Raw genomic sequence first — 57,671 nt, 5'->3', positions numbered from 1 at the left:
GATGTATCTGAAGCAGCAGTTAAACAGGCTGTTGATAATAATGTGGTCGACCTTGGTCTTACTCGTAATGCTGCTGGTGTTGAGGAACAAATCCAGAATATAACTAACGGTTATGGAGCAGATGCCGTAATTATTGCAGCAGCAACTTCTAGTCTAGATCCTATTAATTTTGCAGGTGCTATTGCTCGTAAAAAAGGGAAAGTAGTTGTGCTAGGTGCTGTTCCTACTGGTTTCGATCGTGATCCATTTTGGTATCGTAAAGAATTAGAGCTAAAAATGGCTTGTTCTTATGGTCCTGGTCGTTACGACTTAAACTACGAAGAAAAAGGAATCGATTATCCATTGCCTTATGTGCGTTGGACTGAAAAACGTAACATGGAAGCTTTTCAAAATTTGATTGCAACCAACCGAATTAATATTGATTATCTAACTACTCATGAATTCGATTTCGAAAACGCAAAAGCGGCTTTCGATCTTGTGGTGTCTAAAACGGAACCGTTTACAGGTATCGCTTTAAAATATGATGTAAATAAAACAGCTTCAAAGTCTAAAATAAAGACTTCCGGAAGTGAACAACTTGGTAAAATAAATATCTCTTTTATTGGAGCAGGAAGTTATGCACAAGGCAATCTATTGCCTAATATTCCAGAAACGAACGATGTTGGACGAGTAGGTGTCTTAACCAATACAGGAACAACATCTAAACGTGTGGCCGAAAAGTTTAAATTCCAGTTTTGTGCTACTAACGAAGCTGATGTTTTAGACGATAAAACTAACACAGTGTTTGTGGCTACGCGACATGATTCACATGGTCCTTTTGTATTAAAAAGTCTTGAAGCTAATAAAAATGTATTTGTTGAAAAGCCTTTATGTCTTTTAGAATCTGAATTAGAATCTATTATCGACCTTCAGTCAAAAGCTAATAAAGCAGTAATGGTTGGTTTTAATAGACGATTTTCACCGCTTACAACTAAATTAAAAAAGGCCATTGGTAATAACCCAATGACCATGATTTATAGAATTAATGCTGGAGCTATTCCTGGTGACAATTGGATTCAAGATTTAGAAATTGGTGGAGGACGTGTACTTGGCGAAGTGTGCCATTTTATTGATTACCTAACCCATTTAAACGGAAGCCTTCCAACAAAAATATCGGCTTCTGCACTTCCAGATGCCAATCAATTAAATGACACATTAAATATCTTAGTACAATTTGAAAATGGCTCATCAGGTGTGATTGGTTATTACGCAAATGGATCTAAAGCAATGACCAAAGAATATGTTGAGGTGTTTTCAGCAGGAATGTCAGCGACTTTAAATGACTTTAAAGAGTTGAGAATTTATGGAAAAGGTAAGCCTAATAAAACTAAAATCCTTAACCAAAATAAAGGTCAAAAAGAAATGGTAAATGCTTTCGTGAATGGCTTATTATCTAATGGTGAGTCGCCAATTCCATTTGAAGATGTAGTGGCTGTAACAAAGGCATCTTTTAAAGTTTTAGAATCTATTAAATGTGGAGGACAACAAATTGAAATCTAAAATCAGTTCAAGCTTTTTAAAACTAAAAGCCTACTGCGAAAAGGAAAATTTTAAAGGTTGGGATCCTTACGATGGCTTAAACTCTAAAGTATTTCAAGCCTTACCATTAAAACATTGGGACTTAGCTAGACTAGCATGGATTCAAGGGTTTAAAAGAAGTCCAATTAACTTCAGAAAATTGTTAGTAGTACCTAAAGAACACAATGCTAAAGGTGTAGGGTTGTTTTTGTTAGGTTACTGTCGCTTATTCCAATTAGCAGAAAGCGGTTGTGAAGATTTTGGTACAAAAGAAGAACTGCTCAAACAAATTAAAGACATCACAAATTTGTTATTGAGCCTCAGAAGCAGAGGATATTCAGGTTCGGCTTGGGGTTATAATTTCGATTGGCAAGCTAGACGTCTATTTTTGTTTGAAAAACATACACCAACAGTAGTGGCAACTTGTTTTTGTGTCGAAGCCTTATTAGAAAGTTATAAAATCACAAAAAATGAAGCTGTGTTAAACGAAACTTTGTCTGCGGCAGAGTTTGTGCTTAACGATTTATCAAGAACACCTCATGGTAATGGTATTATTTTTTCATACAGTATTAAAGATGGCAACAATACTGTAATTAATGCCTCTTTATTAGGTGCTAAAATATTAAGCTATTCATATAAATACACAAAAAATGAAGAGCATGCTAAAATGGCTAAACTAGCCATAACTGCAGCATGCGACCTTCAAGAAGAAGATGGCTCATGGATTTACGGTTTGCTTCCTGTACAGTCATGGAAAGACAGCTTTCATACAGGATTTAATTTAGATGCCATTGAAACCTATCAGCAAAATACTAACGATACTAGCTTTCAAAGCTATATAAAAAAAGGAGTAGATTATTATTTAGAACATTTTTTTGAAGCCAACGGAATGCCTAAATACTACCATAATAAAACCTACCCAATTGATATTCATTGCCCAGCTCAAGTTATAGTAACCTTGTCTAAGTTAGATATTTTTAAAGCTCATGAAGTATTGCTATCGAAAGTATTAGATTGGACTATCGATAATATGCAACACGAAAAAGGGTATTTTTATTACCAATTAAAAAAAGGAATAAGCTCAAAAATATCCTATATGAGGTGGAGTAATGCGTTTATGTTTAATGCTATGGCACACTTTTTATTAGAAACTAAATCTATATCAAATGGAAGCTAAGTCATTAAATGGAGTCATGACCTTTGCTCCAAAATCTAGAAAAGAGTTAATGCAGTATGCCTTCGATAACCATAAAATTATGGTAGCTGTTAATGCTGAGAAAATTCTTCATGCAACCGATGATAGTCGAGCACTCATAAATAGAAATATGGGTTATCCAGATGGTATTGGAGCGGTTTGGGCATTACAAAAAAAAGGAGCAAAAAATGTAGTTAAAATACCAGGTTGCGAGCTTTGGTTAGATGTAGTTCAGCATTATTACAAAACAAAATCGTTTTACTTAGTAGGAGGAAAACAAGCCATTATTGAAGAAACGGTTAACAAATTACAATCCGAATTTAAAGGCATTACTATTTGTAATTTCAGAAACGGATACATCAAAACACTCGAAGAAGAACAAGCACTAATTGAAGATATTAAAAAGCATCAACCCGATGTTGTTTTTGTAGCAATGGGTTCTCCAAAACAAGAAAACCTCATGGAGAAAATACAAAAATCACACCAAGCAGTGTATCAAGGCTTAGGCGGAAGCTTCGACGTTTATACAGGCAATGTCAAAAGAGCTCCAAAATGGTGGGTTAAAAATAATATGGAATGGACATATAGGTTACTAAGTCAACCTTCAAGAATTAAACGTCAAATTCATTTAGTAAGATTTTTTGTAAACTTGCACTTAGGGAAATATTAAAAACACCAAACAAAATATAAAATTATTAATAATGCTAAACTACTTGTCTATTTAGCCAAAAACACCCTCACATACACTTAAGGGCATACTCGGGTCATAAGCGGGTCATCCTCGGGTCATAAGCGGGTCATAAGCGGGTCATCCTTAGGTGAGCCAAATGTTAAAATCAGAGAAGTAAAAAATCAATTCAAAAACAGAAACCAAGACCCAATGCATAAAATCACAATCATTGCAGGAGCAAGACCAAACTTTATGAAAATTGCGCCAATTATTCACGCTATTCAAAACGCTAAAAAAGAAGGCTTTAATATAGATTACAGATTGGTTCATACTGGGCAACACTACGATAAAAACATGTCTGGTAGTTTCTTTGAGCAACTACAAATCCCAGAACCTCATGTAAATCTTGAGTGTAGTGGTGGTTCTCAAGCAGAGCAAACGGCAAATATCATGATAAGCTTTGAAAAAGAACTCATAGCCAATCCAGCAGATGTTGTTCTTGTAGTTGGAGATGTAACTTCAACTATGGCTTGTGCTTTGGTAGCTCAAAAACTACATACAAAAGTAGCACATGTTGAAGGCGGAATACGTTCCGATGATTGGACAATGCCCGAAGAAATTAACCGATTAGTAACAGACAGTATTACAAATTATTTTTTCACCACGTCTGAAACTGCTAACCAAAACCTTAAGAAAAGTGGTGTTGCCGAAGATCAGATATTTTTTGTTGGTAACACAATGATAGATACCCTCTTAAAACAGCAACCAAATTTTAAGCAACCACAAGTATGGAAAGAGTTAAATCTTTCAGAAAAGGAATATATAGTGATGACGCTTCATAGACCAGCAAATGTCGATGAAGAATCTCAGTTAAAAGATATGATTGATGAAATCATAGCACATACACAAAATTTACCATTAATATTTCCTGTTCATCCTAGAACAGCCAAAATATTGCAAAGACTCAATATTAACCATTCAAGACTACATACAGTAGAGCCATTAAGTTACTTAGAGTTCAATTATTTGGTTCAACGCGCAAAAGCAGTTATTACAGATTCAGGAGGAATTACCGAAGAGGCTTCAGTGATGCGAGTGCCTTGCTTAACACTTAGAGATAATACCGAACGACCAGAAACGATTACTTTAGGAACCAACGAGTTAATTGGGACAAATCCAAAACGGTTAAAGCCATATTTAGATAATTTATTTTCAGGAAACTGGAAAAAAGGTAATGATATTCCGTTATGGGATGGGAAAACAGCTGTTAGAATAATAGATACTTTTAAAGAACTATTGTCAAAATAATTAATTCTTCAACAAGTCTTCATTATTAATCTGCAATACATCGAAGATTCTATGAATTCGTTATTAAATTTGTATCTTGCTATGCTATTAATTAAAAATATGATGTTTGTAGAGATCATATTCTACTTATGATTAAAACATTACTTGAAAACTTTAATCCGGAAGACAGTCCATTAATTTGGCTCGTTTGTGCGTTTGTATTAGCATTTGTTATTGCTTATCAAACGTTTCCAACAATACTATATGTTGCTAAGGAAAAACACCTTATGGATGAGCCAGATAGTAGAAGTATGCATTCTAATAAAACACCTACTTTAGGAGGTATTGGTATATTTTTGAGTTTAGTTGTGGTGATGACCATTGTTGGAGCCATGCTTAATACTAAAGTATTACTTCTTGTTATGGGAGGTTTGACAATTCTTTTCTTTCTTGGGCTTAAAGACGATTTAACAGTGTTGTCAGCAAGAAAAAAGTTTATAGGTCAGTTGTTTGCGGCATTATTATTAATTGTTTTTACAGATACACGTATTATAGGGTTTTCTAAAATATTTGATGTTGATATACTTCCTTATTGGGTGTCTATAGGCTTTACTTTATTTGTCTATATTTTAATAATAAATGCTTATAATCTCATTGATGGAGTAGATGGATTAGCAGGTTGTATAGCGTTGTTGATTTGTGTTTTCTTTAGCATTCTTTTTTATAATTCTGGAGCCTTGAGTTTAGCTACAATATCAGTGGCTTTGATAGGTGCATTGCTAGCATTTTTAAAATCAAATTTTTCTTCTAAGAATAAAATCTTTATGGGAGATACAGGGTCTATGATTGTTGGCTTTCTTTTAGCATTTTTCACCATAAGTTTTATTTCACAATCACAAACTAATGTAGATTCTGAATACTTTAGAGCTTCTCCAGCTTTAGCTTTTGCAATGTTGTTTTTTCCGCTTATCGACACTCTGCGTATATTTTTTATTAGAATCTTTATATTAAAGAAAAGCCCTTTTGAAGCTGATAAAAACCATATTCATCATAAATTTATTCACGCAGGATTCTCACATATTCAAACGACTTTTACAATTGTTTTAATCAATTTATTGATTGTTATTATTGCATTTAACATGCTGCACTTAAACCTAAATACACAAATAGGTTTATTATTGATTTATGGTTCAATATTGTATTGTATGCCATTCATAATAATTAGGCTATTGAATAAAAATAAAAAACGTATTAAGGTTTAATAGATATTTATCTTAAATCAATTTGTCACTTCTTTATGATTCCTATAAATAGATTATATTTGCTTCCTCAATAATAGAACTATGAAATTAAAGTGTTTGGCATTACTGCTTGTATTGTTTGTGACATCTTGCGCAACAAAAAAACAAATTTTGTATTTACAAGATGCAAATGAGAATAATCAACGAGAAATTAATTATCAATATACTACAATACAGCCTAATGATATTTTAAGAATAGATGTAGAAACTTTGGTGCCTGAAGCAGCGAAACCTTATAATAAAAGTGGTGCTGGACAGATTCAACAAAATAGTTTGTTACTTCTTCAATTAGATGGGTACTTGGTGTCCAATGAGGGGATAATTAATTTTCCTATATTAGGAAGTATAGAGGTGATTAACCTTACAGCAAATGAGGTTGAAGAAAAGCTCAAAGAACTATTAACATCTGGTGGACATCTAAATAATCCTAATATTAGTGTTCGTATTATTAATTCTAAAGTAACCATTCTTGGAGAAGTAAGGTCTCCAGGAACTTATAATTTTACTGAACAGAACATAACACTTTTACAAGCGTTAGGCTATGCTGGAGATTTAACGATTAATGGAAAAAGAGAGGATGTTATTTTAACACGAGATGTTGATGGTGTAAAAGTGATCACGCATATCGATTTAACCAATACTGAGTTTATGAATACTGAGTTTTTTTATATCAAACCTAATGACACAATTATAGTAAATCCAAATGATCCTAAGGTTAAAAGTGCAGGATATATTGGTAATATAGGGACGCTTCTTGGTGTTACATCTGTACTCCTAAGTACAATTATTTTAATCACACGCTAGTTTTATGAATGCACCTCAGAATAATAATGCGTTTGCTGTTTTAGAAGACGATAAAGGAGACTTAAAGCAAGAGTTTAGGAAATATTTAAGGCAATGGCCATGGTTTGTCTTAGCTTTAATTATAACATTGTTAAGTGCATATATCTATATTAGATATGCGCCTAGAGTATATGAAACCGTAGCTAAAATTAAGGTTTTAGATGAATCTGACGGACTAGAGTTGCCAACGTCTGCTTTTGTTTTTAAGCGTTCAAACATTAATTTAGAAAATGAAATCGAAATTATTAACTCTTATATCATTTTAGAAGAAGTAGCTAAAGAGTTAAAATTGAATACATTATTCTTTGAAGAAGGTACCATACAAACGGCACAAATAGCTGAATTGCCTTTCTATTTTGAACAAACAATAGAACCAGATAGTATTTTAAAATCTATGTCGTATGTAATCGATGTTAAAGATAAAGATTTTGAAGTAACACCTTTAAATTCTGATAAAACTACAGTAATCCCTAACTTTAATAGTTTAGAAGTAGATCATGAATTTCCATTTCAAATTAAAATTGATAATACGGCATCTTTTAAAGAAGCAAATGGCAAACGCTATATAGTTACGTTTCGACCACTACAAAATGCAATACTTGGATTAAAGTCAAGTATATTAACACAACCAATTGGAGATCAAAGCCATTTATTAAGTCTTACGGTTAAAGGAGAAAGCAAGCTACTTTCAGAGCGTATATTAAATAAGCTTATTGATGTGTTTAATAGAGATGGGATTAAAGACAGGCAATTAGTATCTCAAAGAACGTTAGATTTTATTGGAGACCGCTTTGTGTTTCTTGAAAGAGAGTTAGATTCAATTGAAATAGAAGGAAAAGAATTTAAAGAAGATAATGACTTAGTTGACCTTTCTGCAGATGCAGCTTTAGGACTGCAAGAGCGTTCACGATCTGATAAGGATGTCTTTGAGATTGAAAGTCAGATAGTTATTGTAGACATGCTTCAAGATGCTATAAAATCTAATTTAGATGGTGGATTACTACCAGCAAATATTGGATTAGGAAGTAATAATACCAATTCATTAATAGATGAATATAATTTAGCGGTTTTAGAAAGGGATAAATTGATTAGAAGTGGTGGAGAAAATAATCCAACTGTTAAGTTTACGGAATCGCATATAGATGACTTAAGGTCTAATATTACTAAATCTTTGAATTCTTATCAGCAACAGTTGCAAGTGTCTCAAAGTCAATTAAGAAATCGTAATCGAAAATTCATAGGTAAAGTCTCGCGAATTCCCGAAAAAGAAAAATTGCTAAGAGCTATTGAGCGTCAACAAAAAATTAAAGAAAGCTTGTATCTTTTATTATTACAAAAAAGAGAGGAAGCTGCTATAAACTTGGCCATTACAGAGCCTTCAATTAAAGTTGTTGATTATGCATTGTCTTCTTCAGGACCAATATCTCCAAAACCAAATGTAGCTTATGCTGCTGCTATTTTAGCTGGTTTGCTCATACCTTTTGCAATTTTATATTTAATTTTTATGCTTGATACTAAAATTCACGGTAAAGAAGATATCATGAAGATTAATAATAGAATACCAATAATTGCTGAGATACCAGATATTAGCAGAAAAGAAAAAGCAGTGTTTCTTGATCCGAATGATAGAACAGTTTTAGCAGAATCGTTTAGGATTTTGAGTTCTAATGTCAATTATTTACTTCCAGTTAAAGATGATGAAAAAGGGAAAGTAATTTATTGTACATCAACAATTAAAGGAGAAGGTAAAACATTTATTAGTATCAATTTATCCTTGGCACTATCAAGTATGAATAAAAAAGTGTTATTGATTGGAGCTGATTTACGTAATCCTCAAATACATACGCACACTAAATTTGATAAAACTACTGTTGGATTATCAGATTATTTGCACGATGGTTCCGTACATTGGAAATCTAATCTAATTAAGGGATTTGAGAAACATGAAAATCATGATATTCTTCTTTCAGGTAATATACCACCAAACCCAACTAGTTTATTAACAAATGGAAGGTTTAAGACTTTAATAGATGAGGCTAAAGAGATATATGATTATGTTATAGTTGATACTGCACCAACAGTTTTAGTAACAGATACTATGTTAATTTCTCAGTTAGCCGATGTTACAGTTTATATTTCAAGGGCTAATTTTACTGAGAAAAATATTCTCCATTTTGCTGAAGATTTGTTTGAATCAGGAAAGATTAAAAATATGGCTTATGTAATTAATGGCGTTGGAGCAAGTAGATCTTATGGTTATGGATACAATTATGGCTATGGTTACGGTTATGGAAGTAAAGAGTTAGCTTAACGTCACTTTACGTTTAATTTTTTTTAACTATTAACTATAGTTTTTAAATCTTTTATCGTTTCTGTTGGGTTATTACTGTTGAAAACATAACTGCCAGCAACCAATATATCTGCTCCAGCATCAACAAGTTGTTTAGCATTTTTATTAGTAACGCCTCCATCAATTTCGATTTTTGTTGAAGCTCCTTTTTTGTCAATCAATGCTTTAAGTTGATGTACTTTAGAATACGTATTTTCAATAAAGCTCTGACCTCCAAAACCTGGATTTACACTCATTAAACATACTAAATCAATATCGTTAATAGTATCTTCTAGAAGAGAAATATTTGTATGTGGATTTAAAGCAACACCAGCTTGCATACCTTCAGACTTAATGGCTTGTAGTGTTCTGTGAAGATGAGTGCATGCTTCGTAATGTACTGTGAGTACATTGGCTCCTAAGTTTGCAAATGTTTTAATATATCTGTTAGGATCTACAATCATTAAATGGACATCAATTAGCTTTTTTGCATGTGCTGAAATGGCTTTTAATACAGGCATGCCGAATGAAATGTTTGGTACAAATACACCATCCATAATATCAATATGAAACCAATCTGCATCACTTGAATTTACCATTTCTATATCATGTTGAAGGTTTGCAAAATCTGCGGCTAGGATTGATGGAGCAATTAGTTTTGAAGACATATGTATGTTTTTTTGCAAAAGTATAATAAAAAAACAAACCCACGGTAATCAGCCGTGGGTTCTTTCATCAATCAAAAAACGAACAGTTATGTGTAACTGTTTGTTACTGTTATTTAGTCGTAATTAATGACAATTACTAACCTAAATATGTTTTTAATATTTTACTTCTAGACGTATGTTTTAAACGTCTAATGGCTTTTTCTTTAATTTGTCTAACGCGCTCACGAGTTAAATCGAAGGTTTCTCCAATTTCTTCCAATGTCATTGGATGCTGATTTCCTAAACCAAAATATAAACGGATTACATCTGCTTCACGAGGTGTTAAAGTTTCTAAAGCACGTTCAATTTCTGTTCTTAAAGATTCATGTAATAAATCTTTATCAGGATTTGGTGATTCTCCACTACGTAGTACATCGTAAAGGTTAGAATCTTCACCTTCAACTAAAGGTGCATCCATTGATACATGACGACCAGAGTTTTTCATAGACTCTTTAACATCATTAATAGTCATGTCTAACTCTTTTGCAATTTCTTCAGCGCTTGGAGGACGTTCATGACTTTGTTCAAGGAAAGCGAAGGTTTTATTTATTTTGTTAATAGAACCAATCTTATTTAAAGGTAAACGAACAATACGAGATTGTTCAGCTAAAGCTTGTAAAATAGATTGACGTATCCACCAAACAGCGTAAGAAATAAATTTAAAACCACGAGTCTCGTCAAATCTTTGAGCGGCTTTAATCAATCCTAAATTACCTTCATTAATTAAATCTGGTAAAGTTAACCCTTGATTTTGGTATTGTTTAGCAACCGAAACTACAAAACGTAAATTTGCTTTAGTTAATTTTTCTAAAGCTATTTGGTCACCAGCTTTAATGCGTTGTGCTAATTCTACTTCTTCATCTGCAGTAATTAAATCAACTTTTCCAATTTCTTGTAAGTATTTGTCTAACGATGCAGTTTCTCTATTGGTAACTTGCTTCGTGATTTTTAGCTGTCTCATTTAAGTGTTTCTTTAAATTTGGGTATTTATACTATACTACATGGTTATACGTAATTAGTAAAAAAAATGTTACAAGAAAATTAAATTAATTTAAATTTTGATTAAAGTTTTATTGCTCATGTTGATATCATTCATCATTTCATTGGTGAATTTGTAGTGACCTTTTGTTGTAATTAATTTAAAATGATGAGATTTTAATGCAGTTAAGGTGTTTAAAAACAACCATTTTGATTTTAATAGTTTTGGCTTTTCGCTTTTTAAACTGATATCAAAATAATGCTTTCTACCATTTTTTTCGCCTACAATATCTGGAGTTATTGTAATGTTACTTCCTTTTTTTATAAAGGATTTAGGTGTCTCATATCCTTCTGTGTCAGCTTTAATGTTTTTAAACCCATGTTGTTCGAGATATTCAACAGAGTCTTCTAAAATGTCTTTATATTTTTCTTTATCAGAATGTATCATAGCTTATAGTATAATAAAAATGTAAGACATATGCAAATTTGATGATTTTGGAAGGATGCTACTTTTATAATAAAAAGCCCATCAATTCCTATGATTAGAAAGATGGGCCCATTCAATTTTATTGTAAAAAAAGATTAACCTTTTTTATTTTCTGCTGGTTTACGATTATCTTTATTGCGATTATCTCTTCCATTATTATCACGACTTCTATTGTTGTCTCTTGGAGGTCTTGGTTGCCAACCTTCAGGTTTAGGTAAAATGGCTTTTCTAGATACTTTTTCTTTACGTGTTCTAGAGTCAATTCCGAAGTACTTGACATCAAATACATCTCCCATATTTACTACATCAGACACATTTTCAGTACGTTCCCAAGCTAATTCAGACACGTGTAATAACACTTCATTTCCTGGAGCTTCAGTATATTCTACTACAGCACCAAAGTCTAGCATTTTAATCACTTTTACTTCGTAAATGCTTCCCACTTCAGGCTTAAATAATAACGCATCAATTTTTGCTATTACAGCATCAATACCTTTGTTACCAACACCAAGAATTTCAACAATACCTTCTTCGGTTACTGGGTCTTCATTAATTACAATAGTGGTTTCAGTCTCTTTTTGTAATTCTTGAATGACTTTTCCGCCTGGTCCAATTAAGGCTCCAATAAATTCATTTGGAATACGTCTAGTTACCATTGTTGGCGCATGATCTTTAACTTGAGCATTAGGAGTTTCTATCGTATCTGTTAACTTGTTTAAAATATGTAAGCGACCATCACGAGCTTGCTTTAATGCGTTTACTAAAATCTCATAAGACAATCCTTTAACTTTAATATCCATTTGGCAAGCAGTAATACCATCTGCTGTACCAGTGACTTTAAAGTCCATATCACCTAAGTGATCTTCATCACCTAAGATATCAGATAAAACGGCATATTTTCCAGAATCAGCATCAGAAATTAATCCCATTGCGATACCAGATACAGGCTTTTTTAATTGAACACCAGCATCCATTAGTGCCATTGTTCCGGAACAAACGGTTGCCATAGAAGATGAACCATTAGATTCTAATACTTCAGATACAACTCTAACTGTATAAGGACAATCTTCAGGGACCATACCTTTTAATGCGCGTTGCGCTAAATTACCATGTCCAACTTCTCTACGTGAAGTTCCGCGAATTGGTCTAGCTTCACCTGTTGAAAAAGGAGGGAAGTTATAGTGCAAATAGAAACGCTCTTCACCTTCATATGATGGCATGTCAATTTGATTAGCTTCTCTAGAAGTTCCTAAAGTTACAGTTGCTAAAGCCTGAGTTTCTCCACGTGTAAAAATAGATGATCCATGCGTTGATGGTAAGTAATCTACCTCACACCAAATTGGTCTAATCTCATCAGTTTTACGACCATCTAAACGCAAACCTTCATTTAAAGTTAAATCTCTAACAGCAGCTTTTTCAGCTTTTGCGTAGTATTTAGAGATTAAGCCTCCAAAATCTTCAACTTCCTCTTCACTAAATGAAGCAATAATTTCTTCTTTAATTTCAGAAAAAGCCATGCCGCGTTCTTTTTTAGAAGAACCTGCTTTTGCTACAGCATATACTTTATCGTATGCCATATCATGGATCTTTTTAGCTAAATCTTCATCAGATCTTTCTGGCTCGTACTCACGTGTTTCTTTTTTACCTACAGCTTCAGCTAAACGAAGTTGAGCAGCACATTGTATTTTAATAGCTTCATGTGCAAATTTGATAGCTTCGGTCATTTCTTCTTCAGAAATTTCATCCATTTCTCCTTCAACCATCATTACAGAATCAGCAGAAGCACCAATCATCATATCGATGTCTGACTCTTCTAATTGTGCTCTGGTTGGGTTGATAATAAATTCACCATTTATACGTCCAACTCTAGCTTCAGAGATTGGGCATTCAAACGGGAAATCGGATAACTGAATGGCTGCAGAAGCCGCTAATCCTGCCATAGCATCAGGCATTACGTTTTCGTCATGAGACATTAACTGAATCATTACTTGAGTTTCGGAATGGTAATCCTTTGGGAACAATGGACGTAAAACGCGATCTACTAAACGCATGGTTAAGACTTCGCCATCGCTAGGTCTTGCTTCTCTTTTAAAGAAACCTCCAGGATAACGTCCTGCAGCAGCAAATTTTTCGCGATAATCTACTGTTAGTGGTAAAAAGTCAACATCTGCTTGTTTGTAATTGGAAACTACTGTACATAATAACATACATTTTCCAGATTGTACTACAACACTACCATGAGCTTGTTTTGCTAATTTTCCGGTTTCGATAGAAATTTCTCTACCATCACCAAGGTCAATGACCTCTTTGTAAGTTTTTGGAATCATAAAAAATTTTAATTCTTGTTTTGGGTATAATTCATACCAAAAACAGTGTTAAACAATGGTCGTTGTGTTGTTGTGTAGTTGTTTGTGACCAATGAAAAACTGTAAAAGCTTCTTCAATTTGTTATTACGAATCACGTTTTTAGCGTGATGTGGTAATCTTTTTTTAGATTGCCACGTCGTTACACTCCTCGTAATGACATGTAACTAAATTGTTTTTAAACAAAAAAGAGGCTAGAAGCCTCTTATATTGTGATTATTTTCTTAATCCTAGTTCTTTAACTATAGCACGATATCTTAAAATATCTTTCTTAGTTAGATAGTCTAGTAAAGCACGTCGCTTACCTACTAGTTTTACTAACGAACGCTCAGTATTAAAATCTTTACGATTATTTTTTAAGTGTTCGGTTAAGTGGTTGATACGTTCTGTAAATAATGCAATTTGTCCTTCGGCAGAGCCTGTGTCTTTTGCATTTTTACCATGCTTTTTAAAGAGTTTCTCTTTGTCTTCTTTTGTTAAATACATGCTAATATTATTGTAAATGATTGTTATGTAAGTTGAAAGTCGATCTTTCAAGCGGCAAATATAGTAATTTTAAATGATTTACAAATTTGCATTCTTAAAAAAGAAAACTATTTCTTGATGAATCGTTTGGTTATATAGCCTTTAGAGGTTTCGAAATTTACGATATACAATCCAGAATGTAAATGAGAAATATCAATACTTTCAGAATGGTTTGATCTCTTTAATACAATTCTACCATTTAAATCAATTATTTGAATAGATGTAATTGTAGTTCTATCTGACGATTTAATATTTAAAATATTAGTTGTTGGGTTAGGGTATAATTTAATTTCATTTGAAGCAAGTAAGTTGTCGTTAATATTTAATGTACTTCTATCTTGAGCTTCATATAACCTAATTGTTTCATTGATAACGGTTCCAAAAGCATCAATATCGATGACATTAGTTGAAGTTCTAAACACTAAATTGCCATCAGTGTCATCGTAATAGTAATATGACGTTTGAACGACTGTTCCGATATTAAAAATACCAGCAACTACTAATGAGATACTAAGTTCGGTTTTTAAACGTGTCACACTTCCATTGTAAGCTCCTAATCCAAAATCATTTAAGTTAAGTGTGCCATAAGCATCTACAGATGTGTCAAAATCGCCTGAAAACGTTCCGCTAACAGGAGTCCCATTTGCATCACCTGAAAAGCTACCACTCACAGTATCATTGTTCAAAAAATTGAAATTTAAAGGGAATGTTCCTAGCGTAGCATTGTTTGATAGGTTTAAAGTAAGTAATCCACCTTGAGCAGCTCCAGTAATTGAAATTTCTCCAGCGTTGTCTCTAATAAATAATTTGCTTTCAACAGGAGGTGTGCCTGCTGTTGTGATGGTGAGAACTTCTGTGGTATTTGGGTATTCACTTAGTTCTCCAGAAGTTGGGGCAGCATTGGTATCGGTATTTGATCCTGCTTGAACTAATGAGGTGTAATTCCAGATTGTTGATGCTCCACTAGCGCTTTCATCAATTGGATTTGTAGGGTCAATGATAGCATAATCTGTTTCAGTAGTATTTACAAACTGGGCAATAGGAGCTTGAGCAAAGCTAAAACAAGAGGATAATAAAGTGATTAAAAGTAATTGTTGCTTCATGGTTTAGTGTTTTAATGGTTTGATTTATTGTAGATTACTAAATTATGAATAAATATTTGATTAAAAAAAGACCTCAATTATGAGGTCTTTTTTTGTTACATTCTTAATGGTTGATTTTTTATTAAATCAATATATAAATTGATTTTCTGTTTTAAATCTTTACGATGAGTTATAAAATCAAGAAACCCATGTTCTAATAAAAACTCTGAGGTTTGAAAACCTTCAGGTAATTCTTGTCCTGTGGTGTCTCTCACGACTCTTGGTCCTGCAAATCCGATTAAGGCTCCAGGTTCACTAATGTTAATGTCACCTAACATAGCAAAAGAAGCTGTTGTGCCTCCCGTAGTTGGGTCTGTACATAATGAAATGTATGGGATACCTGCATCTGCTAATTGCGCTAACTTTACAGATGTTTTTGCCAATTGCATTAAAGATAAAGCGGCTTCCATCATACGAGCACCTCCAGATTTAGAGATGATCATGAATGGTGTTTTTTTCTTTAAGGCGTAATCGGCTGCTCTTGCAATTTTTTCACCAACGACACTTCCCATTGAGCCACCAATAAATGAAAAATCCATACAAGCGATAACTAAATCTTGTCCGTTAGATTTACCAACAGCAGTACGAACGGCATCTTTAAGATTTGTTTTTTCTTGCGCTGCTTTTAAACGGTCTGGATATTTTTTTGTGTCTTCAAATTTAAGAGGATCTTTTGATGTTAAATCGGCATCAAGTTCTTTAAATTTATTATCATCGAATAAAATTTCGAAGTATTCTTTACTTCCAATTCTAACGTGGTATCCATCTTCTGGACTTACGTAATAGTTTTGTTCTAGTTCTTTGGTGTCTACAATTTTACCAGTTGGAGATTTATACCACAATCCTTTGGGAGTGTCTTTTTTCTCTTCGGTAGTTGTTTGTATTCCTTTATCTTTTCTTTTAAACCAAGCCATAATGCTTTATGATTTTGAGTCCTTTGACTGTGTTTAGGACTAAGTTATAAATTTTGAATAACGATTGTTATTATAACAATCACTTAATTGCGTTAAGGATTGAAGCGGCATCCTTTTATAAAAAGATACAGCGTAAAGCCTGACTACAAAATTAAACCTTTTTTTAATTTTGTGGTAACGCCCTAAAAAAACTTATAAAGTATTTACATTGTTGAGATCTTCAAATGCTTTTTTAAGACGCTCAACAAATGCGTTTTCTCCTTTTCGTAACCAAACTCTAGGGTCATAGTGTTTTTTGTTTGGAACGTCGTCACCATCTGGGTTTCCAATTTGAGATTTTAAGTAAGCTTCTTTTTCGCTCATGTAATCACGAACTCCACTCATAAAGGCGTATTGCATGTCTGTGTCAATATTCATTTTGATGACACCATAGCCTATGGCTTCTCTGATTTCTTCGACAGTTGAACCAGAACCACCATGGAATACAAAATCGATATGATTGTGTGGTAGGTTGTGTTTTTTTGATAGGAATTCTTGCGAATTTTTTAAGATTTTAGGTGTGAGTTTTACATTACCTGGTTTGTAAACACCATGAACATTACCGAAAGCAGCTGCGATGGTAAATTGGTCACTAACTTTGCTTAACTCTTCGTAAGCATAAGCGACTTCTTCGGGTTGTGTATATAATTTTGAATCGTCAACATCTGTATTGTCAACTCCATCTTCTTCTCCACCTGTGATTCCTAATTCGATTTCTAGAGTCATTCCCATTTTGCTCATACGTTCAAGGTATGATTTACAGATTTCGATGTTTTCTTCGATAGGTTCTTCAGATAAATCAATCATGTGCGAGCTGTATAAAGGTTTTCCTGTGTCTTTAAAATGTTGCTCGCTGGCATCAAGTAAACCATCAATCCAAGGCAATAGTTTTTTAGCACAATGATCTGTATGTAGAATTACAGGAACATCATAAGCTTCAGCCATAAGGTGAATATGTTTTGCGCCTGCAATTGAACCTGCAATGGCAGCTTTTTGGTTGTCGTTACTTAATCCTTTTCCTGCATTAAATTGAGCGCCTCCATTAGAAAATTGAATAATAACTGGCGCATTTAATGCTTTGGCAGTTTCTAATACACCATTTATAGAGCTAGACCCTATAACATTAACTGCAGGTAAAGCAAACCCTTTGTCTTTTGCTAGTTTGAATATTTCTTGAACTTCTCTACCTGTTGCAACTCCACCTTTTATATTGTGACTCATTGTATGATTATTTAAGTTGAAAATTAAGATTCAAAAATACATAATTTTTGGATATCATAAGAGGTGTTTTAAGGCTAGATTAGTAATAACTTTAGAAATAGGATTGTAGAAATAGAATAATTAAAAAGGATAGTTGATTCCTATATTGTAAACAGCATTTCCAAAATTATAATTTTTAAACCATCGTGTGCCAATTGGTCTTGAAGGATCGTAGGTTTTAAACCCAACGTCGAGACGCAATACAAAGAAGCTAAAATCATAACGAAGTCCAAATCCAGAACCGATGGCAATATTTTTTAAAGCATCTAATCCTTCAAAGGTTGCTTGTTCGTCTTCGACGTCATCAAGAACGTTCCAAATATTTCCAGCGTCAATAAAAACAGCGCCATTAAAGCGACCAACAAGGTTAAATCGTTGCTCTGCACTTAGTGTAAGTTTCATATTTGCTTCATTAAACTCGTTGGTAGATAAGGAGCTTCCTGGTCCGAGGTTATAGGCAGTCCAAGCTCTAATATCATTTGGGCCACCAGCAAAGAAACTTTCAGCAAATGGAATGTTATCGGAGTTGCCATATGGAATAGCAATACCAAAGTAACTTCGAACAGCTAATACATTTTTTTTGCCTAAATCCCAATGTTTAACTAAGTCTAATTCGGTTTTTATAAATTGTGAAAACGGAACACCAAATAGCTCATATTTATTGTCGCTATTTTTATTTAAGTTAATAACCTTAGATAGGTTTGTTAGTAGGTTTCCAGCAGCTTTAATTCTAAGTCTAAAAATAGTAAAGTCGTTATCAAAAAGGTTTTCTCTTCGGTCTTTAACATAATTAAAACTTGATGAAAAAATGAGGTTGTCTGCTGTAAGTCGATCTTTACGTTGGGAGATGTTATTAATATCTTCGTAACTATCGTCATCAGGATTCAAAATGGTATTGTTATTAAGTACATCATCAATAAAATTATCTGTGCCTTGTGGGATTGATAAATCATTACTGCTGTTTATATAGTTGATGTTTTTAGCAATTTGGTTTAATCGATCATAAGAGTTTTGATAAACGCCAAAATAATTGCTAGTGTTTAAGTTTTTAACAAACTGCACATTAAGCAAATCAACATTATTAGTCACTTTTTTTGAAGGAAACCAATTGTAATTAAAGGCTCCTGTAAAGGTTTGCTTGTCTAAACCAATATTTCGTTGGCTAGTTGCGCCAATACTAATTCGTGTGCTTGGTGACATGTATTTAGGAATGATTTTTTCTGTATTGAAAGGAAAAAATAGTCTAGGAATACTAAGTCTTAAATTTCCACCATACTCGTTGATGTCAAAAAATTGGTCTTTACTATCTGAAGCATCTCTAGAAGCACCAATAGCTCCTAAACCAGATATTTCAAGAGTTTCTGCACCTCTAAACACATTTCTAATTACAAGTCCAGTACTAAATGAAAATCCAATAGTTTGAATATTGCTTTGAGTGACATCTAAGTCATAACCTAAGTTATATTTTTTCTTAGGTGATAAATAGATATTAGCAGTTAAAGTGGTGTCTTGCTCATTTTCAATGTATTCAATATTTGGGTAGTTAAATGCTTTAAGTTCGCTTAAATACCTGTAAGTTCTAGTTCTGTCGAGATCTCTAAATATTCGATCTTTTGTTATAAAAATAGCATCGGTTAATGCTTTTGGTCTGTATTTTAATTTATCATAACTATATAAGTTGTAGCCTTTATATTGCACAGAATCTGTAATGGGTTTATTTCTGTTTTCGTACCTGTAATCACTATAAATATTTACATCTTTTATTTTGTAGATTTTGAAAGGAGCACGAGAGATCGAGTCTTCAGAACGGATTGCTCTGTCTTCAATTATAATTTCGGTATTTACATAATCTCCAGGTAATATAGTATCTATGTCAAAGTGTATATAATCTTGTCCGAAGTGAAATAGTCCAGAATTTCTTAACTCTGAGGTAAGTCGGTTTCGTTCATTAGTATAGTTTAATCCGTCAAATTGATCTCCTTTTTTAAGTAATGAACGTTTTTTTAATTTAGAACGATACAAAGAGTCAATTACAGGAGATGCAATATTAGTTGTAATGGAGTCTAAGAAAAATGGATTTCCTTTTACAACTTTATACGTAACACTGGCTTTTTGTGTGCTGTCTTTTTCAACCTCGTATGATGTGTCTACATTAAACCAACCTTTACTGTAAAAATATTTTTTTAGTCCAACAGTAGTCTTTTTTGCTTTAACTTCACTAAATATTGCTGGAGCTTCTCCTGTTTTTTTTAGCCATTTGTTAAATCCTTTTTTAGAGCTTATTAGAGCTTCATATTGTTTTAAAGAGAGTAGTTTTTTTTGTCCAGTTCTAGGATTTTCAGGATTTCTGTATTTTTCATTTAAAATAGAGTCGATGTTTGGTCTTGCTAAATTAAAGATGTGTAGCCGAAGCGGAACACCTAATAATTTTCCATTTGTTTTTTGGTAGATAAGATTACTAACAGTTTCAGAGTTGTCTTTCTTGTCATCAACTAAAACGGTATTTTTGGTTAATAAGTGTTCATTTTTGCCAACGCGTTTCATTACGTTACACGAGCTTGTTAATGAAATGATCACTATGAAAAACGATATGTAGTAGAGGTTTTTTTTCAACAAAAATCAATTAGAAAAACGTTGCCATTCAAAAGTACAGTTTTAATGTGCTAAAGCATAACAAAAAATAGACCAAAAAAGTATTACTTTGTAAAATCTATATAAGTCACAAAAGTAATTACATTTTGAGCATCACAAAAAATGAGATAAAATTAATTAAATCCTTAAGTCAAAAAAAGTTTAGACAGAAAGAACAGCTTTTTTTAGTAGAAGGGATAAAAGGGATTCGTGAATTTTTAGATTCAGAGTTTGAACTCTATAAATTATATGCTACTGATGCTGTTTTTGACGTTGAAACAACCTTAATTTCAATAAAAGACCTCCAAAAAATTAGTGCATTAAAAACACCTAATACTGCAGTGGCTATTTTTAAAATGCCTAAAACGCAAACTGATAAAAAAGCGTCATTAATTTTAGCATTAGATGATGTTAGAGATCCTGGAAATTTAGGAACTATTATACGATTGTGCGATTGGTTTGGCATCGAGTCTCTTATTTGTAGCTTAGAAACGGTAGATTGTTTTAATCCAAAAGTTGTTCAAGCCACAATGGGTTCGTTAACTCGTGTTCAAGTTGTGTATACAAATCTAGAGCATTATCTCAAAAACTCTACATTAAAAGTTTATGGAACTTTTATGGATGGAAGTAATATCTATTCAGAAAACTTACCCAAAGAAGGTATCATTGTTATGGGAAACGAAGCTAATGGCATCTCTTCTGATATTGAAAATTTAGTCAATAAAAAAATTGGAATTCCACGTTTTGGAAATTTAAAAGCAACCGAAAGTTTAAATGTAGCAACTGCAACTGCAATTGTTTTAAGTGCTTTTAGAGGATGTTGATTTTGTAAATGTTTAGTATTAGGAATACTCTTAAAAAAGGCATAGATTTTGTTTACCTTTACATGCAAAATCAAATATTAATGAAATTTAAGACTCTTTTTTTATTTCTATTTTGTTGTCCATTGTTTTTAATGGCTCAAGTGGAAGAAATAAATCCGCCAGATTATATCAAGTCAATTACCTTTAAGAGTAGAAATACACGACAAGGCGAATTACCTATTTTAAGATTAAATGAACCCTTTCTCTTAGAGTTTGATGCTTTGGTGTCTACTGAACCTGATTTTTATTACACCATCGAACATTATAATTACGATTGGACGAAATCTAATCTTGTAAAAATGGAATATATGGTTGGTTTTGATGATTTCAGAATTGTAGATTACAGTAATTCGTATAATGCGTATCAATTGTACTCTCATTACACCTTGCAAATTCCTAATGCGCAAACTAGAGCGTTAACTAAGTCTGGAAATTATATAATTTCAATTTTTAACGATGATAGAGACATAGTTTTTTCTAGAAAGTTTATGATATATGAGCAAAAAGTTGGTGTTGGAGTTGCTGTTAAACGCTCAAGAGATGTAAGATATATTGAAGGAAAACAAAGTGTTGATATTTCAATAAATTCAAGTAGTTTAAACCTTAATAATCCATTACAAACGGTTAATACTTTAATCATACAAAACAATAATTTGCATACTGCAATTAAAAATGTAAAGCCACAATATACCTTAGGTAAAGAATTAGTCTATCGATATACTCATGAGACTGCATTTTGGGGAGGAAATGAATATCGTTTTTTTGAAACAAAAGATGTGAGAGCTGCAAATGTAGGTGTTCAGTTTGTTGATCTAAAAGAGATTTATCATAGTTATTTGTTTGTTAATTCCGAACGTGGAAAGCGACCATACACCTATAATCCAGATATTAATGGTAACTTTTTAATTACGGCTATTGATGTTGAAGATGTAAACATTGAAGCCGATTATACCATGACTCACTTTGCATTAGCTTATCCTAAATTAACTGATGGTAGTAAAATTTATGTGTATGGCAATTTTAATAATTATGCCTTAGAAGATATGAATAGAATGGTGTATAATAGTGATGAAAACTATTACGAAGCCATCTTTAAACTTAAACAAGGATTTTACAACTACAAATATGTTGTTGTTGATCCTGATGGAAATTTAGATGAAGGACGTATAAGTGGCAACTTTTGGCAAACTGAAAACAATTATAAAGTGCTTGTGTATTATAGAGATCTTGGAGCAAGATATGATGCACTTATTGGTTTTGGTGAAGCTACATCTGAAGCGATTTCTAACTAAATAGCATTTGGCTTTGTTTCTATTACAAATTCATTAAACGTATCGTATTTCAATTTTCTTTCTATAAATTGATTTGAATTCTTGCAATAAAATTGACATTGTTCTATGGGTTTAGCATATAAATGCAAACTTATAGACTTTCCTTTAAATACATTTCTTAGTTTATGAAATCCAATGTTGTCATTCATAAACGATGATTGATGAGGTGTCATAGATTGCAAATGCGTTTCTTTGAGTGTATTGTTAATGTCTAGTGTGTAAAACACTTCTTCCATTTTGCCTTCTAACAAATAAACCCAACAATCTTTACCATCATGATTGTGTATAGATGTTTCTTGACCTTCTTCCCAGCATAATAACAACAATTCAAATTGCGCATCTCTATACATGCAATTTCTGGTGTATTTTTCTGAAGACCAACTCTCGAAAGGTTTAAAATCTATTGTATTAAAATCAAAACCATTCATGATTGAATTGTAATGTGTTTTAGAAGAGTCCGACAACTGTTGTACTAATTCTTGAATATTTTCTGGAGATTTCAAAAGGCTTCTAATAAATTTTAGAAAAGGATTATTGTAATATTCCGAAAAAATAGGAATAAATTTACACAAAGCCAAAATTTTAGAATCATAACACGATATGCATAACGACTTAAAATTGTTTAATGAACTCGCAGAGTTTTTACTGTCTGAAGAAGTTAGTCAACCTGTAGCAATTCCAATTGATACTAAGGTTTTATACGAAACAATAGATATAGAACTTAAAGATGAGCCAACTATTGATGAAACCTTTAAGAGTACATTAAAAGACATCATAAAAAGTACGCCTAAAACAGCATCTAAAGCGTTTTTTAATCAGTTGTTTGGCGGACGAATGTCTAGAGCAACTTTAGGCGATTTACTGGCAGTTATGCTAAATAATAGTATGTATACTTATAAAGTAGCAGGAGTTCAAGTAGGTATAGAAAAAGTGATATTGCAACATATTTGTAAACGCATTGGTTATGGTGACGATAGTGATGGAACCATAGCTCCTGGAGGTTCTATGTGTAACTATATGGCAATGTTAATGGCAAGAGATGCTTTTGATAATACAATTAGAAATGAAGGTGTATCAAATAAGCTAATTGCTTATACATCTGAAACGTCACATTATTCCGTTACTAAAAATGCTTCATTTATTGGTATTGGAAGACATCAAGTACGTTCTGTAAAAACCAATGCAAAAGGTGAAATGTTAGTTGAAGATTTAAAACTTCAAATTGAACAAGATATAGAAAAAGGCTTTCAACCATTTTTTGTAAATGCAACTGCAGGAACCACAGTTTTAGGTGCTTTTGATAATGTTGAACAAATTAGTAAAGTATGTCAAGCCTACAACCTTTGGTTACATTTAGATGGAGCCTATTGTGGTTCTGTAATTTTTAGTAAAAAATATAAACACTTAGTAAACGGAATTGAACTCACCGATTCGTTTAGTTTAAATGCACACAAGATGTTAGGAACACCTTTAGGTTGCTCCATTATTGTTACTAGAGATAAAGCAAACTTGTACCAATCGTTTTCTAATGAAGCCGATTATTTATATCAAACCAATGATGATGCTTTTAATTTAGGAAAAACCTCATTGCAATGTGGTAGGCGTAATGATGCCTTAAAGCTATGGACTTTATGGAAGTCGGTTGGCACTAATGGATTGGAGCAAATTGTAAATCACCAATTTTATCTTGCAGATGTTGCTAGAGATTACATACAATCAAATTCAGATTATACCTTGTATAGTTTTGATGATTCAATTTCAGTATGTTTTAATTATAAAGGTATTTCTGCAAAAACATTATGCACTAACTTGTATGAGCATTCAAAATTGATGGTTGGCTACGGAACCTATAGAAATGAAACATTTGTAAGGTTGGTAACCATTAACACTCAAGTAGAAAAAAATGATATCATTTCGTTTTTTAAAACGCTTGAAGCTTTTGTAGGTTAAGAAATGTTTAACTGAAATATAAAAAACGTAGGTATCATGTTAAATTTTTATATAATTTAAAAAAAAACGCAGATATTAAATCAAAATTTAGCTATTTTTACATCCTCAATTTTAAATCTTACAATGGTACAACAAGTAACATGTGGTATAAAAATTTCTGTCGAAACGACTTTCGAAGGCACATTTTATAAAAATTATAAAGTGCATTTTGCGTTTGGATATAAAGTTACTATTGAAAACCAAAGTAAAGATTCCGTTCAACTTAATTCAAGATACTGGAAAGTGCTTGATGCTTTAAATAATGTTGAGGTTATTGAAGGTGAAGGTGTTATTGGGAAAAAGCCAGTCATCAAGCCTGGTGAATCCCATACTTATAATTCAGGTTGTTTGTTAACCTCTCCTTTTGGTGCGATGCAAGGTCACTATAATATGGTGAATTTTTCAAATACCAATAAATTTAAAGTCATTATTCCTTCGTTTAAATTGAGTGCGCCTTTTGCTCTTAATTAATCCTTATATTTTTTCTGAAACTCAAATCTAAAGGTTTTATTTTTCTGTTCAATATGGAAGAATTTACAGTTTGAATAATGTATGAATTCATATGCTGTTGATATGTCAAATACTTCAGAGTCTACTTTATAAATGCCATCACAATCAATATTTCCATAAGGAGAAATACGTCTAAAACGATATTCAGTTTTACTTCCTAAGTGATAAATTTCAAACCATGCTCCTGCAGCAATACCACTAAGCCATTGTGCATGTTCACTTTTTGTTGTGTTGTGCTTAGGTTCTAGAGTTCCAACTAAACTAGGGTTATAGCCTTTTAAGCGGTCCAAAAACAAACGCCGATTTTCTTTGCTGACAGTCGATGTAAACTCCGAAATTTCTCCAGTGTCTGAAACCAAATAAATATCATCTTCGGTATCAGCAATAACTACATTGCCAATAGTACTTGGTGTAAAACGTTTCGATTTTATCAATGCAGATTTTAATTTTGAATCAGTTACACTTGCAATAATACTATTGGTTACAAAGCGAGCACAATTACTAGCGTTTTTAATGAAAGCAGCATACCTTATAAATCCGATATTTTGTTGAGCTGTGATATGAGCTCTAGCTTTTTTATAGTCAATTGCATTACACACTGAAGCATAGAGATTTCCGTCACCATGCGTAAGTTTTGGATTTGTAGCTAAAAACTTCAGAATATCATCAAGGTTTTTTATGCGATCATTTTCAATTTTAGCTTGTATAGGGAAATGAAGTTCAAAATCGGTTTCGCGACCTCTAACTCTTCCGTGAGGTGAAGCAGTAATATATCTTCCAAAATCGTGATATTCTAAAACTCCTGTAGATTTGTCAATAAGAACTAAAGCCGCATGACCAGCTCTGACATGTTTTTTGCTTCCAATATGAAGAAATCGTAGAAATTTTGAATACCATTCTTCGGCATGAGAGACAATGGTTTCAGGATAGGCAAGTGTAAGGATTATTCCGTCGTTCATGTAAAAATTAAAGTCACCAACTTACAAAAAAAATGCATATCATTTTAACTTCCATTTAATACAGCTTCAATTTATTAGTTGTTAAAAAATTGTACCTTTGCAACTTCAAAACAATAAGCAATTTTTAAATAAAATATAAGATGGGAAAAGGATTTTTCAATGTACCAGTAGCTATAAATGAGCCTGTTAAATCGTATGCTCCAGGTTCTCCAGAGCGTGAAGCAGTTTTAGAGGCATATAACCAGATGTGGAATTCAAAAATAGATGTGCCTTTGTACATTAATGGAGAACATATACAGACAGGAAATACAAAAACCATGTCTGCACCTCACGATCACCAACATGTGGTTGGGACTTATCATTTAGCTGAAAAATCTCATGTAGATGCTGCAATTTCTACAGCGTTGGCAGCAAGAGAAGAATGGGCAAATTTACCTTGGGAGCAACGTGCTGGAATTTTCCTTAAAGCAGCCGAATTAATTGCTGGTCCTTATAGAGCAAAAATTAATGCAGCAACGATGATTGCGCAATCAAAAACAGTGCATCAAGCAGAAATTGATGCAGCTTGTGAGTTTATAGATTTTTTACGTTTTAATGTGCAGTTCATGACAGATATTTATCATGAACAACCAGAAAGCACAAGTGACGCATGGAATAGATTAGAATATCGTCCGCTTGAAGGATTTGTATATGCTGTAACGCCATTTAATTTTACAGCCATTTCTGGAAATTTGCCAGCTTGTATGGCAATGATGGGAAATGTTGTGGTTTGGAAACCAAGTGATAGTCAGATTTTTTCTGCAAAAGTGATTATGGATGTTTTTGAAGAAGCAGGAGTTCCTCCAGGTGTTATTAATGTTGTGTTTGGAGATCCTGTAATGATTACAGATACGGTTATGGATAGTCCAGATTTTTCAGGATTACACTTTACAGGTTCTACATTTATATTTAAAGAACTTTGGAAAAAAATAGGAAACAACATTCACAACTATAAAACCTATCCGAGAATTGTAGGAGAAACAGGAGGAAAGGATTTTATCGTCGCACATAAATCTGCAAACGCAAAACAAGTCGCTACAGCAATTTCTAGAGGTGCTTTTGAATTTCAAGGGCAGAAGTGTAGTGCAGCATCTAGAGCTTATATTCCAACAAATCTTTGGGATGAGGTTAAAGATTATGTGATTGAAGATGTGAAGTCTTTTAAAATGGGTTCTCCTGCCGATTTAGAAAACTTTATTACAGCAGTAATTCATGAAGGTTCATTTGATAAGCTAGCTAAGTATATAGATCAGGCCAAAGCTGATAGTGATGCAGAGATTATTGTTGGTGGAAACTATGATAAAAGCAAAGGGTATTTTATTGAGCCTACTGTAATAGTAACTAGTAATCCTAAATATACAACCATGTGTACTGAGTTGTTTGGACCAGTAATTACAATATATGTGTATGATGAAAATGACTATTCTGAAACTTTAAAATTAGTAGATGAAACTAGCGAGTATGCTTTAACTGGAGCTGTTTTAGCAAAAGACAGGTATGCTGTTCAAGAAGCTACAAAAGCACTTCAAAATTGTGCAGGTAATTTTTATATTAACGATAAGCCAACAGGAGCAGTTGTTGGTCAGCAACCATTTGGAGGAGCAAGAGCTTCTGGAACTAACGATAAAGCTGGTAGTGCTTTAAATTTATTGCGTTGGGTGTCTCCAAGAATGATTAAGGAAACCTTTGTTACACCAACAGATTATCGTTATCCGTTTTTAGGTTAAATACTATTTAGAGATATAAATAAATAGAACCCAAAGCTTTATTGCTTTGGGTTTTTTGATTTTTGTATATTTATAGAAACCAATCCACCCTCAGCATGAAAAAATATTACATTGCATTTGTATTACTGTTTTCTGTTTCAGTCTTTGCTCAAAATAAAAAAGATCCGCTTCTTAAATTTGATACGTCTAAGATGGAAACTTCTGTCTTAATTCATAAGTCTCCAATTGTAGACATTCAAACTTATAATGAAAAAAGTATTAATGTATTTGAGTTTTTTCAAGCTTATAAAGCTATTGCTTATGGTGATTTAGAAAATCGAATGTTACCATTGCAAAGTTTAAAAGAACAGCAAAAGCAGAGTTACTTTTCGAATGTTATTCCTTTAGCAATTTTATTGTCTGATTGTGAAATAATTTCTGATGAAGCTTTGCAGAATAGTTCAGTCTCTAGAGATTCAGAAGGCTATTTAATAAATGATGGTACGTCTATTTTTGAAAGACAACAACTCATGGTCGCTTCAGCATTACGTGCCAAGCATAAAGGGTTACAAGTGACTTATAATGTAATGCCTTCAAACATTTTTAACACTTCAAATGCTTCAATTGTATCTATTGAAATTGATTTTAATGATGGCAATGATTTTCAAACAATTAGTTTAAATAATAATGTTACTGTAGACTATTCCGAAGACGGAAAAAAAGAGATACAATTTAAAATTACATTAGATACTGGTGAAGTGATTTTAAGGAAATCAATAATCGATATTTCATATTCAAATGCAGATATGTATTCACGATCTGCTAATGCTATTACTACGTTTACGTCTAGTATAACTCCAGATTTATCAGTTTATGGAGAAACGACTTCATATCCTGGAACTGGTGAATATGAGTTATTTTTAAGTGCAGATAATGTACTTGATAAACCTATTATTCTTGTAGATGGTTTTGATCCAGATGATGGACGCTCAATTGCTGGTATTTATGATTTACTAAACTTTAATGATGGCAATACAACATCAAATTTAGGTGATATTGTTAGAGATGAAGGTTTTGATGTTGTGATTTTAAATTTTCCGTTATATACAAGAGCTCAAGATAATGCACTTGTAGATGGTGGAGCCGATTTTATTGAACGTAATGCCATGTTGCTGGTAGATTTGATAAGTATGATTAATAATGATAAGGTTGGAAATGAACAAAATGTAATTATTGGTCCGAGTATGGGAGGACTTATTTCTCGTTATGCATTGAATTATATGGAAAATCAAAATTTAGCTCACGATACAAGGCTTTGGATTTCTTTTGATTCGCCTCATCATGGTGCGAATGTGCCAATTGGTTTTCAACATCAATTTAATTTTTTAGCTTTTGGTTTAGATGATTTTTGGGTTCTAGGAGATCAAAATGTTGAAGAATTACAGCCTATTATTAATGGGATGCTTAAATCTCCTGCAGCGAGACAAATGCTTACAGATCAATTTGAATCACATATTACAAACAGTGATGGTGTGACTTTTAATGGTGCTTTGGCATTACCACAACCACATGCTTTTAAGTCAATATTTGATACTCGAATAAATAATTTAACCACATCTGGTTTTCCTGAACTTACAAGAAATGTATCTATAATTAACGGAAGTGGAAATAATAGTCGTTATCAAGATAATGTCAATCCTACGAGCGATTTATTACCTGGAAGTCAAATTTTAGATGCAGATATAAATATCATGCTTGGTGCAGATTTAAAAGTAGAAACTTACTTTACGCCAAGTGCAGGAACAGAAATAGAGATGAGCAAAGTGCATTTAGATTTTGAGTGGTGGTTTCCATTGGCAAATGATAGAATTAATAATGCGAGTTCAGCAGCATTTAATTATTCTGATGGAATTGATGCTGGTTCTGGCGGACTTTTTGATATTCTTGGTTTGACAGCAGATTTAGATACAGGTGGACTTGTAGGTGAGTTTTTAGGAGCTTTAAATACAGATCATTTTAACTTTATTCCAAGCGTTAGTGCTATGGCTCTTGAGATTACAAATAGTGAAATAAATTGGTTTGAGTCATTAGCTGGAGTTTCAACAAATGATACGCCTTTCGTGAATTGGTATATGCCAAATGATAATGAACCACATGTAACATTAACTAATGCAAATGTCACTTTTGCATTAAATGAAATTATTCCGGAAACCTTATCTAATTCCGAATTTGAAAATACGTTTGATGTTAGAATTGAAAAAAATCCAATTGATAAAGAACTCGTTATTTTGAATAAGACTTCATTAGAAGATGTTAATTTGTTTTTAGTTGATATGACAGGAAAGAAAGTCTATAGTAAAAACTTTAATACACTAAATAGTAGAACGGTTATTTCTTTAGGTTTAAAATCAGGAATGTATATTCTTAATTTAGAAACTCAAGAAGGTTCAATTTATAGAACCAAACTTGTGATGCAATAGTGTTTTTAAATTATGAGATGAAACAAAAGAGGTTGATTTTAATAAACCAACCTCTTTTGTTTGAGTTAAAAACGAACCAAATTATTATTCATAAGGTTTGTCTTCATTTAATTGAGCAAATTGCGCATTTTTAGCGGTATTGTTTTCATCTACAACCATTGCTATAATGCTTAAATTTTCTCTAACATAATCAGATGGAATGTCAATTGTAAACGAAGTAATGTATTCTGTTAAAGCTTCAGTCTGAGAAATGGTATTTCCTAAAACTCCAGTTAATGAATTTCTAAGCACATCATTGTGTACAAAATTAGGGATAGGATCACCTAAATTGTAAAACTCACTAGTGTCATCATAATTGTAATAATTAACTTGATCATAAATAACACCATCTTCAATTAAATAAACAACTAACTTGTCATTTTGTACAGAACCTTCTTCGTAAACAACATTTACTTGAACCAGTAATTCGTTATCAGTAACCTGAGAATTTAATGCTATTGCCAAATTAGTGTCTAAACCAGCTATATTTGTTACTTCGCTTAGTGGGTGAGGCGTAGGCCAATCAATTGATCTGTTAATTCTTGCTGCAGGAAATCCTTCAACATCATAAGCTTCCTTTAAAATTTGAACTTGGTCAAAATGCATTGGATCTGGAAAGCTATTTGCAGTTTCATGAATAGCAACAACAGCAATATCTTCTGTTTCTGCTTCTAAATCATGAATTGCTCCAGAGACTCTTGGGCAAAACCCACACCAAGTTCCTGTGTAATCTTCTACAACAATTTTTTGCTTTGGTATAATAACGCTAAAGGATTCAGTATTTGTTGTAATTTCTACACCATCTTCCTCGTAAACGCCATAAACTTCAAATTCACCAATAGTAGCCGATGAGAACGATTGTCCTTCAATGGCAACGTCATCTACATAAAATGTTGCTAAGGCAGTTACGTCTTCGCCTTCGTCATTTATTATTTTAAAAGGAATGTCTTGGTTTCTTAATGAGGCTTTTCTAACCAGCTTGTCAACAGAGATTTGAGCTGTTGGAGTTGTTAATGGAACATTGTCTTCTGTTTTACTACAGGCAACAATAAGTAAAATCGAAAAGGCATAAAAAATTTTTGGTATTCTTTTTGTAATCATAATAACGAATTTTTTTGCTAAAGTAATTATTTTTTATTAGTAAGTTGCTTTTAGAAAAAAATAAGTAATATTGTCACTTAAACAAAAACAAAAATGAAAAACTTTATTTTATTCCTCACACTATTTTCGTTGAGTTTGTCGTCTTATGCTCAGCAAGACCTTCCTAATGTAGATTTAACGTCTATTGACGGGAAATCTGTTAACCTAAAAAATGAAACCAATAAAGATGGTATTACAATTGTTTCGTTATGGGCAACGTGGTGTGTGCCTTGTCTTAAAGAATTAGATGCTATTAATGAAGTATATGTAGATTGGCAAGATGAAACTAATGTAGAACTTATTGCTGTTTCTGTTGATGATAGTAGAACTGTAGGTCGAGTAAAGTCATTGGTAAATGGAAAAGATTGGGATTATAAAGTACTACTTGATAAAAACAATGATTTAAAGCGCGCGTTAAATGCTGCGAGTATTCCATTGACTGTTCTAGTAAAAGACAATAAAATTGTTTATGAGCATTCTGGATATAGTCCAGGTGCAGAGCTAGAATTATATGAAAAAATAAAAGAATTATCTCAATAAAACCTCCTAATCACAATTAACATCCTAACAACTAACTAATCATGAAAAAACTATTTTTTCTAGCCATACTCTTATTCAGTATTTTCCATAGTTCAGCCCAAGAAAATGGTAGCTTTTATGGTGGATTAGAGTCTAATATGCAAAGACTTATAACTGATGATGGTATAAATTTTTTAGCGCCTGAAGATCAATTTAGAGCCAACAATTATATCTTATTAAATTATAATTTAGGAAAATTTACGGCAGGATTACAGTATGAATCGTACTTACCTTCAGCAATGTTAGGATATTCGCCAATTTATGATGGTCAAAATGATATTGGTACATATTATGTTAATTATAAGGACAAAAGCTTAGATGTAACAGGAGGATTTTTCTATGAGCAATTTGGAAGCGGACTTATTTTACGTTCATGGGAAGATCGACAATTAGGACTTAATAATGCTATGAAAGGTGTTAATATAAAGTTTCGTGCTACTGAAGATTTAACATTAAAAGCGGTGTTTGGTCGCCAAAGAAATGCTTTTGAAGAATCTGAAGGAACCATTCAAGGGTTTGATGCAGATTTAAATGTAAGCAATGCTTTAAATATTGAAGGCATAGATATTCAATTTGGAGCAAGTTATGTGGCTAGATACCAAGATACTAATGGTAATGAAGCGCTTCCAAGTACTGTTGGAGCTTATGGTGGACGGCTAGATTTTGTATATGAAAATTTCTATGCAGGAGTTGAAGCCATTACTAAAGATCCTGATGTAATTGTTAATGAAGGACAATTGTCTTCAAATAAATTGTATGATGGTACAGCGCTTTTGGTTAATGCTGGATTTGCAAAAAAGGGCTTAGGTGTTAATGCAACTTTTAGACGTTTAGAGAATTTTAGCTTTTTTGCAGACCGTTTTGCAGAAGGCAATGTGTTTAATCAGCAAGTTATTAACTATGTTCCAGGATTAACAAAGCAACAAGATTATTTATTAACTAATATTTATGTTTATAATCCTCAACCAAGACTAATTATTGAGTCATTTGATCAACGAGCTGGTGAAGTTGGTGCTCAGGTAGATTTATACTATTCTTTCAAAAAAGGTTCTGCTTTAGGAGGAAAATACGGAACAAAATTAGCTGCAAACTTTTCATATTGGGGCGGATTAGATGCCGAATACCATATTGAAAATAAATGGTATAAAGCAAAGTTTATAGGTTCTGGAAGACAGCTTTTTAGAGATTTTAGTCTTGAAGTGAAAAAGCGTTGGTCTAAAAAATGGAGTTCGGTGTTAACCTATCAAAATGTACTTATAGATAAAGGTGTTTTTGAAGGTGGACCTTTAGGAAATTCTAGAGTTATAGCAAATATTGCAGTGTTAGAAGCGACTCGTAAATTTGAAAATGGTAAAGCACTTCGAATTGTAGGACAACATTTATGGACAGATGAAGATAGAAAAAACTGGGCAGCTGGAGTTTTAGAATACAACTTTTCAACTCGTTTAGCTGTTTATGCTGCGGACTCATGGAATTATGGAGGTTTAAATGAAATACACTATTACAGTTTTGGAGGTAGCTATAGTAAAGGTAATACTAGATTTGCATTAAACTATGGAAGACAACGTGGAGGCTTAATTTGTATTGGAGGAGTTTGCAGATTTGTTCCAGAAAATACAGGAATAAGTGCAAATCTAACTGTAGCGTTTTAAGTAATTACTATTTTTTTAGGTTAATAATAATGTATATATCAAATATGTTATGCTTTTTTTAAATTTTTTTTAAAGAAAACATTATATTTGATGCTTTCCTATTAATCTAAAATAATTAAAACTATGAAAAAAATTACTTTTTTGGCTGTGTTATTGTTTGCTTCAGCGCAAATTTCTACGGCACAAACATTTTTTACCGATGATTTTTCTTCTGGAAACTTAGACAACTGGACACTGGTTGATTCAGATTCTGATGGGAATGATTGGTATAATGTTGATTTAGATGATGGAGTGCAAGAAGAACACGCTACTTCAGCTTCTTGGGCAGGAAGTCCTTTAAATCCAGATAACTGGATGATATCTCCAGCTATTGATTTATCAAGTGCTTCAGGAAGCACAGTCCTTGAATGGAAGGTTTATGCTCAAGACCAAGCTTGGGCACAAGAAAATTATACAGTATATGTTGCTACTGCATCTGATGTGGCTTCATTGACTGGGTCTTCAACTAATTTTAATGAATTAGTAGGAACTTCTGCTGGATATATGAATAGAAGTTTGGATGTGTCTTCTTTTAATGGACAAACTATTTATGTTGGATTTAGACATCACAATGTTTCAGATCAATTCCGTATAAATATTGATGATGTTGTTGTTAGAATCCCTGTTGATACAGATGCTATTGTTGAGTCTGTTAGCTTACCAAGATACTCTTTGGTCTCAACAAATAATCAATTATCTTTAGATGTTAGAAATAATGGAAGTTTAACAATAACTTCTTTAGATGTTAATTGGAATGATGGTATGGATCATGTTGCTACAATTCCTGCTAATATTGCTCCAGGTGCTACAGTAACTGTTGATCACCCAATGATGGTAAGTTATACTACTGTTGAAGAAAAAGATATTACTGTAACAGTTTCTGCTGTTAATGGTACTGCAGATGAAAGCCCATCTGATAATAGTATGGATACAAAATTTAACACCATGAGTCAATCTGGTATTAAGGCTGTTCTTATAGAAGAAGCTACTGGAACTTGGTGTGGATGGTGTCCAGGAGGAGCAGAAGCATTAGATTATATGACAAGTACTTATCCTAATACTGTGATTGGAGTAGCAGTACATAACTCTGATCCAATGGTAGTTGCAGAGCATGATTCTTCAATAGGCACTCTTATTGGTGGTTATCCGGCTGCTGTAGTTGGTCGTAAGGACGTAATTTCTGGTGTTCCTATGCAAAATCCATTACAAATAGCTTATGATGAGCAAATTACAGAGGTTGTTCCGTTTGGTTTAAATGCAAGTGCAAATCTTGTTGGTAATACGCTAACAATTAACGCACAAGCTACATTTTATACAAGATTTTCAGCAGCAAACTTTAGATTAGGTGTTATAATGACTGAAGACAATGTGACAGGAACATCTGGAGGATATGCTCAAGTAAATTATTTCGCAGGTGGTGCTAATGGTCCAATGGGAGGTTATGAAAATTTACCAGATCCAGTTCCTGCCTCTCAAATGGTGTATAATCATGTTGGTAGAGCTCTTTTGGGTGGATTTAATGGTCAACCTAATTCTGTTCCTGCTGTTATAAATAATGGTGATACAGCTAGTTATGACTTTACGTATAATATTCCTGCTACTAGTGCTCAAGAAAATATGCACATTATTGTGGTGTTAATAGATCAAGCAGATGGTTCTATTATTAGTGGTGTTCAACGTTCGGTTGATGAGGCATTAAGCATTAGAGAGTTTTCTATTGCTGGTATGAAAGTGTTTCCTAATCCTGCAAATGATGTGCTAAATATTTCTTTTGAATCTGGCGAAGGTGATTACAGTATTAATATTATTGATATGTTAGGTAGAACTGTACTTAGCAAAAATGTAAATGATGTATTTGGAGTTCAAAATATTGAAATTCCTGTTTCCACATTAACTGAAGGTAACTACATCTTAAATGTGTCTAGTAAAAAAGGAACATTCAATACAAAATTCATTAAAAACTAATCTAATCTAATTTATTATTTTGTTAAGGGAAGTGTTTGTTAAAACACTTCCCTTAACTGATAAATTTGTATATTTGATAGTTAGCTGAATTATTTTCAGCATTATAAAGCTTAAAAAAATAAATATTATGAAAAGAAAACTACTTATTTTATCATTTATATTCGCTTCATTTGTGTCTTTTGCACAATTTGAAGTGAGAGAAACAAGCACAGATAATCTTGTTTCTGATGGACAAATTTTAAATTTCACTGAAGCAGGTTGCGGTTATCCTGAGCCATGTAATTGGAAATTTAAAGTAACTAATACGTCTTCTCAAGATATTTACATGAGAATTTTTGTAGATAATTTAAACAATACAGATGGTTCAGACTTTCAACTTTGTTTTGCAGGTGTATGCTTAAATAGTGTGACTTTAGGTAGTGGGTATCCAAGCAATGCAGCTATGATAGCTCCAGGTGCTACAAATGTTGCAGGTAATAATTTTTGGAATCAAAATGCATTAGGTTCACCTGCAATGTCTTGGACATTTAGATTCCAAGCATTTGATGCTGGTGGTAATGAAATAGGAACTCCATTGTCAGTAACATACAATTATGATGAAAATTTAAGTGTAGAAGAATCTGAATTGTCTAAAATTGAAATTTTCCCTACTGTAGCAAGCAATGAGTTAACCGTTCTTTCTAACGAAAATTTAACAGCTACTTTTTATAATTTATTGGGAAAACGAGTAAAGCAAGTTGCAATTGAATCTGGTGAAGTTAAGATTGACGTTTCAGATTTAGCATCTCAATCTTATATTGTACAGTTTGTAAATGCTGAGGGAAATTTAATTACTAAAAGGATTGTCAAAGAATAGATAATCTTTTTTGTGATATAAAAACCGTTTGATTTACATAAATTAAACGGTTTTTTTAATTTATAATGAGTTTTGTCCTCTGTATTTTAGTGGTAAATGCACAACTTTTTTAGTATCAAAAAATGCTTCACTATAATAATCGCTTAAATTATAAATTGTAGCGGTTTTATAAGTTTCCAGCTCTTCAGTTAAATCGCCTCCTTTCAAATAGAGAATTCCGTTTTTTAATTCATGATTTTGTTGTTTAGCAATTTTTCCTTTCACCCAATGAACAAATGTAGGCATTGCTGCAACAGCTCGGCTTACAATAAAATCAAATTGATCTGAAATATTTTCAACACGATCATGTGAGGTTTTTACATTGGTTAAGCTTAACCCTTCTACAACTTCATTAACTACTTTTATTTTTTTTGCAATACTATCAACCAAATGAAACTGTGTCTCTGGAAATAAAATCGCTAAAGGAATTCCAGGAAAACCACCTCCAGTGCCTACATCTAAAACCTTAGAGTTTGGTATAAACGACATAACTTTTGCTATACCCAATGAATGTAATACATGACGTAAGTATAGTTCGTCAATGTCTTTTCGAGAGACGACATTGATCTTTAAATTCCAATCTTTGTATAATGCTTCTAAATGTTCAAATTGTTGAATTTGAGTATCTGTTAAATCTGGAAAATAATTTTTTATAAGCTGCATCGTAATAATTTTCAACAAAAGTATGCATTTTTATGTGTATATTTTTACGATATTCTTAGCATTTGCAGAGCATTAATTATATATATTTGCGACATTATACGAAGGCGTACAAATTTACGTTAGTACTAAAAAAAACAATACTATGGCTAAGCAAGCGCTAACTTTCTCAAGAACAGACTCTGCAAAGTTTTTTAGAACTTTAAACAAACGCGTTAATCAATATTTTAAAGAAAATAATATTAAGAAAACAGGAAACTGGAAGCTGTATACTAAAGCAATAATAATGTTTACGTTATTGCTTGGACCATTAATACTATTGCTTACTGTTGATTTGCCAACTTGGTTACAAGTTATATGTATGATGGTTATTGGAGTTGGAATGGCTGGAGTAGGAATGAATGTGATGCATGATGCTAATCATGGCTCTTTTTCTAGTAAAAAATGGGTTAATAAACTTATGGGAAGCAGTATACATATATTAGCTGGAAACGATTATAACTGGAAAGTACAACATAATGTGCTACATCATACCTATACTAATATTCAAGGACACGATGAAGATATAGATGCTGGTAGAATTATTCGCTTTTCTAAGCATTCTAAATGGTTGAAAATACATCAATATCAAAAATATTATGCGTTCTTTTTATATGGTTTGTTAACTGTAAATTGGGCGATTACAACAGATTTTAAACAAACCTATGTGTATCTAAAAAGAAAATTATCGTATGGTGATTTTCCTAATCCAGCTACACAATGGACGAAATTGATTATTGGTAAAATATTGTATTATTCTATTTGGGTTGTCTTACCAATAGCTTTGGGCTATACTTGGTGGCAAGTTTTAATAGGCTTTTTAATTATGCATTATACAGCTGGAATTATTCTAAGTGTTATTTTTCAATTAGCACATGTAATGCCTAATACAGAAATGCCTTTACCAGACGAAAATGGAAATATGAAAAATACTTGGGCAATTCATCAACTATTTACAACATCTAATTTTTCTCCTAAAAGTTGGATTGTAGAATTTTATACTGGTGGATTAAACAGACAGGTTGAGCATCACCTGTTTTCAAATATTAGTCATGTGCATTATAAGCATATTGCTAAAATTGTAAGAGAAACTGCTCAAGAATTTAGTTTGCCATACAACGAATACAATTCTATTTGGACAGCTATACACGAACATTACAAGCAATTAAAAGAATTAGGAAGAAAACCTAGTCTAGCTTAATTAAATTCCTGCCTAAAGAACTAATCAAAATGAGTCTACTTTCAGATAGAGTTTTAAACATGTCTACGTCTGCAACTTTAGCTATGGCAGCTAAAGCTAGAGAATTAAAAGCTGAAGGAAAAGATATTATAGGTTTAAGTCTAGGAGAACCAGATTTTAATACACCTGAGTTTATTAAAGAAGCTGCTAAGCAAGCTATTGATGATAATTATAATTCTTACACTCCTGTTGATGGTTATGTTGAATTAAAAGAAGCTATCATTACCAAATTTAGAAGAGATAATCAACTCGACTATACTTTATCACAACTTGTAGTGTCTACTGGAGCAAAACAAGCTTTAGCTAATGTAGCTGCAGTAATTTTAAATGTAGGAGACGAAGTAATTTTGCCTTGTCCGTATTGGGTGAGTTATAGTGATATTGTTAAGCTAAATGGAGGTGTTCCTGTTGAAGTTGCAACTTCAATAGAAAACGATTTTAAATTAACACCTCAACAATTAGAAGCTGCAATTACTCCTAAAACAAAAATGATTTGGTATAGTTCTCCTTGCAATCCAAGTGGCTCTGTATATAGTAAACAAGAACTTAGAGCTTTAGCAGATGTATTGCAAAAGTATCCAAACATCATTGTAGTTTCTGATGAAATTTATGAGCATATCAATTTTGTAGGTGATCACGCAAGTATGGCACAGTTTGATGATATGTATAATAGAACAGTTACGGTTAATGGTGTTTCTAAAGCATTTGCGATGACTGGTTGGAGAATTGGATATATTGGAGCTCCTACTGAAATTGCTCGTGCTTGTAATAAGATGCAAGGTCAAGTAACCAGTGGAGCTAATTGTATTGCACAACGCGCAGTGATTACTGCTTTAAACGAACCGCCTTCTCGTGTTCAGTTTATGATTGATGAATTTAAAGTAAGACGTCAATTAATTTTAGAATTACTTAATGATGTTGTTGGATTCAAAACTAATGAACCTGAAGGTGCATTTTATGTGTTTCCTGATGTGTCTTATTATTTTGGAAAAACAATTCAAGGTGTCACTATAAATAATGCAACAGAGTTATCATTATTTTTATTAGAACATGCTAATGTTGCAACTGTTACTGGTGAAGCTTTCGGAAATCCTAATTGTATAAGAATATCTTATGCCGCTTCTCAAAAACAAATTATTGAAGCTATTAAGCGAATTAAAAATGTTTTATCTTAAATTGAAAGGTGTTTAGAATACCTTGTAAATTTAGTTGTATATAAAAAAACCTACTTATTATAAGTAGGTTTTTTTATTTATAGCCTTTATTAAAAACATTAATTTGCTCTATAAACACTTATATATTTTTCAAATTGCTCATCATTAAGAATTTCTTTTAACTTGTTGTCTAAAGCAATATTCATTTTTTTAATCTCAATTTGGTTTGCGTCCTCATTTTTACTTAAAGCTTGATAAGAGGTTTCGTATACTTTGTAAGCTTGATATACTTCTTCTACTTGGTCTTTGTATAATTTAAGAGTTTGTCCCATCTCTTTAGCTTTTTCATTTGCTACAGCATTAGCCTTTTTGTTTTGAGCGTCAAAGCTTTGAGTGCTAAATAAAAGTGCAAAAGCAAAAAAGCACAGTGTTATTAATTTTTTCATCTTTCTGATTTTTTTGGTAGAAAATTAAGACACTAAGTTAATAATTTTTAGTTTAATATGACAAATAAAAAGCATTGATAATAAAATCAATGCTTTTAAAGCAAGTCAATCAATCATATTACTGTTTCTTAGTAGAAGTGTTTTTATGAAGTTTTTTTTGCTTCCGTTTGCCTTTTTTGGCAAGAGTATTTTCCCATTTTTTATATTGCTCTGCATTTAAAATAGTTTTCATTTTTTGTTTCATAGCAATTTGACGATCAAGTCTTTCATTAATCATCGCTAAATGCTCGTCTTTTGATGGTTTTTCTTTCACTTGATTTTCTTTCACTGTTGCTTTTCTAGCATCCCTTTTTTGTTGTTTTAGCTTAGCTTCTTCCAAAAGCAATGGTTTAATTTTTTGTTGTTGTGCTTCGGTAAGATCAAGATGTAATGTCATTTGCTTAACCTTTAAAGCTGCTGCTTCCTCAGGAGTTATATCTTTAAGTAGTGCTTCTTTTTTGTGAACTCTTTTCTTGTCTTGTTTGCGTTCTTGAGCTATTGCAGGTAATGTTAATACCGCAATAGCAATTAAAATTAGTTTTCTCATCGTAAAATGTTTTATGTTATATAGATAAGACTTTGAAGGCTTTAGAAAGTTTAATCATTAATTTGTTTTAACGTCTGTTTAACTTTTTTGAGCAATTTTAACAAGCTCTAAAGTTGTTTTATATAAAGATTTTCTTTCCATTTTACTTTTAAGCCAAGCAAAAAAACTCATGACAAAAATATCTTCTTGCTCAGCTTCAACCCAATTAAAAGAAGCTTCTACTTTATGTTTAAAGGTTTCAGAAGTTACTGTTTCTGGGTGTTTGTAATAATCGGTTACAAACTTTAAATATGTAATTACGCGTTCTTGGCCAATTAGTTTTAGATAGTTATTATAATGACGTTTAAAACTTAACAATCTAGATTCAACAAGGTCAATATTATTTAATTCTATGTGTAGAATGATTTCAATTAAATTCTTTTTGAGAACCCATTCTTTTCCAGCTTTTTCAATGTAATACTTATCTGTATGATAGAATTTTGAAAGTATATGTAATGCTTCTTTAAATTTGGCATCTTGAATGTAAATCATAATTAAACTTAGCTGAATGTCTAAAACAGCTTCTTTGTCTGGATGATTAGATGTTTTATAAGGTTCAAGAAGCTTGATAGCCTCTGCTTTATGGTTTGAGTAGTTTAAGTTGAGTGACTCAAGCAAGATGTGTTTTCGCTCAAACGTTTTGTAATGCTTTTTTCGTTGACTTTCCATTAATGTTTTCATTTGTGTTAAATACGCTAATGAAGCATCGAATTTTTTATTTCTAAATAAAGTGTTTGCGATCATATATACAATCTGAATGTGATAATAGAGTTGTCGATCTTTTAGTTTATGACGCTTTATTTTCGAATAAGTTTCCAGCAGAAATGGCTCAATATTTAAATAATCTTTAGTTACAAAAGCTGAAATGCTTACAATAGACATTAATTGATACAGCGATTTAAAAGACATAGAGTCATTAATATCTATATTGTGTTCGGCAAGAGTGTTGTTTAAGATATTTTGAAAATCTAAAACTTTCCCTTTATAACTAATGTCTGATAATGTTTGTCTGATTTTAGCATAAACCATATTCAGTTCTTCTTCTTGAAAAAGATTGTTTTGATTGACTTTAAATTTTACAATGAGAGATTCAAGATTTACTGACGGATTTAAGTAAGCATACTGTATTTTGGTGTGGTAGATTTCGTTTAATATTGGAAAGAGCGAATGTTCTTGAGCTAAGACTTCAGCTTTGTCTAAAAGTGCATAAGCAACTTTAGGTTGTTTTTTGGTTAAAAAAGTCCTAGATGTCAGAATATACTTGATAATTTGAATATCAACAGAGTTTTCACCTTCAAGATTGGTGTTGGCAATAAAATCAATTAGAGATTGGTACAAACGCTTTCTAAGCGCATGATATGCAACTTTGTTGTCGCTTTTATAAATCGCTTTACAGAGTGCTTTTGAATCTAACTCATTTTTTACCAATAACTTAAAAAGTTGAATGTTTTTTGTGTCGTTTCGTTTATTCTTTCTTTCTAGATAGGTTATAAATTGTACCTGTTCTTCTGAAGAAAATGTAGAAACTATTGTATTTAAATCTGTCATTTAATCGTCATATTTTTTTTGTGTGATAGTATAAAATTAAATATAAAATGTTATATGAAGTTATAATATATCGTCAGTAATATAATTTTTTTTGTTTTGCTACTAACAGATTCCAAAGCACTTTTGTACAGTAATCATTAAAAACATTAGATTATGAAGTATCAAACCACTGTATCTTTAAAAGAGAATGAAAAAAATCAATCAAAAACTACAGACATGTACAATCAAAAACCAACACCTGCATTTGTTGGTGCTTCATGGTCTGCTTTATTTATAGGAATGTTATCTTACTGTATTGGTTTATGGAATGCTAATATGATGCTAAACGAAAAAGGATATTATTTTACTATTTTACTCTTTGGCTTGTTTTCTGTAATTTCAGTACAGAAATCTGTTAGAGATAAACTTGAAGGACTTCAAGTAACAGACATTTATTACAGCATTAGCTGGTTTACATCAATTATTGCTATTGTACTTTTGGTCGTCGGACTTTGGAATGCTGATTTAGAATTAAGCGAAAAAGGATTTTACGGAATGTCGTTTACATTGAGTCTTTTTGCTGCCATTGCTGTTCAAAAAAACACTAGAGATATAGCTTATATCAATAATAATCATAAAGCTGAAGAAGAGATAAATTAATTTTAATATCTAAATGGTCATATTATGAATTCACAGTTTGTTAAAGAGTTACAAGAATTAGTTAACAACAATGTCATTGACAAAGCTGTTGCTATTAAAATTGAAGACTATTATAGTGCCAAAAAAAGTGCTTCACCAAATAAGCTGTTTACCATTTTTGGAGTTTTAGGCTCGCTTTTGGTTGGCTTAGGAATCATTTTAATTTTGGCTCATAATTGGGACAACTTTAATCGGTTTACAAAAACCATATTAGCGTTTTTACCACTGTTAATTGGGCAAATTATAGTTGGCATTTCAATTTTAAAGAAAAAAAGTAAAACTTGGAAGGAAGCATCAGGAACATTTTTGTTCTTTGCTGTAGGTTCAAGTATAGCATTAGTAAGTCAGATTTATAATATTCCAGGTAATTTAAGTACATTCATTTTAACATGGATTGTCATTTGTTTGCCTGTTATATATCTGTTGAAATCTAACATGTTGGCTATTTTACATTTGGTTTTTTCAACATACTATGCTTTCGAAATTGGTTATGGTGGTTTTAATTTTGACGACACGCCATGGATATATTTGCTGTTAATAGTATTGGTGTTGCCACATTATTGGCTATTGCTTAAACATAAGGCAAGCCATAATATCACATCAATTTTCAATTGGTTATATCCATTAAGTTTTACCATTGTTTTAGGAACCTTTGTAAAAGATTTTTCCGAATTAGGGTTTTTGATGTATCTCTTGTTATTTAGTGTATTCTATAATATTGGTAAAATTCCATTTTTTGAAGACCAAAAATTGCGAAGAAATGGATATCTAATTTTTGGCTCGCTTGGCATTGTTATCATGATGCTCATCATGAGTTTTGATAGTTTTTGGTATGTTGAAGAGTTACTCTTTAATGCGCAAGAAAGTTATGTGTCATTTGTTTTAGCAATAATCAATGTACTGATTTTGCTTTGGTTTTATAAAAGAAAATGGCTCAAGTCATTTAACCTATTTCAATATGTGTTTGTGTTCTTTTTGGTGTTATATGTGTTTCAATTCAATATTCCATTAGCAGGAACTCTTATTGTCAACATACTCATTTTAGCTTTAGGACTCACAACCATAAAAATTGGAGCAAATCAAATGCATTTCGGAATCTTAAATTATGGCTTGTGTATTATTACGGCTTTAGTAGTGTGCCGATTTTTTGATACCAATATTAGCTTCATCATCAGAGGCTTATTGTTTGTTGGAGTAGGTGTTGGTTTCTTTTTAGTTAACTATACCATGCTTCAAAAGCAAAAACAATTAAAATAAATGCTTATGAAAACAAAATATTTAGTCGCACTTTTTATCATTGTTGCAATTGTTCAGTTAACAGTTCCTGCGCAAATGATATGGCAACGAGAATCCATTCTTAAAACAGGAAAGGCGTTTAAGTTTAAAACCCAACCTGTTGATCCTTCAGACCCTTTTAAAGGAAAGTACATTTACCTTAATTACGAGTTGAATAGTTTTATTTCAAATGAAGAGACCTGGAAACGAGGACAAGACATTTTTGTATCTATAACAAAAGATAGTCTAGGTTTTGCTAAAGCTACAGCAATTGCAAAGCAAGCGCCTCAGCATCAAACCTATGTTAAAGCTAAGGTTGATTGGAGTGTGAAGAAAAATGAACGAGTTAACTTTACCTTGCCTTTTAATGAATTTTATATGGAAGAAAGTAAAGCTTATAATGCCGAAGTTGCTCATCGTAATGCACAGCAAGATTCGCTTCCAAATAATACGTATGCATTGGTTTATGTAAAAGAAGGTGAAGCCGTTTTAGATAATGTTTTTATTAATGAGACTCCAATTGCTGTTTTTGTTGAGCAATAACTAAAAAATGGCTAACTTTGAAATCAATCTAAAATTTTTCGCTTTCGCGACACTAAAATCAATATTTTAAATATGAAAAACATTGTATTAATAGCTTTGCTAGTATTTGTTGTAATCTCTTGTAAAAATGAAGAAAAGAAAGAAGACGTTATGCCTGTTGAAGACACTAAAGAAATGACTCCAATGGAAAAGAATCTTAGTAAATATGTGAGTTTTAAGCTTACAGCTGATCTTAGCAGTTTAACAGAAAAAGAACGTCAAATGCTACCTTTACTTATTAAAGCAGCAGATAAAATGAACGATTTGTTTTGGTATGAAGCTTATGGCGAGAAAGATGCGTTATTAAAAACAATTACAGACGAAGACACTAAAAAATATATCACGATTAATTATGGTCCTTGGGATCGATTAGATGGTAATAAATCATTTGTTGATGGTGTAGGAGAAAAGCCTCTTGGAGCAAACTTTTACCCAAAAGATATGACAAAGGAAGAGTTTGAAGCTGCTAATATTGAGAACAAATCGAGTATATATAATTTTGTGCGTCGTGACGAAAATGGAAAACTATATTCTATTCCTTATCACAAACAATTTGAAACTGAACTAAAGGAGGTTTCGAGTTTGTTAAAAGAAGCGTCAGAGTTAGCCGAAGATGCTGGACTTAAAGCCTACTTAGAGTTAAGATCTCAAGCTTTGCTTGATGATAATTATCAACCAAGTGATCTAGCTTGGATGGATATGAAGACAAACACACTAGACATCGTGATTGGTCCAATTGAAACTTACGAAGATCAATTGTTTGGTAATAAAGCAGCTCACGAAGGTTATGTATTAATTAAAGATCAAGAATGGAGTAAACGTCTGGCAAAATTCAGTGCGTATTTACCAGAATTGCAAGAAGATTTACCAGTAGATGATAAATACAAACAAGAAAAACCAGGAACTGATAGTGATTTAAATGCTTACGACGTCGTGTATTATGCAGGAGATTGTAATTCTGGTAGTAAAACCATTGCAATCAATCTTCCAAACGATGAAGAAGTACAATTGCAAAAAGGAACACGACGTTTACAATTAAAAAATGCCATGCGTGCCAAATTCGATAAGATATTGATGCCAATCTCTGAAGTATTAATCGACGAGAGCCAGCGTAAACATATCACGTTTGATGCCTTTTTTGCTAATACAATGTTTCATGAAGTAGCTCATGGTCTTGGGATAAAGAATACAATCAACGGAAAAGGTACTGTAAGAACAGCCTTAAAAGAACATGCTAGCGCTTTAGAAGAAGGTAAGGCAGATATATTAGGATTATATATGATTGAGCAATTGCATGCAAAAGGTGAGTTAAAAGAAGATTTAAAAGATAATATGGTAACGTTTATGGCTGGTATTTTTCGTTCGGTTCGTTTTGGAGCCTCTTCAGCACATGGTAAAGCCAACATGATTCGTTTTAATTTCTTTAAAGATAAAGGAGCGTTTTCTCGAAATGACGACGGAACATATAAAGTTAATTTTGATAAAATGCAAGAAGCAATGGAAGAGTTATCACGTGTAATTCTCACAATTCAAGGTAATGGAGATTATAAAGGTGTTTCAAACTTAGTTGCTGAAAAAGGAATTATTTCTCCTGAATTACAAGCCGATTTAGATCGCTTAAGTGATGCAAATATTCCTGTTGATGTAATATTCGAGCAAGGCACAGAAGCATTAGGCTTATAATAAATAATCAGCTTATAAAAAAAGAGCCATTCAAATCAGAATGGCTCTTTTTTTATAGTATTGTTCTCTTCTCTTGCTTTGGTTTTAAGATAAAATACGCTGTACAAGTTTGTCTTTAGCAACTTGGTCGTCACCACACAACCATTGAATCACATTATCTTCCCAAATAGCATCACGTTCAGCTTCTGTTATAATGTTTCTGTCTATGGCAAGATCTAATATTTTCCCTGGATAAGAAGATTGTTTTTCACTTTCCATTTCACCTAATGGATAAGGGTCATCTAAGCCCATCAATACTTGTTTTGACGATTGATTCTTTATTAATAAATCCAAACCACCAGTATCATGAACTAAAGTATCAAAAAAGATATTACGATGTCCTACTGCTTTTCTTGGATGACTTTTTCCTTCAAACAAATCTGGTCGACCATCAAAACCTTGAATGCGTCGTCCTAAGTTAATCTGTGCTAATTGACCACCATGAGCAAAACAAATGCGCATATTTTTATACTTTTCGTAGTAACCATTTAAGGTTAAAAAGTGGTAAGCATCAGCACATTGAGCCAACATCCAAATGAGATGGAAACGCCAAGATGTGTTCTCTAATTTTATGAACTTTTCACCATCATAAGGATGAATTTCCACTGCGAGATTGTATTTATCGGCAAGTTCAAAAATAGGCTCGTTTTCTTCATCAAAAATACAGCGCCAAGTACCAATGGTATCCATATAGTGTGTTGGTAAACACAAGAGTTGCATGCCTAATTCTTCAACACAACGTTCAATTTCCCAACAAGCACCACGAACAAAACCAGGATGCACTACAAAACCTGTGGTAAACTTACTTGGGTTTTCGTGCTGGATTTTGGCATTAAAATCATTCTGAAAACGCAAGGCTTGCTTCATTTCTTCAAGGCGTAAACCATTTCCGTAAAGCTGTGAAAGATTTAAAACCACAGCATGATCGATTTTAAAATGCTCCATCCAAGCGAGCTTTTCATTTAAAAAGAAACTCGAATCGGTTATTGGACGATTCCAATCTTTTTGGAGCATGAATTTTCTATCCTTGTCAACCCAAAAAATCCCTTTGTCTTTCATGAATTCAGGAATTTCTTCTGGATAAGGAAGCAAGTGAGAATGACCGTTAATTCTCAGTTTTCGTGTTTTGTGATTGTCTTGATGCAAAGTTTTAGTTGATTGGTCTCTCATTTCAGAGAATTCTTATTTTTTTTTGAGGTTGTGTAATAAACATCACTTTTTAGAAAGTCCTTTCTCTATTTTATTGTAATACCTATCAAAAATAGCAGGCATATCTGTTTCAATGTTATCAAGCGTAAATTCTTCTTCATATAATAAGCTGTCATCTTCTTCAGAGTACCATTGCAATTTGTCTTTAACGCCTTCTGGTCTAGGGTATTCAATCACTAGTCCAACAGTATTGGGACCACGACGTGGCGAATGTGGAACTCTAGGAGGTAATAAAAAGATTTCACCTTCTTTAATATGAATATCCTTTTGAACACCTTCTTCATAAATTTTCAGTACAATATCACCTTCTACTTGATAGAAAAATTCAGGCGTTTCGTTGTAATGATAATCCTTTCTACTATTTGGTCCACCTACAACCATCACAATAAAATCGCCATCTTTCCAAACCACTTTATTGCCAACAGGAGGCTTTAGGAGGTGTCTATGTTCTTCAATCCAGGCTTTAAAATTAATAGGAGGATATATTTTACTCATAATGCTATGTTTTTGGGCGTTACTCTCTTTTGCTTAAGCTCAAGAGAGTCAGGCTTTCCGTTTTATCTTTTTGCATTTTCACTTCGAGAACCTCAGTGACCATAATGCAAAAAGGATATCACATCAATCCTTAACGCAATTCATCAATTCTATAAAATTAGTGATAAAAATCGAAAGTTTTATACTTAAAGTGACTTAGTTCTTCCGCCATCAACCGGAAGATTAATTCCGTTAATATAGGCAGCTCTTGCACTTGCCAAAAAAGTAATAGCATCAGCCAATTCTTCAGGTTTTGCAAAACGTTTAGCTGGTACAGCACTTTTCATTGCATTGGCAGATTCATCTTCAGTTTTTCCTGTTTTGGCAGATTTATTTTTTATGATTTGAGCTAAACGTTCTGTTCCTGTTGCGCCTGGAAGTACATTATTTACTGTAATTCCAAATTGACCAAGTTCATTGGCTAAAGTTTTACTCCAATTGGCAACTGCTCCACGAATGGTATTGCTCACACCTAAGCCATCTAACGGTTGTTTTACTGAGGTTGAAATCACATTAATAATTCGTCCATAATTCTCACCTTTCATAAATGGAACTACAGATTGAGCTAGCACATGATTGCATTTTAAATGCTGTGTAAAGGCACTTTCGAATTCTTCAACTTCAGCTGAGAAAACTGGTCCACCTTTTGGGCCACCTGTATTGTTAATTAAAATATGAAAGCCATGATTAGCTTCAATATAAGTTTTTACTTTTTCTTTTAACTCTTGCGGATTAGAAAAATCGGCAACAATATAATCATGTGGTCGATGTTGAGGTAACTCTGCAAGAGTCGCTTTGAGTTTGTCTTCGTTTCTTGCTACTAAAGTGACGATTGCTCCTTCTTCGGCTAAAGCTAAAGCAGTTGCTTTTCCTATTCCTGCTGTGCTTCCGCAGACTAAAGCGTATTTGTTGTTTAATTGTAAATCCATATATGTTATCCTAAACTTGACTCAGGATCTTTTTAAATTATTTTTATTTCATTAGCCATTAGCCATTAGCCATTAGCCATTAGCCATTAGCCATTAGCCATTTAATACTTAATACACACATTTTTGGCTTCAGTAAAAAAGCGCAAAGCTTCAAAACCACCTTCACGACCAACTCCAGAAGCTTTTACACCACCAAAAGGCGTTCTTAAATCGCGCATCATCCACGTGTTTATCCAAACAATTCCTGCTTGTAATTCGTTACTCATTCGCATGGTTCGTTTTAAATCGTTAGTCCAAAGTGTTGCTGAGAGTCCATATTTAACTTTATTAGCCATTTTTAATACTTCATCTTCAGAATTGAATGGCATAATCGTTACGACTGGTCCAAAAATTTCTTCTTGATTCACACGACAGTCATCATTTGGTACTTCAATAACGGTTGGCTCTAGATAGTAACCGTTTTCATAACCTTCAACTGTAACTTCATTGCCTCCACATAAAATGGTTCCATTTTCATTTTTAGCAATTTGAATATAGTCTTTTACTTTTTCTAGATGCGATTTAGAGACTAAAGCTCCAATATTGGTGTCAGCTTCCGAAGGATGGCCAACTTTGAGCTGCTTCACTTTGGCAACAAAATCGGTTTTGAATTTATCGTAGATAGATGCTTCCACAAAAATGCGGCTTCCGCAAAGGCAAATCTGACCTTGATTGGCAAACGATGAACGTACTGTTGTATTTAGCATATTATCATAATCGCAATCTGAAAAAATAATGTTTGGGTTTTTTCCGCCAAGTTCAAGTGATAATTTTTTAAACATAGGAGCTGCAACTTTTGCAATATGTGCGCCAGTTGCTGTACCTCCTGTAAATGAAATGGCTTTAATATCTGGATGCTCAATAATGGCTTGACCAGTTGATGTTCCTAATCCATGAACGATATTTAAAACGCCTTTTGGTAATCCAGCTTCATTACAAATTTCGCCTAATAAATAAGCTGTCATTGGAGTCACTTCGCTTGGTTTGGCAACGACACAATTTCCAGCGGCTAAAGCTGGTGCAATTTTCCAAGTAAAGAGATAAAGTGGTAGATTCCAAGGAGAAATACAAGCTACAACGCCAATTGGTTGACGTAAGGTGTAGTTAATTGCATTTTGTCCAACACTCTCATGACTTTCGCTCGCAAATTGCGTAATGGCATTTCCGAAAAATCGAAAGTTGCTTGCTGCTCTTGGAATATCTACAGCTTTGGCTAGAGAAACAGGTTTTCCATTATCTTTTGATTCTGCTTCAGCAAAGCGTAGTAAATTGGCTTCTAATAATTCTGAAATTTTAATGAGAATCCGACTGCGTTCTTCTAAGGTGGTTTTACTCCAAATAGGAAAAGCAGATTTTGCAGCTATATATGCATTTTCTACATCTTCTTTTGATGAGTTAGGTATTTGTCCGTACACCTCGCCATTTGAAGGATTGTAATTGTCAATCCAATGGTCTTGAATTGGATTATGAAAGTTGCCGTTAATATAGTTTAGAATGTGTTCCATAGTTGTCATTTCGAAATGAGAAGTTTTACTTCGATTGAGAAATCTACACTGAGATTCCTCGTCACTTCGTTCTGTCGGAATGACAGAGAATTTAAAATGATTGTTTGTGGCTACAAGTTAAGCGTTATTTGTATTAAAATCTAGTTTAATGCCTAAAGAATTTAATCGTAATTATTTGATGTTGTCATTTTGAAATGAGTAACGGTTGAGAAATCTTAAAATGAGATTCCTCGTCGCTACACTCTGTCGGAATGACAAATTAGTTTTTATTTTGGTTTATAAGCCATAACTTTAATCTCCACCACTAAATCTGGATGAGGTAATTGATGTACAGCTACTGTTGTTCGTGTTGGACCAGTTTCTTTGTCAAAAAATTCAGCATAAGCTTTGTTGTAATCTGCAAAGTCATTCATGTTTACTAGAAAAGAGGTAACATCGACCACATCTTTTAATGAAGCACCAACTTTGTTAAGATTACCTTCTATGTTTTTTAAGACTTCTTGGGTTTGTGTATAAGCGTTTAACTTTTTGGTTCCCATGTCATCAATGATATCAACTCCAGCAATACTATTATCAGGTCGACGAGAACTAGTTCCTGAAACGAAAATAAAATCGCCAACTTGTTTGACGTGTGGATAAGCGCCTCTTGGTGTTACAATTTTTTCACTCATAATTATTAGTGTAATCCAGCAATTTTGTCATCCTCTAAAATTGCTTCGGTTTCTGATTGTACTTTATCTAAAATATCTTTTATATCATCTTTAGTAGAAATAATTCCATCAGCTAGCATATTTAAAATGGCTTTGTCTTGAGCTCGACCTCTTAGCATGGCTTCACGATAGCCAATATGCTCGTTAAAGGTAACTAAGCTGTATTTTGATGAATAGTCTTCTGGAAATTGTTCTTCTAAAGCCATTTCAATTTTGCGTTTTTCTTGAAATATGGCTTGACCTACATGGTCTTTCATTTCGTGAAAATTATCTATGGCTAAATCTGCAATTGCATCTGTGTCTTTTTTTCTGCTTTTTTCGTAAGTCTCGAAAGTAGCTTTCCAACTGCCTAGATTTTGATCTAATATTTTATCAAACTCCACGACATCTTCAAAAGAGGCGTTCATTCCTTGTCCGTAAAATGGTACAATTGCATGAGCTGAATCTCCCATGAGTAAGGTGTTTCCTTTATAATGCCAAGGTGAACACTTTACAGTGCCTAAGGCTGAAGTTGGATTTTCGAAAAAATCTTCTGCTAAGTTTGGCATTAATTCCAGAGCATCTGGAAATTCCTTTTGAAAGAATTCGGTAACCATTTCTGGTGTGGTTAAATTATTGAAATTGTACTCACCTTCATCGTAACTTAAAAATAAAGTTACTGTAAAACTGCCATCCAAATTAGGTAAAGCAATGAGCATAAAATCACCTCTAGGCCAAATGTGAAGTGCGTTTTTGTAAGTTTTGTAACCACCATCTTTGGTTGGTAGAATGGATAATTCTTTATAACCATGTGTTAACCAATCTTGACTAAAACTAAATAAGAATTTCTTTTCGAGATAGTAACTGCGTCGCAAAGCAGAACCTGCGCCATCGGTTGCAATAATGCAATCGGCATCTTCTATAAATTCATTTTTGGTGTGGTAATCTTTGAATAAGGCTGTGGTGTTTTCAAAATTGACCGACTTACATTTTTTATTAAAATGGATGGTTACATTTTCGTGTTTTTCAGCTTCTGTGAGTAATAAACCGTTGAGCTCACCTCTAGAAATAGAGTTGATGTATTCATAATCACGACCACTATAATTAGATAAAAAGGTATTGCCTTCTTTGTCATGAAGCATCCTTCCATTCATTGGAATACATAGTTTTTCAACTTTATCTTCTATGCCAACGAGTTTCATGGCTTTGTTGCCACGATCTGAAAATGCCAAGTTAATAGATCGTCCTGCAGAAATATCTGTAGCACGTAAATCTGGACGCATTTCATAAACGGTTACATTGTAGCCTCGTTGACCTAATCTTAAAGCAAGAAGGCTTCCGCAGAGACCTGCGCCAATAATTAGTATGTTTTGTTGCTTATTCATAGGTTGTTTGTCTGGACGAGCGCAGTCGAGAGCTCTCGACTGCGCTCGAGGTGACATATTTAATTTAAAATTGTTTTTAATCGTTCTACAAATTTATAAACATCCATATAAGAATTGTAGAGTGGAACTGGAGCACAACGTATCACATCTGGTTCTCTCCAATCGGTTATGATGCCAGCTTCTGTTAATTTATTATGCAAGGTTTTATCTGCATTTTTAACTTGAATAGATAACTGGCAACCACGTTCGTTAGGATTACTTGGTGTGATGATTTTTATATCGTCATTATTTAATTCGTTTAACAAAAACTCAAAATAGCCTGTTAGATGTTTTGATTTTTTACATAGTCTATCAAATTCAGCAGTTTTGAATACATCTAAAGACGCACGAATGGCAGCCATAGATAGAATTGGAGGATTACTCAATTGCCAACCTTCGGCTCCTGGTAATTGATCGAATTCATCACGCATTCTAAAACGTGTTTGCTTATTATGAGACCACCAACCTGTAAATCGGTTAAGGTCTTTATTATGTGCATGACGTTCATGCACAAATGCTCCTGACAAGCTTCCTGGTCCAGAATTTAAATACTTATACGAGCACCAAACGGCAAAGTCTGCTCCAGAATCATGAAGGTTTAGCTTTACATTTCCTGCACCATGAGCACAATCAAAACCAACAATACAACCATGAGAATGTCCTAAATCTGCAATTCGTTTTAGATCGAAAAATTGTCCAGTGTAATAGTTGACACCACCAATCATAATGAGTGCAATTTCATCACCTTGCTCTTTTAAGATGTGTTCTAAATCTTCATAATTGGTAAGTTCTTCACCTTCGCGAGCTTTCCAAAGGATTAAACCATCTTTATCATCATAACCATGATGACGCAATTGTGATTCTACAGCATATTTGTCACTAGGAAAAGCATCAGCTTCAATTAAAATTTTATAACGTTTAGATGTAGGTTTGTAAAAACTTACCATCATAAAATGAAGGTTTGCTGTAAGTGAATTCATTACCACAACTTCTAAAGGTTTTGCACCAACAATTTCAGCCATGGTTTCTGTTAAGAATTCATGATAATGTAACCAAGGGTTTTTACCTTCAGTGTGTCCTTCTACGCCAAGATTTGCCCAATCTTCTAGTTCTTGATTGATATAATCTTTTGTGATTTTTGGTTGTAATCCTAAAGAATTTCCTGTCATGTAGATAAGCTCATTGCCATCATTGTCTTTAGGCATATGAAATTGGGTTCTGAAGGATTTTAATTCGTCATTTTGGTCTTGTTGTTGTGCAAACTCAAGACCTAATTTAAAGTTGGACAAAGTGTTTTATTTTTATGATACCTAACAAAAATAAGAATAATTACCTTAGAAAGGAATAGTTAAAAGCTTCAATTTTTTAGAACATGTCTTCATTGATTTTTTTAGTATCTTTAAAGAAATCGTTGACGTATGGGAAAGACAAAAGAGTATAGTAATGGAGAAGTTACTATTGTTTGGAAGCCTGATGCTTGCATTCATTCAGCTATATGTGTTAAAGGATTGGGTAATGTTTTTAAACCCAAAGAAAGACCTTGGATAAAAATTGATGCGGCTTCTACTGAAGATTTAGTTAATCAAGTAAAAGCTTGTCCATCTGGTGCTTTAAGTTTTTATATGAATGAAGAAGGGAATAAGACGTCTGAAACTTTAGAAACAAAAGTTGAGGTTTTAAAGGATGGACCGCTTTTAGTTTATGGTACTTTAAAGGTTACCCATAAAGATGGAAAAGAAGAAATCAAAAATAGAACAACTGCATTTTGCAGATGTGGTGCTTCTCAAAACAAACCTTATTGTGATGGAAACCATGTTGATGATGGCTTTACAGGATAAGTAAAAAGTGCTTCAGCTAAGTAGCCAAAGCACTTTGAATATATATAGACGCAAATGCGGAATAATATACTTTATATACGTCTTAAGGTCGTAGTTTAGATGTTTTCCTTACAAAAAAAATTAGTTCACCTTTATATTTGAAAAGAATAGATTAAAATCACCTTCTTTCATCTTATGGTCTGTTGCAATTTTAATTCCATTATATGTTTTGTAGTTTTCAAAGGTCGTAGACATTGATGGTGTTTCAGAATTACCTTCTCTAAAAATCCACTCTCTAATCAAATAATCATCACTAAAATAAATATCGTAAGCGTCACCAGGTGTATAACCACCTTCATTTCCATAAGTTAAAGTGATTTTATTAAGTGTGTTTTTTGAAATTGGAGCTTCAGTTTTTGTAGGTTTTGAAATAGTTGTGCCTTCGTCCCAAATGAGTTGAAACGGAACGAGCAACCAAAATTTATCATTAATAAATCCTTTATCAGCGTTTAGAGATAAACTATCGACTGATTTTCTGTTATATGATATTGTATCTTGGTCTGAAACTAAGGTAATGTCATTCGTTTTAGGACTCCAAGTCCAAGAACGTCCTGAAGTATTTCCATTTCGATTTACGTTAAATCTAAATTTTATTTGATTGACATTGTTCCAGTTTTTAAAGCCATGAGCATTAGCTATTTTTTCTGCGATAGCGATTTCTTTAGTTGTTTCGGTTGAAGTAACAGAAATAGGTTGACGTTCATTGGTTTCAGATTTGCATGAAAGCATAACAAGAGCCATGCATAAAATTGAAAGTAATCGATTCATAAATTTATTTTTTGCAAAAATATTGTTTTACAATGCAATTTTAAGCCAATTTTTGAAAGCTTTAAGATTAATTCTTCAAGAATCATTATTTTAGGTTTTTTATAGAAATCATGAGTAACAAATATTTTGAAACTAATAGAAATACATGGAATGAAAAGGTGAAAATTCATTCTAAGAGTGACATGTATAATTTGGAAGCTTTTAAAAAAGGGAAGTCATCATTAATGACTTACGAATTAAATGCACTTGGTGATGTAAACGGAAAGTCATTATTGCATTTGCAATGTCACTTTGGGCAAGATACTTTAAGTTGGAGTAGAGCAGGAGCGAAATGTGTAGGTGTAGATTTAAGTGACGAAGGTATTGCTTTGGCACAACAATTAAATGAAGAATTGCAATTAGATGCAAAGTTTGTGAGATGTAATGTTTTAGATACTTCGGAATATATTGATGATACTTTTGATATTGTATTTACGTCTTATGGAGTGATTGGATGGTTGCCAGATTTAAAACCTTGGGCAAAAATGATTGCAGAACGTTTAAAAAAAGGAGGCGTGTTTTATATGGCTGAATTTCATCCTATTGTTTGGATGTTTGATTATTTGGATGGAAAACAAATTATGAAGTATGGATATATGCAAGATGAAGTAATTTATGAAGAATATGAAGGTACTTATGCCAATCAAAATTCAAAAATGATAAGTAAGGAGTATGGCTGGAATCATGGTTTAAGTGAAGTGATTAATGCATTAATTGAAGCTGGATTGCAAATTGATTATTTGAATGAATATGATGAAAGTCCATACAATGTATTACCAGATTTAGAAACCACAAAATCTGGTATGTATGCAACTAAAGATAGATTATATCCTTTAATATTTGAAATAAAGGCAACAAAATGAGATCTTTTTATGGTTTTTCAGAGCGAAATGAAATAAAGCGATGAATCTTTAACTTTATAGATTCTTCACGACGCTGTGCTTCGTTCTGAATGACATCGTTTAATTAATGATTTTCTTTTAAAATTTCTGGCATTTTAGCCTGAAAACGTCTTAACCTAGGAATAGATATGTTCTTGATGTAGTTATTATTTGGATGCAATTTTTCGTAGTCTTGATGATAATCTTCAGCAACCCAAAACTTTTGAAATGGATACACTTCGGCAGCGATTTTGGCATTTAGTTTTTTTGCTAAGGCTGCTTTTTTCTTTTCGATAATATTTTTTTGAGAGTTGTTTTGATAAAAAATAATCGAGCGATATTGCGAACCATGATCTGGACCTTGACCATTAACTTGTGTTGGATTTTGAGAAGCAAAATACACATCGACAAGCGTAGCAAAACTCACAATATTTGGATCGTAAATAACTTCAACAGCTTCGGCATGACCTGTTCTTCCTGTATTACTTAATTGATATGTTGGATGGTCTGTAAATCCACCAGAATATCCACTTATTGCCTCTTCAACACCTTTAACACTTTCATATACAGCTTCAACACACCAAAAACAACCACTTGCAAAATAAGCTCTAGCTTTTCCATTTTCTAACGGAACTTCAATAGGATTTGCATTAATGACTGCTTGTTGTTCTTTGCTAATTTGAGCTGAGTTTTGACAACTAAATAATACGATTGCGATTAAGGTTGTAAAATATGTTTTCATGACTTCTGAATTGATTTTTTAGTATGTCGAAATATGAGATTAAACCTTAAAATAAATTAGTGAAAATTTTCATAAATAAAAAAAGCCTTCAATAATAGAAGGCTTTTTTAATTATGATGTAAATGTTTACTATAGTTTAGCAAACATTTTTTCCATTTTAGTTTTTTCTTCTTCAGCTAATTGTGCATCTACTAAAATTCGTCCACTATGCTCATCTGTAATTACTTTTTTACGTGAAGCGATTTCAACTTGAATTTGTGGTGGAATTGTAAAGAATGAACCTCCAGAAGCACCTCTTTCAATTGGTACAACAGCTAATCCGTTTTTTACGTTATTTCTAATACGTAAGTAAGCGTTAACTAAACGATCATCTAATTTCTTTTGAAAATCTTCAGATTTTTTAATTAAAGCATCTTCTTCTTTTTGTGTTTCAGCTAAAATTTCATTTAACTCGCCACGCTTGTGCTTTAAATGTGTTTGACGATCTTTAAGTTTGTTTTTAGTTTCAGAAATCACTTCTTTTTTCTGCTCAATCTGAACTTTAAATTCTTTAATGTGCTTTTCAGCCAATTGAATTTCTAACTCTTGAAATTCAACTTCCTTTGTTAAAGAGTTGTATTCTCTGTTATTTCTAACATTCTTTTGTTGCTC

51 protein-coding genes (2 of these 51 cut by a window edge) are annotated in these 57,671 nt (G+C 32.7%); 25 read left to right on the top strand and 26 right to left on the bottom strand.

The genetic code is table 11. The annotated features are described in order from the left end of the window. The 7 genes from ACP15M_RS11725 to ACP15M_RS11695 form a co-directional block, all read left to right on the top strand. Window positions 1-1,539, top strand: the 3' portion of a protein-coding gene (locus ACP15M_RS11725; protein ID WP_425077399.1) for a bi-domain-containing oxidoreductase. Its footprint begins 600 nt before the window's first position; only the last 1,539 of its 2,139 coding nucleotides appear in the window; the start codon falls outside the window, past its left edge; the stop codon is at window positions 1,537-1,539. Then, window positions 1,529-2,734: a delta-aminolevulinic acid dehydratase gene (locus tag ACP15M_RS11720; RefSeq protein WP_425077398.1), complete on the top strand. Its 1,206-nt coding sequence runs from the start codon at window positions 1,529-1,531 to the stop codon at window positions 2,732-2,734. Before ACP15M_RS11725 ends, ACP15M_RS11720 begins: the two co-directional genes overlap by 11 nt. Beyond that, complete coding sequence (locus ACP15M_RS11715) at window positions 2,724-3,422, top strand: WecB/TagA/CpsF family glycosyltransferase (protein WP_425077397.1); 699 nt, start codon at window positions 2,724-2,726, stop codon at window positions 3,420-3,422. Before ACP15M_RS11720 ends, ACP15M_RS11715 begins: the two co-directional genes overlap by 11 nt. Window positions 3,423-3,632: 210 nt before the next feature. Then, the gene (gene wecB / locus ACP15M_RS11710; protein ID WP_425077396.1) at window positions 3,633-4,730 is read left to right on the top strand and encodes a non-hydrolyzing UDP-N-acetylglucosamine 2-epimerase; all 1,098 of its coding nucleotides are present in this window, start codon (window positions 3,633-3,635) and stop codon (window positions 4,728-4,730) included. Window positions 4,731-4,858: 128 nt separating this feature from the next. Beyond that, entirely contained in the window at window positions 4,859-5,971 is a 1,113-nt protein-coding gene (locus ACP15M_RS11705; RefSeq protein WP_425077395.1) for an MraY family glycosyltransferase, read from the top strand. 81 nt (window positions 5,972-6,052) lie between these two features. Then, a complete protein-coding gene (locus ACP15M_RS11700) occupies window positions 6,053-6,814 on the top strand; it encodes a polysaccharide biosynthesis/export family protein (RefSeq protein ID WP_425077394.1) in 762 nt (253 codons plus the stop codon). A 4-nt stretch (window positions 6,815-6,818) separates the two neighbouring features. Beyond that, entirely contained in the window at window positions 6,819-9,164 is a 2,346-nt protein-coding gene (locus ACP15M_RS11695; protein ID WP_425077393.1) for a GumC family protein, read from the top strand. A 23-nt stretch (window positions 9,165-9,187) separates the two neighbouring features. On the opposite strand, the gene rpe is transcribed toward ACP15M_RS11695, so the two are convergent. The 9 genes from rpe to ACP15M_RS11650 all read right to left on the bottom strand — a co-directional run bounded on the left by rpe (window position 9,188) and on the right by ACP15M_RS11650 (window position 20,142). Then, entirely contained in the window at window positions 9,188-9,850 is a 663-nt protein-coding gene (gene rpe / locus ACP15M_RS11690) for a ribulose-phosphate 3-epimerase (RefSeq protein ID WP_425077392.1), read from the bottom strand. Between the two features lie 136 nt (window positions 9,851-9,986). Then, entirely contained in the window at window positions 9,987-10,850 is an 864-nt protein-coding gene (locus tag ACP15M_RS11685; RefSeq protein ID WP_094967995.1) for a sigma-70 family RNA polymerase sigma factor, read from the bottom strand. A 90-nt stretch (window positions 10,851-10,940) separates the two neighbouring features. Continuing rightward, window positions 10,941-11,315: a hypothetical protein gene (locus ACP15M_RS11680; RefSeq protein ID WP_425077391.1), complete on the bottom strand. Its 375-nt coding sequence runs from the start codon at window positions 11,313-11,315 to the stop codon at window positions 10,941-10,943. A gap of 134 nt (window positions 11,316-11,449) precedes the next feature. After that, window positions 11,450-13,681 carry a polyribonucleotide nucleotidyltransferase gene (locus ACP15M_RS11675; RefSeq protein ID WP_425077390.1) on the bottom strand — a complete coding sequence of 744 codons (2,232 nt, stop codon included), beginning with the start codon at window positions 13,679-13,681 and terminating at the stop codon, window positions 11,450-11,452. A gap of 253 nt (window positions 13,682-13,934) precedes the next feature. Further along, on the bottom strand, window positions 13,935-14,204 hold the full coding sequence (rpsO, locus tag ACP15M_RS11670) for a 30S ribosomal protein S15 (RefSeq protein ID WP_425077389.1): 270 nt from the start codon (window positions 14,202-14,204) through the stop codon (window positions 13,935-13,937). A 107-nt stretch (window positions 14,205-14,311) separates the two neighbouring features. Further along, window positions 14,312-15,346: a T9SS type A sorting domain-containing protein gene (locus ACP15M_RS11665; protein WP_425077388.1), complete on the bottom strand. Its 1,035-nt coding sequence runs from the start codon at window positions 15,344-15,346 to the stop codon at window positions 14,312-14,314. A gap of 95 nt (window positions 15,347-15,441) precedes the next feature. Then, a complete protein-coding gene (accD, locus tag ACP15M_RS11660) occupies window positions 15,442-16,299 on the bottom strand; it encodes an acetyl-CoA carboxylase, carboxyltransferase subunit beta (RefSeq protein WP_425077387.1) in 858 nt (285 codons plus the stop codon). A 192-nt stretch (window positions 16,300-16,491) separates the two neighbouring features. After that, window positions 16,492-17,559, bottom strand: a complete 1,068-nt coding sequence (gene fbaA / locus ACP15M_RS11655) for a class II fructose-bisphosphate aldolase (RefSeq protein WP_425077386.1) — start codon at window positions 17,557-17,559, stop codon at window positions 16,492-16,494. Between the two features lie 120 nt (window positions 17,560-17,679). Further along, entirely contained in the window at window positions 17,680-20,142 is a 2,463-nt protein-coding gene (locus tag ACP15M_RS11650; RefSeq protein WP_425077385.1) for a BamA/TamA family outer membrane protein, read from the bottom strand. A gap of 194 nt (window positions 20,143-20,336) precedes the next feature. Between ACP15M_RS11650 and ACP15M_RS11645 the strand changes: the two genes are divergently transcribed. Then, the gene (locus ACP15M_RS11645; RefSeq protein WP_425077384.1) at window positions 20,337-21,053 is read left to right on the top strand and encodes a TrmH family RNA methyltransferase; all 717 of its coding nucleotides are present in this window, start codon (window positions 20,337-20,339) and stop codon (window positions 21,051-21,053) included. Between the two features lie 80 nt (window positions 21,054-21,133). Then, window positions 21,134-22,384, top strand: a complete 1,251-nt coding sequence (locus tag ACP15M_RS11640; protein WP_425077383.1) for a type IX secretion system plug protein domain-containing protein — start codon at window positions 21,134-21,136, stop codon at window positions 22,382-22,384. Here ACP15M_RS11640 and ACP15M_RS11635 read toward each other — a convergent pair. Then, window positions 22,381-22,926 (bottom strand): cysteine dioxygenase, encoded by a 546-nt coding sequence (locus tag ACP15M_RS11635; protein ID WP_425077382.1) that lies wholly within the window; start codon window positions 22,924-22,926, stop codon window positions 22,381-22,383. The genes ACP15M_RS11640 and ACP15M_RS11635 overlap by 4 nt on opposite strands. A 97-nt stretch (window positions 22,927-23,023) precedes the next feature. On the opposite strand from ACP15M_RS11635, the gene ACP15M_RS11630 reads away from it, so the two are divergent. Next, window positions 23,024-24,373 (top strand): pyridoxal phosphate-dependent decarboxylase family protein, encoded by a 1,350-nt coding sequence (locus ACP15M_RS11630; protein WP_425077381.1) that lies wholly within the window; start codon window positions 23,024-23,026, stop codon window positions 24,371-24,373. Window positions 24,374-24,496: 123 nt separating this feature from the next. Then, the gene (gene apaG, locus ACP15M_RS11625; RefSeq protein ID WP_425077380.1) at window positions 24,497-24,883 is read left to right on the top strand and encodes a Co2+/Mg2+ efflux protein ApaG; all 387 of its coding nucleotides are present in this window, start codon (window positions 24,497-24,499) and stop codon (window positions 24,881-24,883) included. Here apaG and ACP15M_RS11620 read toward each other — a convergent pair. Continuing rightward, window positions 24,880-25,881: a DUF6695 family protein gene (locus ACP15M_RS11620; RefSeq protein ID WP_425077379.1), complete on the bottom strand. Its 1,002-nt coding sequence runs from the start codon at window positions 25,879-25,881 to the stop codon at window positions 24,880-24,882. The two genes, apaG and ACP15M_RS11620, sit on opposite strands and share 4 nt — an antisense overlap. A 140-nt stretch (window positions 25,882-26,021) precedes the next feature. Between ACP15M_RS11620 and pruA the strand changes: the two genes are divergently transcribed. Together pruA and ACP15M_RS11610 are read left to right on the top strand one after the other, a co-directional pair. Next, complete coding sequence (gene pruA, locus ACP15M_RS11615) at window positions 26,022-27,647, top strand: L-glutamate gamma-semialdehyde dehydrogenase (RefSeq protein ID WP_425077378.1); 1,626 nt, start codon at window positions 26,022-26,024, stop codon at window positions 27,645-27,647. A gap of 95 nt (window positions 27,648-27,742) precedes the next feature. Next, window positions 27,743-30,106, top strand: coding sequence for a T9SS type A sorting domain-containing protein (locus tag ACP15M_RS11610; RefSeq protein ID WP_425077377.1), 2,364 nt, complete (start codon window positions 27,743-27,745; stop codon window positions 30,104-30,106). Window positions 30,107-30,190: 84 nt separating this feature from the next. Here ACP15M_RS11610 and ACP15M_RS11605 read toward each other — a convergent pair whose 3' ends face one another. Then, complete coding sequence (locus ACP15M_RS11605) at window positions 30,191-31,246, bottom strand: Omp28-related outer membrane protein (protein WP_425077376.1); 1,056 nt, start codon at window positions 31,244-31,246, stop codon at window positions 30,191-30,193. Between the two features lie 93 nt (window positions 31,247-31,339). Here ACP15M_RS11605 and ACP15M_RS11600 point away from each other — a divergent pair, with 93 nt between their 5' ends. The 4 genes from ACP15M_RS11600 (at window position 31,340) to ACP15M_RS11585 (ending at window position 36,376) form a co-directional block, all read left to right on the top strand. Then, window positions 31,340-31,825, top strand: coding sequence for a TlpA family protein disulfide reductase (locus tag ACP15M_RS11600; RefSeq protein WP_425077375.1), 486 nt, complete (start codon window positions 31,340-31,342; stop codon window positions 31,823-31,825). A gap of 41 nt (window positions 31,826-31,866) precedes the next feature. Further along, window positions 31,867-33,516, top strand: a complete 1,650-nt coding sequence (locus ACP15M_RS11595) for a DUF6029 family protein (RefSeq protein ID WP_425077374.1) — start codon at window positions 31,867-31,869, stop codon at window positions 33,514-33,516. Window positions 33,517-33,639: 123 nt separating this feature from the next. After that, the gene (locus ACP15M_RS11590; protein WP_425077373.1) at window positions 33,640-35,520 is read left to right on the top strand and encodes a choice-of-anchor J domain-containing protein; all 1,881 of its coding nucleotides are present in this window, start codon (window positions 33,640-33,642) and stop codon (window positions 35,518-35,520) included. A 127-nt stretch (window positions 35,521-35,647) separates the two neighbouring features. Continuing rightward, on the top strand, window positions 35,648-36,376 hold the full coding sequence (locus ACP15M_RS11585) for a T9SS type A sorting domain-containing protein (protein WP_425077372.1): 729 nt from the start codon (window positions 35,648-35,650) through the stop codon (window positions 36,374-36,376). A 60-nt stretch (window positions 36,377-36,436) separates the two neighbouring features. On the opposite strand, the gene rsmG is transcribed toward ACP15M_RS11585, so the two are convergent. Continuing rightward, window positions 36,437-37,078 carry a 16S rRNA (guanine(527)-N(7))-methyltransferase RsmG gene (gene rsmG / locus ACP15M_RS11580; protein ID WP_425077371.1) on the bottom strand — a complete coding sequence of 214 codons (642 nt, stop codon included), beginning with the start codon at window positions 37,076-37,078 and terminating at the stop codon, window positions 36,437-36,439. A 142-nt stretch (window positions 37,079-37,220) separates the two neighbouring features. Between rsmG and ACP15M_RS11575 the strand changes: the two genes are divergently transcribed. Next, window positions 37,221-38,315, top strand: a complete 1,095-nt coding sequence (locus tag ACP15M_RS11575) for a fatty acid desaturase family protein (RefSeq protein ID WP_425077370.1) — start codon at window positions 37,221-37,223, stop codon at window positions 38,313-38,315. Between the two features lie 29 nt (window positions 38,316-38,344). After that, on the top strand, window positions 38,345-39,529 hold the full coding sequence (locus ACP15M_RS11570; protein ID WP_425077369.1) for a pyridoxal phosphate-dependent aminotransferase: 1,185 nt from the start codon (window positions 38,345-38,347) through the stop codon (window positions 39,527-39,529). Between the two features lie 98 nt (window positions 39,530-39,627). Here ACP15M_RS11570 and ACP15M_RS11565 read toward each other — a convergent pair whose 3' ends face one another. From ACP15M_RS11565 to ACP15M_RS11555, 3 genes are all read right to left on the bottom strand, one after another. Continuing rightward, window positions 39,628-39,954 carry a hypothetical protein gene (locus ACP15M_RS11565; protein WP_425077368.1) on the bottom strand — a complete coding sequence of 109 codons (327 nt, stop codon included), beginning with the start codon at window positions 39,952-39,954 and terminating at the stop codon, window positions 39,628-39,630. Between the two features lie 118 nt (window positions 39,955-40,072). Then, window positions 40,073-40,540: a hypothetical protein gene (locus ACP15M_RS11560; protein WP_425077367.1), complete on the bottom strand. Its 468-nt coding sequence runs from the start codon at window positions 40,538-40,540 to the stop codon at window positions 40,073-40,075. Window positions 40,541-40,618: 78 nt separating this feature from the next. Next, window positions 40,619-42,127 carry a hypothetical protein gene (locus ACP15M_RS11555; protein WP_425077366.1) on the bottom strand — a complete coding sequence of 503 codons (1,509 nt, stop codon included), beginning with the start codon at window positions 42,125-42,127 and terminating at the stop codon, window positions 40,619-40,621. 153 nt (window positions 42,128-42,280) lie between these two features. Between ACP15M_RS11555 and yiaA the strand changes: the two genes are divergently transcribed. From yiaA to ACP15M_RS11535, 4 genes are all read left to right on the top strand, one after another. Continuing rightward, window positions 42,281-42,766: an inner membrane protein YiaA gene (yiaA, locus tag ACP15M_RS11550; RefSeq protein WP_425077365.1), complete on the top strand. Its 486-nt coding sequence runs from the start codon at window positions 42,281-42,283 to the stop codon at window positions 42,764-42,766. A gap of 24 nt (window positions 42,767-42,790) precedes the next feature. Then, a complete protein-coding gene (locus tag ACP15M_RS11545; RefSeq protein WP_425077364.1) occupies window positions 42,791-44,062 on the top strand; it encodes a DUF2157 domain-containing protein in 1,272 nt (423 codons plus the stop codon). Between the two features lie 6 nt (window positions 44,063-44,068). Next, complete coding sequence (locus ACP15M_RS11540) at window positions 44,069-44,623, top strand: GDYXXLXY domain-containing protein (protein ID WP_425077363.1); 555 nt, start codon at window positions 44,069-44,071, stop codon at window positions 44,621-44,623. Between the two features lie 72 nt (window positions 44,624-44,695). After that, a complete protein-coding gene (locus ACP15M_RS11535; protein ID WP_425077362.1) occupies window positions 44,696-46,345 on the top strand; it encodes a dipeptidyl-peptidase 3 family protein in 1,650 nt (549 codons plus the stop codon). Window positions 46,346-46,429: 84 nt separating this feature from the next. Here the strand turns inward: ACP15M_RS11535 and ACP15M_RS11530 are convergent, their stop codons facing one another. From ACP15M_RS11530 to kynU, 7 genes are all read right to left on the bottom strand, one after another. Further along, a complete protein-coding gene (locus ACP15M_RS11530) occupies window positions 46,430-47,554 on the bottom strand; it encodes an amidohydrolase family protein (RefSeq protein ID WP_425077361.1) in 1,125 nt (374 codons plus the stop codon). A gap of 42 nt (window positions 47,555-47,596) precedes the next feature. Further along, entirely contained in the window at window positions 47,597-48,088 is a 492-nt protein-coding gene (locus ACP15M_RS11525) for a 3-hydroxyanthranilate 3,4-dioxygenase (RefSeq protein ID WP_425077360.1), read from the bottom strand. A gap of 185 nt (window positions 48,089-48,273) precedes the next feature. Then, window positions 48,274-49,056: an SDR family oxidoreductase gene (locus ACP15M_RS11520; RefSeq protein ID WP_425077359.1), complete on the bottom strand. Its 783-nt coding sequence runs from the start codon at window positions 49,054-49,056 to the stop codon at window positions 48,274-48,276. 101 nt (window positions 49,057-49,157) lie between these two features. Next, on the bottom strand, window positions 49,158-50,600 hold the full coding sequence (locus ACP15M_RS11515; RefSeq protein ID WP_425077358.1) for an aldehyde dehydrogenase: 1,443 nt from the start codon (window positions 50,598-50,600) through the stop codon (window positions 49,158-49,160). A 266-nt stretch (window positions 50,601-50,866) separates the two neighbouring features. Next, window positions 50,867-51,271 carry a RidA family protein gene (locus ACP15M_RS11510; protein WP_425077357.1) on the bottom strand — a complete coding sequence of 135 codons (405 nt, stop codon included), beginning with the start codon at window positions 51,269-51,271 and terminating at the stop codon, window positions 50,867-50,869. Between the two features lie 5 nt (window positions 51,272-51,276). After that, window positions 51,277-52,674, bottom strand: a complete 1,398-nt coding sequence (locus ACP15M_RS11505; protein ID WP_425077356.1) for an FAD-dependent oxidoreductase — start codon at window positions 52,672-52,674, stop codon at window positions 51,277-51,279. Window positions 52,675-52,733: 59 nt separating this feature from the next. Continuing rightward, entirely contained in the window at window positions 52,734-54,002 is a 1,269-nt protein-coding gene (gene kynU, locus ACP15M_RS11500) for a kynureninase (RefSeq protein ID WP_425077355.1), read from the bottom strand. A gap of 129 nt (window positions 54,003-54,131) precedes the next feature. On the opposite strand from kynU, the gene ACP15M_RS11495 reads away from it, so the two are divergent. Next, the gene (locus ACP15M_RS11495) at window positions 54,132-54,551 is read left to right on the top strand and encodes a (4Fe-4S)-binding protein (RefSeq protein WP_425077354.1); all 420 of its coding nucleotides are present in this window, start codon (window positions 54,132-54,134) and stop codon (window positions 54,549-54,551) included. A 120-nt stretch (window positions 54,552-54,671) separates the two neighbouring features. On the opposite strand, the gene ACP15M_RS11490 is transcribed toward ACP15M_RS11495, so the two are convergent. Beyond that, complete coding sequence (locus ACP15M_RS11490) at window positions 54,672-55,358, bottom strand: hypothetical protein (RefSeq protein ID WP_425077353.1); 687 nt, start codon at window positions 55,356-55,358, stop codon at window positions 54,672-54,674. A 110-nt stretch (window positions 55,359-55,468) separates the two neighbouring features. Between ACP15M_RS11490 and ACP15M_RS11485 the strand changes: the two genes are divergently transcribed. Then, window positions 55,469-56,260: a class I SAM-dependent methyltransferase gene (locus ACP15M_RS11485; RefSeq protein WP_425077352.1), complete on the top strand. Its 792-nt coding sequence runs from the start codon at window positions 55,469-55,471 to the stop codon at window positions 56,258-56,260. Between the two features lie 103 nt (window positions 56,261-56,363). On the opposite strand, the gene msrA is transcribed toward ACP15M_RS11485, so the two are convergent. Both msrA and ACP15M_RS11475 read right to left on the bottom strand, forming a co-directional pair. After that, complete coding sequence (msrA, locus tag ACP15M_RS11480; protein ID WP_425077351.1) at window positions 56,364-57,020, bottom strand: peptide-methionine (S)-S-oxide reductase MsrA; 657 nt, start codon at window positions 57,018-57,020, stop codon at window positions 56,364-56,366. Window positions 57,021-57,149: 129 nt separating this feature from the next. Continuing rightward, window positions 57,150-57,671 carry the 3' portion of a zinc ribbon domain-containing protein gene (locus ACP15M_RS11475; RefSeq protein ID WP_425077350.1) on the bottom strand. It continues 258 nt past the right edge of the window, so 522 of the gene's 780 nt are visible here — the last part of the coding sequence; its start codon lies off the right edge, out of view; the stop codon is at window positions 57,150-57,152.

It is taken from the genome of Psychroserpens sp. S379A (assembly GCF_049800755.1).
In the GTDB taxonomy this organism is placed as follows: Bacteria; Bacteroidota; Bacteroidia; order Flavobacteriales; family Flavobacteriaceae; genus Psychroserpens.
This window is presented reverse-complemented; position numbering and strand designations above follow the sequence as displayed.

Coding starts and splice junctions, on each gene's coding strand:
- ACP15M_RS11715 (WP_425077397.1), top strand. CDS start 2,724: ATGGAAGCTAAGTCATTAAATGGAGTCATGACCTTTGCTCCAAAATCT.
- wecB (WP_425077396.1), top strand. CDS start 3,633: ATGCATAAAATCACAATCATTGCAGGAGCAAGACCAAACTTTATGAAA.
- ACP15M_RS11705 (WP_425077395.1), top strand. CDS start 4,859: ATGATTAAAACATTACTTGAAAACTTTAATCCGGAAGACAGTCCATTA.
- ACP15M_RS11700 (WP_425077394.1), top strand. CDS start 6,053: ATGAAATTAAAGTGTTTGGCATTACTGCTTGTATTGTTTGTGACATCT.
- ACP15M_RS11695 (WP_425077393.1), top strand. CDS start 6,819: ATGAATGCACCTCAGAATAATAATGCGTTTGCTGTTTTAGAAGACGAT.
- rpe (WP_425077392.1), bottom strand. CDS start 9,850: ATGTCTTCAAAACTAATTGCTCCATCAATCCTAGCCGCAGATTTTGCA.
- ACP15M_RS11685 (WP_094967995.1), bottom strand. CDS start 10,850: ATGAGACAGCTAAAAATCACGAAGCAAGTTACCAATAGAGAAACTGCA.
- ACP15M_RS11680 (WP_425077391.1), bottom strand. CDS start 11,315: ATGATACATTCTGATAAAGAAAAATATAAAGACATTTTAGAAGACTCT.
- ACP15M_RS11675 (WP_425077390.1), bottom strand. CDS start 13,681: ATGATTCCAAAAACTTACAAAGAGGTCATTGACCTTGGTGATGGTAGA.
- rpsO (WP_425077389.1), bottom strand. CDS start 14,204: ATGTATTTAACAAAAGAAGACAAAGAGAAACTCTTTAAAAAGCATGGT.
- ACP15M_RS11665 (WP_425077388.1), bottom strand. CDS start 15,346: ATGAAGCAACAATTACTTTTAATCACTTTATTATCCTCTTGTTTTAGC.
- accD (WP_425077387.1), bottom strand. CDS start 16,299: ATGGCTTGGTTTAAAAGAAAAGATAAAGGAATACAAACAACTACCGAA.
- fbaA (WP_425077386.1), bottom strand. CDS start 17,559: ATGAGTCACAATATAAAAGGTGGAGTTGCAACAGGTAGAGAAGTTCAA.
- ACP15M_RS11650 (WP_425077385.1), bottom strand. CDS start 20,142: ATGAAACGCGTTGGCAAAAATGAACACTTATTAACCAAAAATACCGTT.
- ACP15M_RS11640 (WP_425077383.1), top strand. CDS start 21,134: ATGAAATTTAAGACTCTTTTTTTATTTCTATTTTGTTGTCCATTGTTT.
- ACP15M_RS11630 (WP_425077381.1), top strand. CDS start 23,024: ATGCATAACGACTTAAAATTGTTTAATGAACTCGCAGAGTTTTTACTG.
- apaG (WP_425077380.1), top strand. CDS start 24,497: ATGGTACAACAAGTAACATGTGGTATAAAAATTTCTGTCGAAACGACT.
- ACP15M_RS11620 (WP_425077379.1), bottom strand. CDS start 25,881: ATGAACGACGGAATAATCCTTACACTTGCCTATCCTGAAACCATTGTC.
- pruA (WP_425077378.1), top strand. CDS start 26,022: ATGGGAAAAGGATTTTTCAATGTACCAGTAGCTATAAATGAGCCTGTT.
- ACP15M_RS11610 (WP_425077377.1), top strand. CDS start 27,743: ATGAAAAAATATTACATTGCATTTGTATTACTGTTTTCTGTTTCAGTC.
- ACP15M_RS11605 (WP_425077376.1), bottom strand. CDS start 31,246: ATGATTACAAAAAGAATACCAAAAATTTTTTATGCCTTTTCGATTTTA.
- ACP15M_RS11600 (WP_425077375.1), top strand. CDS start 31,340: ATGAAAAACTTTATTTTATTCCTCACACTATTTTCGTTGAGTTTGTCG.
- ACP15M_RS11595 (WP_425077374.1), top strand. CDS start 31,867: ATGAAAAAACTATTTTTTCTAGCCATACTCTTATTCAGTATTTTCCAT.
- ACP15M_RS11590 (WP_425077373.1), top strand. CDS start 33,640: ATGAAAAAAATTACTTTTTTGGCTGTGTTATTGTTTGCTTCAGCGCAA.
- ACP15M_RS11585 (WP_425077372.1), top strand. CDS start 35,648: ATGAAAAGAAAACTACTTATTTTATCATTTATATTCGCTTCATTTGTG.
- rsmG (WP_425077371.1), bottom strand. CDS start 37,078: ATGCAGCTTATAAAAAATTATTTTCCAGATTTAACAGATACTCAAATT.
- ACP15M_RS11575 (WP_425077370.1), top strand. CDS start 37,221: ATGGCTAAGCAAGCGCTAACTTTCTCAAGAACAGACTCTGCAAAGTTT.
- ACP15M_RS11570 (WP_425077369.1), top strand. CDS start 38,345: ATGAGTCTACTTTCAGATAGAGTTTTAAACATGTCTACGTCTGCAACT.
- ACP15M_RS11565 (WP_425077368.1), bottom strand. CDS start 39,954: ATGAAAAAATTAATAACACTGTGCTTTTTTGCTTTTGCACTTTTATTT.
- ACP15M_RS11560 (WP_425077367.1), bottom strand. CDS start 40,540: ATGAGAAAACTAATTTTAATTGCTATTGCGGTATTAACATTACCTGCA.
- ACP15M_RS11555 (WP_425077366.1), bottom strand. CDS start 42,127: ATGACAGATTTAAATACAATAGTTTCTACATTTTCTTCAGAAGAACAG.
- yiaA (WP_425077365.1), top strand. CDS start 42,281: ATGAAGTATCAAACCACTGTATCTTTAAAAGAGAATGAAAAAAATCAA.
- ACP15M_RS11545 (WP_425077364.1), top strand. CDS start 42,791: ATGAATTCACAGTTTGTTAAAGAGTTACAAGAATTAGTTAACAACAAT.
- ACP15M_RS11540 (WP_425077363.1), top strand. CDS start 44,069: ATGAAAACAAAATATTTAGTCGCACTTTTTATCATTGTTGCAATTGTT.
- ACP15M_RS11535 (WP_425077362.1), top strand. CDS start 44,696: ATGAAAAACATTGTATTAATAGCTTTGCTAGTATTTGTTGTAATCTCT.
- ACP15M_RS11530 (WP_425077361.1), bottom strand. CDS start 47,554: ATGAGAGACCAATCAACTAAAACTTTGCATCAAGACAATCACAAAACA.
- ACP15M_RS11525 (WP_425077360.1), bottom strand. CDS start 48,088: ATGAGTAAAATATATCCTCCTATTAATTTTAAAGCCTGGATTGAAGAA.
- ACP15M_RS11520 (WP_425077359.1), bottom strand. CDS start 49,056: ATGGATTTACAATTAAACAACAAATACGCTTTAGTCTGCGGAAGCACA.
- ACP15M_RS11515 (WP_425077358.1), bottom strand. CDS start 50,600: ATGGAACACATTCTAAACTATATTAACGGCAACTTTCATAATCCAATT.
- ACP15M_RS11510 (WP_425077357.1), bottom strand. CDS start 51,271: ATGAGTGAAAAAATTGTAACACCAAGAGGCGCTTATCCACACGTCAAA.
- ACP15M_RS11505 (WP_425077356.1), bottom strand. CDS start 52,674: ATGAATAAGCAACAAAACATACTAATTATTGGCGCAGGTCTCTGCGGA.
- ACP15M_RS11495 (WP_425077354.1), top strand. CDS start 54,132: ATGGGAAAGACAAAAGAGTATAGTAATGGAGAAGTTACTATTGTTTGG.
- ACP15M_RS11490 (WP_425077353.1), bottom strand. CDS start 55,358: ATGAATCGATTACTTTCAATTTTATGCATGGCTCTTGTTATGCTTTCA.
- ACP15M_RS11485 (WP_425077352.1), top strand. CDS start 55,469: ATGAGTAACAAATATTTTGAAACTAATAGAAATACATGGAATGAAAAG.
- msrA (WP_425077351.1), bottom strand. CDS start 57,020: ATGAAAACATATTTTACAACCTTAATCGCAATCGTATTATTTAGTTGT.